Source organism: Streptococcus sp. HMSC074B11, assembly GCF_001808705.1.
Taxonomy (GTDB): Bacteria; Bacillota; Bacilli; order Lactobacillales; family Streptococcaceae; genus Streptococcus.
Genome location: NZ_KV794302.1, coordinates 48,458 through 99,815, shown reverse-complemented (window position 1 = coordinate 99,815; position 51,358 = coordinate 48,458). Strand labels below are relative to the sequence as shown.

56 protein-coding genes, 5 tRNA genes and 1 pseudogene are annotated in these 51,358 nt (G+C 38.4%); 54 read left to right on the top strand and 8 right to left on the bottom strand.

Annotated features, from left to right (window positions below):
- Positions 1-50: 50 nt before the first annotated feature.
- The 5 genes from HMPREF2619_RS09270 (at position 51) to HMPREF2619_RS09250 (ending at position 471) form a co-directional block, all read left to right on the top strand.
- Positions 51-131 (top strand) — tRNA-Tyr (locus HMPREF2619_RS09270).
- 6 nt (positions 132-137) lie between these two features.
- Positions 138-208, top strand: a tRNA-Trp gene (locus HMPREF2619_RS09265).
- A 12-nt stretch (positions 209-220) separates the two neighbouring features.
- Positions 221-293 (top strand) — tRNA-His (locus HMPREF2619_RS09260).
- A gap of 13 nt (positions 294-306) precedes the next feature.
- Positions 307-378 (top strand) — tRNA-Gln (locus tag HMPREF2619_RS09255).
- Between the two features lie 9 nt (positions 379-387).
- A tRNA-Leu gene (locus tag HMPREF2619_RS09250) sits at positions 388-471 on the top strand.
- 85 nt (positions 472-556) lie between these two features.
- Here HMPREF2619_RS09250 and HMPREF2619_RS09245 read toward each other — a convergent pair.
- The 5 genes from HMPREF2619_RS09245 to HMPREF2619_RS09225 are packed head-to-tail and all read right to left on the bottom strand — an operon-like array spanning position 557 to position 4,047.
- Positions 557-1,690, bottom strand: a complete 1,134-nt coding sequence (locus HMPREF2619_RS09245) for a tyrosine-type recombinase/integrase (protein WP_009732034.1) — start codon at positions 1,688-1,690, stop codon at positions 557-559.
- Positions 1,691-1,693: 3 nt separating this feature from the next.
- Positions 1,694-1,888 carry a DUF3173 domain-containing protein gene (locus tag HMPREF2619_RS09240; RefSeq protein ID WP_000598356.1) on the bottom strand — a complete coding sequence of 65 codons (195 nt, stop codon included), beginning with the start codon at positions 1,886-1,888 and terminating at the stop codon, positions 1,694-1,696.
- A 59-nt stretch (positions 1,889-1,947) separates the two neighbouring features.
- Positions 1,948-2,334, bottom strand: coding sequence for a hypothetical protein (locus tag HMPREF2619_RS09235; RefSeq protein ID WP_001096843.1), 387 nt, complete (start codon positions 2,332-2,334; stop codon positions 1,948-1,950).
- A 2-nt stretch (positions 2,335-2,336) separates the two neighbouring features.
- Positions 2,337-3,533 carry a replication initiation factor domain-containing protein gene (locus HMPREF2619_RS09230; RefSeq protein WP_070460869.1) on the bottom strand — a complete coding sequence of 399 codons (1,197 nt, stop codon included), beginning with the start codon at positions 3,531-3,533 and terminating at the stop codon, positions 2,337-2,339.
- Positions 3,534-3,573: 40 nt separating this feature from the next.
- Positions 3,574-4,047 carry a hypothetical protein gene (locus HMPREF2619_RS09225; protein WP_000182279.1) on the bottom strand — a complete coding sequence of 158 codons (474 nt, stop codon included), beginning with the start codon at positions 4,045-4,047 and terminating at the stop codon, positions 3,574-3,576.
- Between the two features lie 319 nt (positions 4,048-4,366).
- Here HMPREF2619_RS09225 and HMPREF2619_RS09220 point away from each other — a divergent pair, with 319 nt between their 5' ends.
- Positions 4,367-4,813 carry a helix-turn-helix transcriptional regulator gene (locus HMPREF2619_RS09220; protein WP_000287814.1) on the top strand — a complete coding sequence of 149 codons (447 nt, stop codon included), beginning with the start codon at positions 4,367-4,369 and terminating at the stop codon, positions 4,811-4,813.
- A 163-nt stretch (positions 4,814-4,976) separates the two neighbouring features.
- Here HMPREF2619_RS09220 and HMPREF2619_RS09215 read toward each other — a convergent pair whose 3' ends face one another.
- The gene (locus tag HMPREF2619_RS09215) at positions 4,977-5,303 is read right to left on the bottom strand and encodes a DMT family transporter (protein ID WP_009732038.1); all 327 of its coding nucleotides are present in this window, start codon (positions 5,301-5,303) and stop codon (positions 4,977-4,979) included.
- 172 nt (positions 5,304-5,475) lie between these two features.
- On the opposite strand from HMPREF2619_RS09215, the gene HMPREF2619_RS11525 reads away from it, so the two are divergent.
- The 26 genes and pseudogenes from HMPREF2619_RS11525 to rpmH all read left to right on the top strand — a co-directional run bounded on the left by HMPREF2619_RS11525 (position 5,476) and on the right by rpmH (position 29,670).
- Positions 5,476-5,874: an FmdB family zinc ribbon protein gene (locus HMPREF2619_RS11525; RefSeq protein WP_045616577.1), complete on the top strand. Its 399-nt coding sequence runs from the start codon at positions 5,476-5,478 to the stop codon at positions 5,872-5,874.
- A gap of 474 nt (positions 5,875-6,348) precedes the next feature.
- Positions 6,349-7,500, top strand: coding sequence for an N-acetylglucosamine-6-phosphate deacetylase (nagA, locus tag HMPREF2619_RS09205; protein WP_070460867.1), 1,152 nt, complete (start codon positions 6,349-6,351; stop codon positions 7,498-7,500).
- Positions 7,501-7,640: 140 nt separating this feature from the next.
- Positions 7,641-8,699 (top strand): zinc-dependent alcohol dehydrogenase family protein, encoded by a 1,059-nt coding sequence (locus HMPREF2619_RS09200; RefSeq protein ID WP_070460865.1) that lies wholly within the window; start codon positions 7,641-7,643, stop codon positions 8,697-8,699.
- A 136-nt stretch (positions 8,700-8,835) separates the two neighbouring features.
- Positions 8,836-9,213 (top strand): DUF1033 family protein, encoded by a 378-nt coding sequence (locus HMPREF2619_RS09195; protein WP_036752150.1) that lies wholly within the window; start codon positions 8,836-8,838, stop codon positions 9,211-9,213.
- Positions 9,214-9,265: 52 nt separating this feature from the next.
- On the top strand, positions 9,266-10,207 hold the full coding sequence (gene comGA, locus HMPREF2619_RS09190; protein ID WP_070460862.1) for a competence type IV pilus ATPase ComGA: 942 nt from the start codon (positions 9,266-9,268) through the stop codon (positions 10,205-10,207).
- On the top strand, positions 10,128-11,171 hold the full coding sequence (gene comGB / locus HMPREF2619_RS09185; protein ID WP_083279643.1) for a competence type IV pilus assembly protein ComGB: 1,044 nt from the start codon (positions 10,128-10,130) through the stop codon (positions 11,169-11,171). The genes comGA and comGB overlap by 80 nt, the downstream gene beginning before the upstream one ends.
- Entirely contained in the window at positions 11,172-11,495 is a 324-nt protein-coding gene (comGC, locus tag HMPREF2619_RS09180) for a competence type IV pilus major pilin ComGC (RefSeq protein WP_049494534.1), read from the top strand.
- The gene (gene comGD / locus HMPREF2619_RS09175) at positions 11,458-11,892 is read left to right on the top strand and encodes a competence type IV pilus minor pilin ComGD (protein ID WP_070460860.1); all 435 of its coding nucleotides are present in this window, start codon (positions 11,458-11,460) and stop codon (positions 11,890-11,892) included. Before comGC ends, comGD begins: the two co-directional genes overlap by 38 nt.
- A complete protein-coding gene (gene comGE, locus HMPREF2619_RS09170) occupies positions 11,855-12,157 on the top strand; it encodes a competence type IV pilus minor pilin ComGE (protein WP_024053803.1) in 303 nt (100 codons plus the stop codon). Before comGD ends, comGE begins: the two co-directional genes overlap by 38 nt.
- Positions 12,120-12,581, top strand: coding sequence for a competence type IV pilus minor pilin ComGF (gene comGF / locus HMPREF2619_RS09165; protein WP_070460858.1), 462 nt, complete (start codon positions 12,120-12,122; stop codon positions 12,579-12,581). Before comGE ends, comGF begins: the two co-directional genes overlap by 38 nt.
- Positions 12,559-12,996, top strand: coding sequence for a competence type IV pilus minor pilin ComGG (gene comGG, locus HMPREF2619_RS09160; RefSeq protein ID WP_070460857.1), 438 nt, complete (start codon positions 12,559-12,561; stop codon positions 12,994-12,996). Before comGF ends, comGG begins: the two co-directional genes overlap by 23 nt.
- A 109-nt stretch (positions 12,997-13,105) precedes the next feature.
- Positions 13,106-13,807, top strand: coding sequence for a histidine phosphatase family protein (locus tag HMPREF2619_RS09155; RefSeq protein ID WP_000179052.1), 702 nt, complete (start codon positions 13,106-13,108; stop codon positions 13,805-13,807).
- 188 nt (positions 13,808-13,995) lie between these two features.
- Positions 13,996-15,702: an ABC transporter ATP-binding protein gene (locus HMPREF2619_RS09150; RefSeq protein ID WP_070460855.1), complete on the top strand. Its 1,707-nt coding sequence runs from the start codon at positions 13,996-13,998 to the stop codon at positions 15,700-15,702.
- A gap of 1 nt (position 15,703) precedes the next feature.
- Positions 15,704-17,470 (top strand): ABC transporter ATP-binding protein, encoded by a 1,767-nt coding sequence (locus HMPREF2619_RS09145; protein ID WP_070460854.1) that lies wholly within the window; start codon positions 15,704-15,706, stop codon positions 17,468-17,470.
- 287 nt (positions 17,471-17,757) lie between these two features.
- Positions 17,758-18,447, top strand: a complete 690-nt coding sequence (locus HMPREF2619_RS09140) for a gamma-glutamyl-gamma-aminobutyrate hydrolase family protein (RefSeq protein ID WP_070460852.1) — start codon at positions 17,758-17,760, stop codon at positions 18,445-18,447.
- A 171-nt stretch (positions 18,448-18,618) separates the two neighbouring features.
- A complete protein-coding gene (locus HMPREF2619_RS09135; protein WP_000018239.1) occupies positions 18,619-19,968 on the top strand; it encodes a glucose-6-phosphate isomerase in 1,350 nt (449 codons plus the stop codon).
- Positions 19,969-20,151: 183 nt separating this feature from the next.
- The gene (locus HMPREF2619_RS09130) at positions 20,152-20,952 is read left to right on the top strand and encodes an SDR family oxidoreductase (protein WP_038804195.1); all 801 of its coding nucleotides are present in this window, start codon (positions 20,152-20,154) and stop codon (positions 20,950-20,952) included.
- 62 nt (positions 20,953-21,014) lie between these two features.
- Positions 21,015-22,841, top strand: a complete 1,827-nt coding sequence (locus tag HMPREF2619_RS09125) for a BglG family transcription antiterminator (protein WP_083279645.1) — start codon at positions 21,015-21,017, stop codon at positions 22,839-22,841.
- Entirely contained in the window at positions 22,841-23,338 is a 498-nt protein-coding gene (locus HMPREF2619_RS09120) for a transcriptional regulator GutM (RefSeq protein WP_049548210.1), read from the top strand. Before HMPREF2619_RS09125 ends, HMPREF2619_RS09120 begins: the two co-directional genes overlap by 1 nt.
- Positions 23,335-23,880, top strand: coding sequence for a PTS glucitol/sorbitol transporter subunit IIC (locus HMPREF2619_RS09115; RefSeq protein WP_001106813.1), 546 nt, complete (start codon positions 23,335-23,337; stop codon positions 23,878-23,880). Before HMPREF2619_RS09120 ends, HMPREF2619_RS09115 begins: the two co-directional genes overlap by 4 nt.
- Before the next feature lie 13 nt (positions 23,881-23,893).
- Positions 23,894-24,874 (top strand): PTS glucitol/sorbitol transporter subunit IIB, encoded by a 981-nt coding sequence (locus HMPREF2619_RS09110; protein WP_000120696.1) that lies wholly within the window; start codon positions 23,894-23,896, stop codon positions 24,872-24,874.
- A gap of 97 nt (positions 24,875-24,971) precedes the next feature.
- Positions 24,972-25,343: a PTS glucitol/sorbitol transporter subunit IIA gene (locus HMPREF2619_RS09105; RefSeq protein ID WP_033585537.1), complete on the top strand. Its 372-nt coding sequence runs from the start codon at positions 24,972-24,974 to the stop codon at positions 25,341-25,343.
- Positions 25,344-25,539: 196 nt separating this feature from the next.
- A pseudogene (pgi, locus tag HMPREF2619_RS09100) lies at positions 25,540-26,016 on the top strand (glucose-6-phosphate isomerase); the annotation flags it as partial.
- A 130-nt stretch (positions 26,017-26,146) separates the two neighbouring features.
- A complete protein-coding gene (gene gltX / locus HMPREF2619_RS09095; protein WP_070460847.1) occupies positions 26,147-27,607 on the top strand; it encodes a glutamate--tRNA ligase in 1,461 nt (486 codons plus the stop codon).
- A gap of 569 nt (positions 27,608-28,176) precedes the next feature.
- Complete coding sequence (locus tag HMPREF2619_RS09090; protein ID WP_049529726.1) at positions 28,177-29,391, top strand: pyridoxal phosphate-dependent aminotransferase; 1,215 nt, start codon at positions 28,177-28,179, stop codon at positions 29,389-29,391.
- Between the two features lie 144 nt (positions 29,392-29,535).
- On the top strand, positions 29,536-29,670 hold the full coding sequence (gene rpmH / locus HMPREF2619_RS09085) for a 50S ribosomal protein L34 (protein ID WP_000831905.1): 135 nt from the start codon (positions 29,536-29,538) through the stop codon (positions 29,668-29,670).
- A gap of 182 nt (positions 29,671-29,852) precedes the next feature.
- Here rpmH and HMPREF2619_RS09080 read toward each other — a convergent pair whose 3' ends face one another.
- Both HMPREF2619_RS09080 and HMPREF2619_RS09075 read right to left on the bottom strand, forming a co-directional pair.
- Positions 29,853-31,697, bottom strand: coding sequence for an APC family permease (locus HMPREF2619_RS09080; protein ID WP_070460844.1), 1,845 nt, complete (start codon positions 31,695-31,697; stop codon positions 29,853-29,855).
- Positions 31,698-31,995: 298 nt separating this feature from the next.
- On the bottom strand, positions 31,996-32,328 hold the full coding sequence (locus HMPREF2619_RS09075; protein ID WP_070460842.1) for a helix-turn-helix domain-containing protein: 333 nt from the start codon (positions 32,326-32,328) through the stop codon (positions 31,996-31,998).
- Between the two features lie 144 nt (positions 32,329-32,472).
- On the opposite strand from HMPREF2619_RS09075, the gene HMPREF2619_RS09070 reads away from it, so the two are divergent.
- The 22 genes from HMPREF2619_RS09070 to HMPREF2619_RS08970 all read left to right on the top strand — a co-directional run bounded on the left by HMPREF2619_RS09070 (position 32,473) and on the right by HMPREF2619_RS08970 (position 51,241).
- A complete protein-coding gene (locus HMPREF2619_RS09070; RefSeq protein ID WP_070460840.1) occupies positions 32,473-32,910 on the top strand; it encodes a hypothetical protein in 438 nt (145 codons plus the stop codon).
- 3 nt (positions 32,911-32,913) lie between these two features.
- Positions 32,914-34,407: a hypothetical protein gene (locus tag HMPREF2619_RS09065; RefSeq protein ID WP_070460837.1), complete on the top strand. Its 1,494-nt coding sequence runs from the start codon at positions 32,914-32,916 to the stop codon at positions 34,405-34,407.
- A gap of 201 nt (positions 34,408-34,608) precedes the next feature.
- On the top strand, positions 34,609-35,034 hold the full coding sequence (locus HMPREF2619_RS09060; RefSeq protein ID WP_070460835.1) for a sigma-70 RNA polymerase sigma factor region 4 domain-containing protein: 426 nt from the start codon (positions 34,609-34,611) through the stop codon (positions 35,032-35,034).
- Positions 35,035-35,173: 139 nt separating this feature from the next.
- Entirely contained in the window at positions 35,174-35,539 is a 366-nt protein-coding gene (locus HMPREF2619_RS09055) for a hypothetical protein (protein WP_070460831.1), read from the top strand.
- Positions 35,540-35,558: 19 nt separating this feature from the next.
- Positions 35,559-36,125, top strand: coding sequence for a hypothetical protein (locus tag HMPREF2619_RS09050; protein ID WP_070460829.1), 567 nt, complete (start codon positions 35,559-35,561; stop codon positions 36,123-36,125).
- Between the two features lie 236 nt (positions 36,126-36,361).
- Positions 36,362-37,213 (top strand): rolling circle replication-associated protein, encoded by an 852-nt coding sequence (locus HMPREF2619_RS09045; protein WP_070460827.1) that lies wholly within the window; start codon positions 36,362-36,364, stop codon positions 37,211-37,213.
- Positions 37,214-37,264: 51 nt separating this feature from the next.
- Positions 37,265-37,474 (top strand): DNA-binding protein, encoded by a 210-nt coding sequence (locus HMPREF2619_RS09040; RefSeq protein WP_070460826.1) that lies wholly within the window; start codon positions 37,265-37,267, stop codon positions 37,472-37,474.
- A 62-nt stretch (positions 37,475-37,536) separates the two neighbouring features.
- A complete protein-coding gene (locus tag HMPREF2619_RS09035) occupies positions 37,537-38,676 on the top strand; it encodes a tyrosine-type recombinase/integrase (RefSeq protein ID WP_070460824.1) in 1,140 nt (379 codons plus the stop codon).
- Between the two features lie 139 nt (positions 38,677-38,815).
- On the top strand, positions 38,816-39,589 hold the full coding sequence (locus HMPREF2619_RS09030) for a TatD family hydrolase (RefSeq protein ID WP_070460873.1): 774 nt from the start codon (positions 38,816-38,818) through the stop codon (positions 39,587-39,589).
- Positions 39,586-40,146, top strand: a complete 561-nt coding sequence (gene rnmV, locus HMPREF2619_RS09025; RefSeq protein ID WP_070460822.1) for a ribonuclease M5 — start codon at positions 39,586-39,588, stop codon at positions 40,144-40,146. The genes HMPREF2619_RS09030 and rnmV overlap by 4 nt, the downstream gene beginning before the upstream one ends.
- Before the next feature lie 74 nt (positions 40,147-40,220).
- Positions 40,221-41,120 (top strand): helix-turn-helix transcriptional regulator, encoded by a 900-nt coding sequence (locus tag HMPREF2619_RS09020; RefSeq protein WP_070460819.1) that lies wholly within the window; start codon positions 40,221-40,223, stop codon positions 41,118-41,120.
- 267 nt (positions 41,121-41,387) lie between these two features.
- Positions 41,388-43,418: a bacteriocin-associated integral membrane family protein gene (locus tag HMPREF2619_RS09015; RefSeq protein WP_070460817.1), complete on the top strand. Its 2,031-nt coding sequence runs from the start codon at positions 41,388-41,390 to the stop codon at positions 43,416-43,418.
- A gap of 1 nt (position 43,419) precedes the next feature.
- Positions 43,420-44,061, top strand: a complete 642-nt coding sequence (locus HMPREF2619_RS09010) for an ABC transporter ATP-binding protein (RefSeq protein WP_070460815.1) — start codon at positions 43,420-43,422, stop codon at positions 44,059-44,061.
- A complete protein-coding gene (locus HMPREF2619_RS11825; protein WP_083279641.1) occupies positions 44,054-44,233 on the top strand; it encodes a hypothetical protein in 180 nt (59 codons plus the stop codon). Before HMPREF2619_RS09010 ends, HMPREF2619_RS11825 begins: the two co-directional genes overlap by 8 nt.
- Complete coding sequence (locus HMPREF2619_RS11820; protein ID WP_398578185.1) at positions 44,230-44,361, top strand: hypothetical protein; 132 nt, start codon at positions 44,230-44,232, stop codon at positions 44,359-44,361. Before HMPREF2619_RS11825 ends, HMPREF2619_RS11820 begins: the two co-directional genes overlap by 4 nt.
- 224 nt (positions 44,362-44,585) lie before the next feature.
- Complete coding sequence (locus tag HMPREF2619_RS09000) at positions 44,586-45,977, top strand: SseB family protein (protein WP_070460813.1); 1,392 nt, start codon at positions 44,586-44,588, stop codon at positions 45,975-45,977.
- Positions 45,978-46,007: 30 nt separating this feature from the next.
- Positions 46,008-46,880, top strand: coding sequence for a 16S rRNA (adenine(1518)-N(6)/adenine(1519)-N(6))-dimethyltransferase RsmA (rsmA, locus tag HMPREF2619_RS08995; RefSeq protein WP_070460811.1), 873 nt, complete (start codon positions 46,008-46,010; stop codon positions 46,878-46,880).
- 1 nt (position 46,881) lies between these two features.
- Positions 46,882-47,760 carry a ribosome small subunit-dependent GTPase A gene (gene rsgA / locus HMPREF2619_RS08990; RefSeq protein ID WP_070460871.1) on the top strand — a complete coding sequence of 293 codons (879 nt, stop codon included), beginning with the start codon at positions 46,882-46,884 and terminating at the stop codon, positions 47,758-47,760.
- 10 nt (positions 47,761-47,770) lie between these two features.
- Positions 47,771-48,427 (top strand): ribulose-phosphate 3-epimerase, encoded by a 657-nt coding sequence (gene rpe / locus HMPREF2619_RS08985; RefSeq protein ID WP_070460809.1) that lies wholly within the window; start codon positions 47,771-47,773, stop codon positions 48,425-48,427.
- Positions 48,390-49,052, top strand: coding sequence for a thiamine diphosphokinase (locus HMPREF2619_RS08980; protein WP_049502934.1), 663 nt, complete (start codon positions 48,390-48,392; stop codon positions 49,050-49,052). The genes rpe and HMPREF2619_RS08980 overlap by 38 nt, the downstream gene beginning before the upstream one ends.
- Position 49,053: 1 nt before the next feature.
- Complete coding sequence (rmuC, locus tag HMPREF2619_RS08975; RefSeq protein WP_070460806.1) at positions 49,054-50,310, top strand: DNA recombination protein RmuC; 1,257 nt, start codon at positions 49,054-49,056, stop codon at positions 50,308-50,310.
- Positions 50,300-51,241 carry a 3'-5' exoribonuclease YhaM family protein gene (locus HMPREF2619_RS08970; RefSeq protein ID WP_070460804.1) on the top strand — a complete coding sequence of 314 codons (942 nt, stop codon included), beginning with the start codon at positions 50,300-50,302 and terminating at the stop codon, positions 51,239-51,241. The genes rmuC and HMPREF2619_RS08970 overlap by 11 nt, the downstream gene beginning before the upstream one ends.
- Positions 51,242-51,358 lie beyond the last annotated feature (117 nt).

The window sequence follows — 51,358 nt, the reverse complement described above, 5'->3', positions numbered from 1 at the left end:
TCCATGTGTCGGCGGTTCGATTCCGTCTCGCGCCATTTCTTATATTACACGGAAGGGTAGCGAAGAGGCTAAACGCGGCGGACTGTAAATCCGCTCCTTCGGGTTCGGGGGTTCGAATCCCTCCCCTTCCATCTTATACGGGCATAGTTTAAAGGTAGAACTAAGGTCTCCAAAACCTTCAGTGTGGGTTCAATTCCTACTGCCCGTGTTAAACGTTATGGCGGGTGTGGTGAAGTGGTTAACACATCAGATTGTGGCTCTGACATTCGGGGGTTCGATTCCCCTCACTCGCCTATTTTATATTTTTGGGGTATAGCCAAGCGGTAAGGCAAGGGACTTTGACTCCCTCATGCGTTGGTTCGAATCCAGCTACCCCAGTTACTATTTGCCGGCGTGGCGGAATTGGCAGACGCGCTGGACTCAAAATCCAGTGTCCGCAAGGACGTGCCGGTTCGACCCCGGCCGCCGGTATAGTATTAAAGACAAGGTTTTCGGACCTTGTCTTTTTCTTTTATTTGTTGAATTTGTAACGCTGAGTTACTTAAAATTACTAGTTTTATAACAAATCATCTAATTTATCCGCTAATTTTTGTTGCTTGCTTGGATACAAATGAGAGTATGTATCTATTGTTGTAGTTATAGAAGCATGTCCTAATCTTTCTTTTACGACAAGATAATCTTCTCCTTGGTTTATTAGTAGGGAAGCATGTGAATGCCTGAAGTCATGAATTCTTATTTTTTTTAAAGAACTATCTCTTTGTAATATTTTTTTATATTGTTTTTCGATTGAATCCTTAGTTATCGTAATCGGGCTATTTTGAAATATCTGTAGATCATCTAGGTTGGTTGTAAATTCTTTTAATCTTTCATGCTGTGTTTGCCTCCATTCTTCTAGTGTCTCCACTAGTTTGGTGTTCATGATGATTCTTCGGGTTCCAGCTTTTGTCTTTGTACTACTAATGTGTTCTTCACCTTTTTTAACGTATATTGATTTACTTACATGGATTGTATTTGTAGAAAACTCTATGTCCTTCCACGTTAGAGCAAGAGCTTCTCCGAGTCTTAGACCAGTAAAAAATAGAACTGTGAATAGTAATTTTATATTGTATTCATCGTTGCTAAATAGTGTTAAGAAATGCTTAAATTCTTTTACTGTCCAGAAATTTAATTTTACTTTTTCTATGGGTAATTTTTTCAGTAATCCTACGGGATGTTCCTTGTAAAATCCCTTTCTTAATCCAACATCCAGAATTTTCTTTAGTAAAATTATAATTTTATTAATAGTGTTTGGACTTAGCTTCTTTTCTGAGTTTTGAGTATTTTTATCTCTTAGATGTTCTCTGAATTGATAGATATCTTCATAAGTTAATTTAGCTACATCATCAACTTTTTCAAAATAGTTTTTTATATGCCTGTTATAGTTGTTTTCTTGTGTATCTATATAGCTTTGTTTTCTGTTGTTTATTCTATCCTCTTCTTTTAAGAGATCATAAAGGATATCAATTGATATTTTTGAGTTGAAACTTTTTTCTTTAAGTTCGACACTTCGTAAGTATTGTTCGGCCTCCAATGCTTCTTTTTTAGTTTTGAATCCTTTTCTTACAATTCTACGTTGTTTTAGAGATATTGGATTTATACCATTGGAAACATCAACAATCCAAGTTCCGTCTCTACTTTTACGTAAAGCCATAAGCTACGCTTCTTTCTGGAGTTCAATTCCTAATAGTTCTTCTGCGACACTGGCTGGAATTGTACCAATCCTTTTGTTATCGTAGATGTTAAAACCACGATTCACTAATAGTAATTTGCCGGTATGGATAATCTTTCTTGCAGTTCCTGGAGCAAATCCAAGTTCGATAAGGTCATCTTTTGTTACAGTTTTAATCATGTGATCTCCTTTTCTAATTAGATTAACTAAGGGGAGGATTAACTCCCCTTGTATTTTACTTATTTTTGTTTTACATCTACTAAATGGATAGCATCAGCCTTGTAATACATTGTCGTGCTAATCATAGTAGCTTGTAAATTGTCAAATGTAACTGGTACTTCATCCATTGCTTGGATATAGTCATTATCAACCAAGGCATCTGGATTGTCTACTGAGACTTGGGTTGATTTCTTTTTGAATTGTCCATCCTTGATTGTTACATTGTATTTCCAACCAATGATTTTATCGGTATTAAAACGTCTTTCGCTACCATCTCGGTTTTTGATAATTTCTCCGTTTGCATCTGCTCGGACTTCCGTTTCAAATTTTGGAATGACTTCATCCAATTCAAATTTTGTTCCAATGTTATTAAAATTCCAGTCATTTTGTGAAAGCATTTTTGCCATAGTTAATTTCTCCTTTTAATATTTTCTTTGATTGTAGGGATCAAATCCTCTCGTTTAAAGAGTATTGCTCTTTCTATTAATCCACTTGCTAAATCTGGTGGATATTCCATATTGTTGAGTGCGAGATAGTTAGCTTTCTCATACTCATGCAGTAAGTTATTGTCGTATAGAAATTTATACGCTTTTAGAATAGCTCCTGAACCTTTATAGGTAAACCATTCTAATTTTTGTTCTAGTTCTGTTTTTGATTTTGAAATAATGATAGAGACGGGTTTTGAATGGCCTAAAAACTTTTCCCAAGATCTCAAAGGTTTTGAGAAATAGCTATCACTATAGAACCTCACTTTTTCTTTGAGATATCCCTTGGTAAAGTTGAGAAGATCTATTTCTGAATGCAACCATTCTTGAATGAAGTAGTGAGCTTTTTCTTTCCTAAGTTCTAACTCAGTTCTTATCCAATTTTCTATATACCGCTTGCTGATACCGAGCTTCTCAGCTCGTTCTAAGCGTTTATCGTAAATTCTAAGTCTTTCATCATCATTGGGTTTTCTCAAATATAAGGTCTGGCCGATTGTTTCATCTCCGTAGGTATTGTAGTAGGTACTTTTTCCATATATAAAGCGTTTCTTCTGACAAATCTTTAGAAGCTGATTAGGAGTGAAATAGGGTGTTTCATTAAAATCATCTATTGCAATATCAATTCGTCTTACTGAAAATTGATTGTAATTGTAGTAGAGGTTGTTCAGAAACTGTCTTTCGGACAGACTATTTGGATCTAATACCATATCTCTATAGAACTCGAGTGCCTGTCCTGACATGACAAGCATGTAGGACGACTCTTTCGCTCCATAGTAGATACGGATATTTCCATAATGAAGCTGGCTATCATAGTTATAGTATTTAAGGCTCCCTATATTCTCAATAAATAGGTCATAGTCAAGAAATAGAATGTCTTCGATTATTTCTCTTGGCGAAAATTCAGTCTTGTCAAACTGAATTTGAATCCAGTCAAATACAGAACGTAAATGTTCATTTTTTGCCATAGATTTTGATTCAACTTTTTGCCTAATTTTGCCACCCCTAAAATCTGCGAAACCCTTGGCAATACTGAATTCTTTCGATGGTACACCTAACTTGCAGAGGGTGGTGTTACTACACACCCTATCGGTCAAAAATGGTCCGTCCGCATCTACGCTCATTTTCGGCTTTCTGCCTCATGGCTCAGCCGAAAACTCGCTATTAGCCGAACCTATTTTTTGACCTCTTGTTAACAAACCCTAGTAAGCCGGTTTGCATCGACTCTTCAATATCTTGGATTTTCTTTTTTAGGTTGGAATTCTCAATTTTTATCAGTCGCATTTCTCGCTTAAATTCCTGTTTTAAGGCGCTCAGTTCATCGTAGAGCTCATCTATTACTTGGTTTAGGGATTCATGTTCATTGTCTGCTAGACTCCCAAATACGGCTTGTATAGCCTCTTTTAGACCTATTTCAAGTTTTAGTTTAGCTAACTTTTGAAATTGTCTAAGGTCTTCGTCTGTAAAATCATAGGCAACTGTATAACTTAATTGATGAGTTCTGGGATTTCTACTGATAGGAACTTTAATTTTCTTAAATTCCTTGCCACTTATCTCTTTAATCAGTTGAATCCAATTTTTAAGAGTAGAGGTAGAGTTTAGGCCAGAAATTTGATTGACTAACTCTTTATTGGTCATCTTTTTGTGAAACCTCCGAAATTTTCTTGTGCAACTGAAGAGTTTTCTGTGGTATAATTGTTACATAATATGTTTTGATCTTGGAACGAACGGCACATTTGTTTCAAGATTTTTTATTTTGTCGAATCCTACCTCCTTTATTAAAATTTTTTAAATCGACTACTAGTTACATACGCTTTTACCTCCTTTTATGCTATAATATTCTCAATGGAATATTCAATCTCAAAATAAATATTCCTTATGGAATAATTCTATTTTATACCGTTTAGAATATTTTGTCAAGCTAAAATATACGAATAAGAATATCTATAGGAGAATTATGTATACAGAGGATTATAAATTTTCAGAGAGGTTAAAAACTCTCAGAAAATCAAAAAAGTTAACTCAAGTACAAATATCGGAATTAATTGGAGTTCAACAAGGGACATATTCTCGGTGGGAGAATGGAACGTTAGAACCAGGATTAGAATTCGTTGTGAAATTAGCAAATATCTTTGGGACTACTACAGATTATTTGCTGGGACAAAAACCTTATTCAATTATCAGTAGTTTACCTCTAGAACAATTAGATCTTACCAATATTGCAAACTTTTCAAAGGATGAGTTTGATATTTTGAAACATTCAATAGCAGTTTCGGTGGCAAGAAATAAAATAAAGGCAACAGAACTAAAAGATAGAGTTATAGAAAAAAATCAGTTGTCAGAAAAAGATGCAGAACTTTTGAATAAGATTTTTGAAGAAGTTAAAACTTATTGGGAAAATTAGGAGGACGCTAGTCTTCAAAATTCCCTCCCAAAATGTGTCCAAAATATTGACAGAATTCTAGCTTTTCATTATAGTTCTTATGGAACTTTTTTTCTACAACAAAATAGGCTCCATAATATCCATAGGGGATTTACCCACTACAAATAGTATAGAGCCGGTTTTATTAATGTCCTGCATTTCCTAATAAGTTAACCATGACAACACCAATGATAATCAAAATTAAACCGATAATGCTATAAACATTTAGTGTTTCTTTGAAAATCATTACTGCGATAGAGGCTGTCAAAACTAAACCGACAGCTGACCATGTTGCATAAGCTATTCCTAAAGGAATTTTTTGCATTGCTAGTGATAAGAAATAGAAACAAACGCCATAGCTAAGTAGGGCAGAAACGGTTGGAATAGGCTTTGTAAAACCGTCTGATAATTTCAAAAGGTTAGTTCCCAATATCTCTCCTACAATGGCGATAAAAAGATAAAAGTATGACATGTCTTTAACCTCCTATATGTCATGTTTTTGCTCTAAGAGCTATTATAGCTATCCGTTTTTTATAAATCTTGGCACAAGTCATGAGAATTTGTAGTAAAACTGTGGCAGACACTTTTTCAGAACCAATAGCTGATAAGTTTAGTATATCATAAGATAAATTTTAAAAAAAGTCTTGATTTATTTCAATGTCTTGCGTGGTCTCGATTTTACTGGTAAAATTACTTTTAAGAACTTTAAAAAAGAGGTTTCTATATTTGACAAAACAATGACTTGTTGTCCCGAATGTGGGCATCCTTTGGAGAAAAAATTTTTAAAAGATGAGGGAGATATTCCTTATTGTTCACAATGTGCGAGTTTTCGTTTTCCAGTCTTTAATACAGCAATTAGTGCGATTTTATTTAATGAAAAACATGATAAGATTCTCTTGATTAAGCAATATGACATGGCTGAGCATATTTTGCTAGCTGGTTATGTGTCTAATGATATTCACAACCAATTTCTACAATCATTAAAGACAATTAATTTAGCCTCTCTTATTACGGATATGGGTAATAAAATTGCACAAAACTAGTCCAAAACTCTTTTTAATAAGGAGTATACTTTCTAGCATTTTATAGTTACTAAAAAGTATCTAAACTTTGGAAGTGATACTAAGTTTTAAAAAATATTATGGAAAAAAAGCTTATAAAATCAATATTTCTGAGATTTAAAACTAATAATATTAGACTCAAAATCCAGTGTCCGCAAGGACGTGCCGGTTCGACCCCGGCCGCCGGTATAGTATTAAAGACAAGGTTTTCGGACCTTGTCTTTTTTTTCTTCTAATTTTTTCTTTTGCAGTTACTTAAAATTACTTATATTTTTTCTAAATTTTATTGTAAACCTGAATGTTCAATATTACTTTACTATATGTTTACTAAATCTTAATTTATTTCTTTATAAATTTAACTATAATAGGTCTATACAATTTACAAATTACACAGAAAGGTTTATAATGTAATTGACATAATAAATATTAGAAAAATGAATTACGGAGGTTATCATTATGCCTAAATATATTAAAGCGGATCAATTTTTCTATCCTCATGGTGTTCGCCGTGGCGGTTTTCTAGAACTAGTTGATGGTAAATTTGGTAAGCATGTGGATCAAGTATCTGAGGACGCAGAAATTATTGACTATACTGGTTATAGTATTGCTCCTGGTCTTGTTGATACACATATTCATGGATTTGGTGGGGTTGATGTTATGGATAATAACATCGAAGGTACTCTTCATACAATGAGTGAAGGTCTTCTTAGCACAGGTGTTACTAGTTTCCTACCAACTACTCTAACATCATCATACGAACAATTATTAGCTGTTACTGAAAATATTGGTGCGCGGTATAAAGAGGCTTCTGGTGCTAAAATTCGTGGGATTTACTTTGAAGGCCCATACTTTACTGAGGAATTTAAAGGAGCTCAGAACCCTGCTTACATGAAAGATCCTCGCATGGATGAATTTCGTGCTTGGCAGAAGGCTGCTAATGGTCTTCTAAATAAAATTGCTCTTGCACCAGAACGTGAAGGTGTTGAGGACTTTGTACGTACGGTTACTGGTGAAGGTGTTACTGTTGCTTTAGGTCACTCAAATGCAACTTTTGATCAGGCTAAGAAGGCTGTTGACGCTGGTGCAAGTGTTTGGGTTCATGCTTATAATGGTATGCGTGGGTTAACTCACCGTGAGCTTGGTATGGTTGGTGCTATGTATGAATTGCCACATACTTATGCTGAATTGATTTGCGATGGGCATCACGTTGATCCTAAGGCTTGTGACATCCTACTTAAACAAAAAGGTACTGAAAATATTGCTCTTATCACTGACTGTATGACAGCGGGTGGTTTGAAAGATGGGGACTATATGTTAGGAGAATTTCCAGTTGTGGTTGCAAATGGTACTGCTCGTCTCAAATCTACTGGGAACTTGGCAGGTTCTATTCTCAAACTTAAAGACGGTTTGAAAAATGTTGTTGAATGGGGCATTGCAAATCCTCATGAAGCAGTTATGATGGCCAGTCTCAACCCAGCAAAATCAGTTCATATTGATGATGTTTGCGGACAAATCCGTGAAGGCTACGATGCTGACTTTATCGTTCTTGATAAGGATTTTGAATTGGTAGCAACTTACCTTGATGGTGAAAAACGTTATCAAGCATAATCTCTAAAGTAGAAACTAATTTAGTTTCTACTTTTTTTAATTTAGTTTGTTAATTTTTTCACATATTACTTGATTTTATTTATGGAAAGGCTTACAATTATGATATAAACAATACAAATAAAAAAACGGAGGTAAGCTTTATGAAAGCCTATACTTATGTTAAACCAGGACTTGCTTCATTTGTTGATGTTGACAAACCAGTTATTCGCAAGCCAACTGACGCTATTGTGCGTATTGTAAAAACTACTATTTGTGGAACAGATCTTCATATTATCAAAGGAGATGTCCCTGCATGTAAGAGTGGAACTATCCTTGGCCATGAAGGAATCGGGATTGTAGAGGAAGTTGGAGCAGGCGTTTCAAACTTCAAAAAAGGCGATAAGGTTTTGATTTCTTGTGTTTGTGCCTGTGGTAAATGCTACTACTGTAAAAAAGGAATCTATGCCCACTGTGAAGACGAAGGCGGTTGGATTTTTGGACATTTGATCGACGGTATGCAAGCCGAATATCTTCGTGTTCCTCATGCTGATAATACTCTCTATCACACTCCAGCTGATTTGTCTGATGAAGCCTTGGTTATGTTATCTGATATCCTACCAACTGGTTATGAAATTGGTGTCTTAAAAGGGAAAGTAGAGCCTGGTTGTAGTGTGGCTATCGTTGGTTCAGGTCCAGTTGGCTTAGCAGCTCTATTGACTGCTCAATTCTATTCACCTGCTAAATTGATCATGGTAGACCTAGACGATAACCGTTTGGATACTGCAATTTCTTTCGGTGCTACTCATAAGATTAATTCTTCAGACCCTGAAAAAGCAATTCAAGAAATTTATGATTTAACAGATGGTAGAGGTGTGGATGTTGCTATAGAAGCTGTTGGTATTCCTGAAACGTTTGATCTCTGCCAAAAGATTATCGGTGTAGATGGAACAGTAGCCAACTGTGGTGTGCATGGTAAACCAGTTCAGTTTGATTTGGACACTCTTTGGATTCGTAACATTAATGTTACTACTGGATTGGTTTCTACCAATACAACTCCTCAGCTTTTGAAAGCTTTAGAAAGCCATAAAATTGAACCAGAAAAATTGGTAACTCATTACTTCAAACTAAGTGAAATTGAAAAGGCATATGAAGTATTTGGTAAGGCTGCAGATCATCATGCGATTAAGGTTATCATTGAAAACGATATTTCAGAAGGTTAATCGAATTTTGAATCCAGTTATTCTTTTTAGAATTGCTGGATTTTTTGAAAATATTAGATAATTCGTGAAAGCAAGCAAATTTCTTTCATTGTTCTTAAAATTTCGCTATAATATACGATACAAAGGAAATGAAACTATGTATCGAGTGATAGAAATGTACGGGGATTTTGAACCTTGGTGGTTCATAGAAGGATGGGAAGAAGACGTCATTAGTAGTAAGAAATTTGAAAATTACTATGATGCCTTGAAGTATTATAAATCTTGCTGGTTTGAGCTGGAAAAGAAAATTCCACTATATAAAAGTCGAGGAGACTTAATGACCATATTTTGGAATCCGGAGGATAAGCGTTGGTGTGAGGAATGTGATGAATTTCTGCAGCAATATCATTCCTTGGCTTTACTGGAAGATGGTCAAGTTATACCAGATGAAAAATTCAGACCGGGTTATGAAAAACAAACTGGTTTAGAAATCCACCGGACGTGTCGCATCAAAAAAGATGGAACAACTTTTTAATAAAGTTGTTCTTTTTTTGTATTTTCTTCGAATAATTAACTGAGGAGGGAATATGGTACAAGCACTTGCACAAGAATTGATTAGTCTCGCAAAAAAGGATGGAGCTCAGGATATCTATTTTATTCCCAAGGACAAGGTTTATGAGTTGCATATGCGAATAGGTGATGAAAGGCGGTTGATTAATAGCTATGACTTTGAAAAGTTGGGCGCAGTGATTAGTCATTTTAAGTTTATTGCGGGGATGAATGTTGGAGAAAAGCGTCGTAGTCAGCTTGGGTCCTGTGATTATCAGCATGATGGCAAGGTTTCTTCACTACGCTTATCGACGGTAGGAGATTATCGTGGTCATGAGAGTTTAGTTATTCGCCTTTTGCATGATGAAGAACAAGAGTTGCGTTTCTGGTTTCAAGACCTTAAGGAACTAGAAAAGGGCTTTAGGCAACGCGGCCTTTATCTATTTGCAGGACCTGTAGGAAGTGGTAAAACTACCTTAATGCATGAATTAGCTAAGTCATTTTTTAAGGGACAACAAGTCATGTCCATTGAGGACCCAGTCGAGATTAAGCAAAAAGAGATGCTGCAATTACAACTCAATGAAGCTATTGGACTGAGTTATGAAAACTTGATAAAACTTTCTTTGCGCCACCGCCCAGATCTTTTAATCATTGGAGAAATCCGGGATAGCGAAACAGCCCGTGCTGTTGTAAGAGCGAGCTTAACGGGAGCTACAGTGTTTTCGACCATACATGCAAAGAGTATTCGTGGGGTCTATGAGCGTCTTTTAGAACTGGGTGTCAGTGAAGATGAACTCGCAGTTGTTTTACAAGGTATTTGCTACCAGAGACTAATCGGGGGAGGAGGAATTATTGATTTTGCAAACCAAAATTATTCAGAACACCAGGCAGAAAAGTGGAATGAGCAAATTGATCAGCTTCTTAAAGACGGACATATCACTGCCCTTCAAGCTGAAACGGAGAAAATTAGCTACCAGTAAGCAGAAGAAAATTATCACTCTCTTTAACAATTTGTTTTCGAGTGGTTTTCACTTGGTAGAAATCATTTCCTTTCTTGATAGAAGTCTTTTGTTGGAGAAGGAATATGTTTCGCAGATGCACCTAGGACTATCGAAAGGAAAATCTTTCTCGGAAATGATGGGGAATTTAGGTTTTTCGAGTGCGATTGTCACTCAACTTTCATTGGCTGAAGTTCATGGAAATCTCCATTTGAGTTTGGGGAAAATTGAAGAATATTTGGATAATCTTGCTAAGGTCAAGAAGAGGTTAATTGAAGTTGCGACCTACCCACTTATTTTGCTAGCTTTCTTACTGCTCATAATGTTGGGGTTGCGAAATTATCTCTTGCCCCAACTGGATAGTAGTAACATAGCTACCTTAGTGATTAGCAATCTACCACAGATTTTTCTCGGACTTACTGTGGTACTAAGTTTTGCATCTTTAACAGGGCTGATTTTCTACAGGAAATCTAGGAAGATATCAGTCTTCTCTTTTCTGGCTAAATTTCCATTTCTAGGTGTGTTTGTTCAGTATTATCTAACTGCCTATTATGCTCGGGAATGGGGAAATATGATTGGACAAGGTTTAGAGTTGGCACAGATTTTCCAGATGATGCAGGAGCAAGGGAATCCTCTTTTTAAGGAAATTGGATACGATTTAGAGCAATCTTTGCAAAATGGGCAGGAATTTTCTAAGGTTGTTCAGACCTATCCCTTCTTTAGAAAGGAGTTGGGATTAATCATTGAATATGGAGAGGTTAAATCCAAATTGGGAAGCGAATTGGAAATCTATGCGGAAAAAACCTGGGAATCCTTCTTTACTCGAGTTAATCGGACCATGAACCTTGTTCAACCACTGGTCTTTATTTTTGTAGCCCTGCTAATCGTTTTATTGTATGCAGCTATGTTGCTGCCGATGTATCAAAATATGGAGGTAAATTTTTAGATGAAAAAAATGATGATGAAATTAAAAGAAACGAAGGCAAAAGCTTTTACACTGGTAGAAATGTTAGTGGTCCTTCTTATCATTAGCGTCCTACTCTTATTGTTTGTGCCAAATCTTACTAAGCAAAAGGATGCAGTCAATGATAAGGGGAAAGCAGCTGTCGTCAAGGTGGTAGAAAGCCAAGCAGAACTGTATAGTCTGGATAAAAATGAAGATGCTAGTCTAAGCAAATTACAGGCAGATGGACGCATTACTGCTGAGCAAGCAAAAGCCTATAAGGAATATCATGCAAAACAAAAGACAAGTCAAACAGTTTCGGATTAGGGCTTTTACTATGCTAGAAAGTTTATTGGTCTTAGGAATAGTCAGCCTGTTAGCCTTGGGCTTGTCGAGTTCAGTTCAATCAACTTTTGCAGCTGTGGAAGAGCAAATTTTCTTTATGGAGTTTGAGGAACTTTATCGAGAAACCCAGAAGCGAAGTCTGGCTAGCCAGCAGAAGATGAACTTAATGCTAGAAGAGAGAAGTATTGGGAATGGCTATCAGAAATTGGCTATTCCTAAAGGCATTCAATTGCAGTCTAATCAGTCAATTACCTTTGATAAGGCTGGAGGGAATTCGTCTCTAGCTAGCGTGAGATTTCAAACAAGGAAAGAAGTGGTTCGCTACCAACTATATCTAGGAAATGGAAAGATTAAACGTATTCAAGAAGCAAAAAATTAAGGCTGTTATTCTACTAGAGGCAGTGATTTCACTAGCCATTTTTGCCAGTATAGCCACCCTCTTGCTGGGACAGATTCAAGAAAGTAGAAAAAGAGAAGTAGAACTTCTAAAACAGGAAGAAGTTTTGCGAGTGGCTCGTATGGCTTTGCAGACTGGACAAAAGCAGTTAACTGTCAATGGCCTTACGGTTCATGTTGTCTCGAATGAGCGAGGTTTGGAGGTATACCATGGAACGGAGAAATTACTGGCGATTCAAGACAAGTAGGGTCAGAGCTTTTACACTTTTAGAATCCTTGGTTGCCCTTATCGTTATTAGTGGTAGCTTACTTCTTTTTCAAGCTATGAGCCAACTCTTGGTTTCAGAGGTTCGCTATCAGCAGAGAAGTGAGCAAAAAGAATGGCTTTTATTTGTGGATCAGCTAGAAGCAGAGCTGAATCGAGCCCAATTTGAAAAAGTGGAGAATGATAGGCTTTACCTCAGACAGGAAGGTAACCCCATTTCCATGGGTAAATCAAAGTCAAATGATTTCCGGAAAACAGATGCCAGTGGACGTGGTTATCAACCCATGGTCTACGGTCTAAAATCAGCTCGAATTCAAGAAAAAGGGCAGGAGTTGCACTTTCACTTTCAGTTTGAAAAGGGACTAGAGAGGGAATTTATCTATCGTGTTGAAAAAGAAAAAAGTTAGAGCAGGAGTTCTCCTATACGCTGTCACTATTGCTGGAATTTTTAGTCTTTTGTTGCAGTTTTATCTAAATCGGCAACTAGCACATCATCAGGATTATGCCTTAAATAAAGAAAAACTTCTTGCATTTGCAATTGCTAAGAGGACCTATGAAAAAGCTAGTTCTGAGAGTGGTCAGCAGTCATTTAATGCAGGAAAGGCAACTTATCGTAGTGATGAAAATGGCTTCATAGCGATTGTTGACACTGGGAAAAATCAATTTGAATTTCGTTTTCCACCTTTTAAAAAGACTGACGACAAGACGAAGAAAACAGAAAAAAAGTCAAAAGAAGAAAGCGAGAAGAAAAAAGAAGAACAGGTAAAAAATGAGACCACCGAGATATCTAAAGTTGCTCCTTCTAAGAATGATAAGACATAGATTATCAGATTTGTAAAATCTAGTTTAAGTGGTGATGTTGGACTCAGTGGGTTAGGACGAGGTTTTTGCTTGAAATCATGCTATAATAGATACATATGGAGGACGGAAAATGGCAAGTGTAAAATTGTATCTAGTGCGTCATGGGAAAACAATGTTTAATACGATTGGGCGTGCTCAAGGTTGGAGTGATACTCCCCTAACAGCTGAGGGAGAGCGAGGTATTCATGAATTGGGAATTGGCTTGCGTGAATCAGGCTTAAGCTTCGAGCGTGCTTATTCAAGTGACTCTGGACGGACCATTCAGACAATGGGAATTATCCTTGAGGAATTAGGTTTGACAGGACAAATTCCTTATCGTATGGATAAGCGAATCCGTGAATGGTGCTTTGGTAGTTTTGATGGTGCATATGATGGAGACCTTTTTATGGGCATCATCCCACGTATCTTTAATGTCGATCATGTGCATCGTTTGTCCTATGCTGAGCTGGCTGAAGGATTGGTAGAAGTGGATACAGCAGGCTGGGCTGAAGGCTGGGAAAAACTAAGTGGTCGCATCTGGGAAGGTTTTGAAGCCATTGCTAAGGAAATGGAAGCTAATGGGGGAGGAAATGCTCTCGTAGTCAGCCATGGAATGACTATTGGAACCATTGTTTATTTAATTAATGGCATGCATCCGCATGGCCTTGATAATGGAAGTGTGACGATTCTTGAGTACGAAGATGGTCAGTTCTCAGTCAAGATTGTTGGGGACCGTAGCTACCGTGAAATTGGACAAGCTAAACTAGAGGAGCAAGCTAGTTCAGAGAAATAAAAATTCTGTTCTCAATTAGAAGATTTTTAAAGGATTGATAGAATGCTAATGTCGTGCTTGCACAAGCTTCTGAGAGCTGAGTGCTTTGACAATAGCATTCTTTTTTGTTAGAATAGTATCAACATGAAAGCATAAGAAGGGACTGACAGAACTGTCGTCCCCTTTTGTCTATCTTATAAGGGGGAAATATGCTGTTTCAGAAAATAAAAGCCTATAAATGGCAGGCCCTGGCTTCCTTGGTTATGACAGGTCTAATGGTAACGAGTTCACTCTTGCAACCACGTTATTTGCAGGAGGTTTTAGAGGCACTGCTAACGGGTGATAATGAAGCTATTTATACTATCGGTTTTTGGTTAATCCTTGTTGCCTTGATTGGTTTGATTGCAGGTGGCATCAACGTTGTGTTAGCCGCCTACATTGCTCAAGGAGTTTCGTCTGATTTACGGGAGGATGCCTTTCGTAAGATTCAAACTTTCTCATACGCTAATATTGAGAAGTTTAATGCAGGGAACCTTGTTGTTCGTATGACCAACGATATCAATCAGATTCAGAACGTAGTCATGATGACCTTCCAAATCCTCTTTCGACTACCGATTTTATTTATTGGTTCCTTTATATTAGCCGTTGTCACTCTGCCTTCGCTGTGGTGGGTGCTAGTTCTTATGGTCGTTTTAATCGTCGCCATGACAGGTCTTATGATGGGGATGATGGGACCGCGATTTGCAAAATTCCAGACCTTATTGGAGCGTATCAATGCCATTGCCAAAGAAAATTTACGTGGTGTGCGCGTGGTTAAGTCTTTTGTTCGAGAAAAAGACCAGTTTGCTAAGTTTACGCAGGTATCCGATGAATTACTGGGTGAAAACCTTTATATCGGTTACGCCTTTTCTATCGTTCAACCTGTAATGATGATGATTTCATACGGGGCTGTCTTTCTTTCAATCTGGCTTGTAGCAGGTATGGCAGAGTCAGATCCGTCAGTAGTTGGTTCCATTGCTTCCTTTGTAAACTACCTGAGTCAGATTATCTTTACCATCGTCATGGTTGGATTTTTGGGAAATTCAGTCACTCGTGCCATGATTTCCCTTCGTCGTATTCGTGAAATCCTTGATACAGAACCGGCTATGACTTTCAATGATGTGGAAGATGAAGAATTGGAAGGAAGTCTCAGTTTTGAAAAGGTCACATTTACCTATCCAAATGATGAAGAGCCTATCCTAAAAGATGTATCCTTCGATATCGCAGCTGGTGAAATGGTTGGGGTTGTCGGAGCAACTGGTGCAGGGAAATCAACCTTGGCTCAGTTGATTCCACGATTATTTGATCCTCAGCAAGGTTCGATCAAGATTGGTGGAAAGGACATTCGGACAGTTAGTGAAGGGACGCTTCGTAAGACAGTTTCTATCGTCCTACAAAGAGCCATTCTCTTTAGTGGAACCATCGCAGATAATCTCAGACAAGGTAAGGGAGATGCGACAGTTTCAGAAATGGAACGCGCAGCTCGCATCGCCCAGGCCAGTGAATTTATTAGTCGTATGGACTTGGCTTTTGAAAGTCCGGTTGAGGAACGTGGGACTAACTTTTCTGGTGGACAAAAACAAAGAATGTCTATTGCGCGTGGAATTGTCAGCAATCCTCGTATCTTGATTTTCGATGATTCAACCTCTGCCCTTGATGCCAAATCGGAACGTTTGGTTCAAGAAGCCCTCAACAAGGATTTGAAGGGGACGACTACGATTATCATCGCACAAAAAATTAGCTCTGTTGTGCATGCTGATAAAATTTTAGTGCTTGACCAAGGTCGCTTGATTGGTCAAGGCAAACACACTGACTTGGTTGTATCAAACCCAGTTTATCGTGAAATTTACGAGACGCAAAAAGGAAAGGAGGAGTAGGATGAAGACATTTGAATTCTTTTGGAACTATTTTAAAGTTTATAAGATATCCTTTGTCGTTGTTATTGCTATGATTATCATTGCAACGATTGCACAAGCCCTCTTTCCAGTATTTGCAGGTCAAACAGTCACGGAACTGGCTAATTTAGTTATAGCTTATCAAAATGGAAATACTGATATGGTTTGGCAAAGTCTATTAGGACTCTTGATGAATCTTGCTTATATTTTGATTGTGCTCGTGGTGTCGAGTCTTATCTATATGGTTTTGATGAGCCGTATTATTGCCGAATCGACAAATGAGATGCGTAAGGGACTTTTTGGCAAGCTTTCTCGCTTGACTGTTTCCTTCTTTGACCGCCATCAAGATGGGGATGTCCTGTCACGTTTTACCAGTGATTTAGATAATATTCTCCAAGCTTTCAACGAAAGTTTAGTGTCTGTCATGACAAATATTGCCCTTTTTATTGGCTTGCTGATTGTCATGTTCGTAAAAAATGTCACCTTGGCTTTAATCACAATTGCCAGCACTCCAATAGCTGTTATCATGGTCTTCTTTATCTTAAAGCTAGCGCGAAAATACACCAACCTCCAACAAAAAGAAGTTGGGAAACTCAATGCTTATATGGATGAGAGTATCTCTGGACAAAAAGCCATTATTGTTCAAGGTATCCAAGAAGATGTGATTGCAGGTTTTGTTGAGCAAAATGAGCGTGTTCGAAAAGCAACCTTTAAGGGAAGAATGTTCTCAGGAATTCTTTTCCCTGTTATGAACGGGATGAGCTTGGTCAATACAGCAGTAGTTATTTTTGTTGGTTCAGCTGTCTTACTGAATGATAAGAACATCGAGACAGCAACTGCACTTGGTTTGATTGTCATGTTTACTCAGTTTTCGCAACAGTATTACCAGCCCATTATCCAATTAGCGGCGAGTTGGGGAAGTTTGCAACTGGCCTTTACAGGTGCAGACCGTATCCAAGAAATGTTTGATGCAGAAGAAGAAATTCGTCCTCAAGATGCTCCAATCTTTAACGAATTAAAAGAGGGTGTGGAGATTCGTAACGTGGACTTCTCCTACCTGCCAGGAAAACCGATTCTGAAAGATGTCAGCATTTCAGCTCCAAAAGGGAAAATGATTGCGGTAGTTGGTCCGACAGGTTCAGGGAAAACAACTATCATGAACTTGATCAATCGTTTTTATGATGTGGATGCAGGAAGTATCAGCTTTGATGGCAGAGATATCCGAGAATTTGATTTGGATAGTTTGCGAAGCAAGGTGGGAATTGTCTTGCAGGATTCTGTTTTGTTTAGCGGAACTATTCGTGACAATATTCGATTCGGTGTACCGGATGCTAGTCAGGAGATGGTAGAAGCAGCTGCTAAGGCTACACACATCCATGAATATATCGAAAGTTTGCCAGAAAAGTATGACACTTTGATTAATGATGACCAGAGCGTCTTCTCAACTGGCCAAAAACAGTTGATTTCCATCGCCCGAACCTTAATGACAGATCCGCAGGTCTTAATTTTGGATGAGGCAACATCAAACGTTGATACTGTAACAGAAAGCAAGATTCAAAATGCCATGGAAGCTATTGTGGCAGGAAGAACTAGTTTTGTGATTGCTCACCGCTTGAAAACCATTCTTAATGCAGATCAGATTATTGTCCTTAAGGATGGTGAGGTTATCGAACAAGGGAATCATCACGAATTACTCAAGCTTGGAGGCTTTTACTCCGAACTGTACCATAATCAATTTGTCTTTGAATAATACTCTTCGAAAATCTCTTCAAACCACGTCAGCGTCCCCTTGCAGTATATATGTTACTGCCTTCGTCAGTTCTATCCACAACCTCAAAACGGTGTTTTGAGCAACCTGCGGCTATCTTCATAGTTTGCTCTTTGATTTTCATTGAGTATAAGCAAAAAGTTGTCCTAATTTTGGGCAACTTTTTCTGATAAAAAAATTTTATCACGGACTTAAAAAATACATATTAGACAGGAGTGGGGAAGGATGATAAGATAAGATTATCAATAGAAAAGGAAAGGAAATCAGTGATGGCAAGAACAGTTGTTGGAGTAGCGGCAAACCTATGTCCTGTAGACGCAGAAGGAAAAAACATCCACTCATCTGTATCCTGTAAATTTGCTGAAAGTATTCGTCAGGTTGGCGGACTTCCTTTGGTCATTCCGGTTGGTGATGAGACACTTGTCCATGACTATGTAGAAATGATTGATAAGCTCATCTTGACTGGAGGACAAAATGTTCATCCTCAGTTTTATGGTGAGGAAAAAACAATTGATAGCGATGACTATAATCTAGCTCGCGACGAGTTTGAGCTAGCTCTTCTACAAGAAGCCTTGCGTCAGAACAAGCCAATCTTAGCCATTTGCCGTGGCGTTCAGTTGGTAAACGTTGCCTTTGGTGGTACACTCAATCAGGAGATTGAAGGTCATTGGCAAGGTCTACCTTTTGGAACTTCACATTCTATTGAAACAGTGGAAGGAAGTGTTGTGTCCAAGTTGTTTAGTAAAGAAAGTCAAGTAAACTCAGTTCATCGTCAAAGTATTAAAGACTTGGCACCTAATTTCCGCGTAACTGCAGTAGATCCACGTGACCAAACGATTGAAGCAATCGAATCTATCGATGAACACCGTATTATTGGTTTGCAGTGGCATCCAGAATTTTTGGTCAATAAAGAGGATGGCAACTTAGAATTATTTGAGTATTTATTGAATGAATTGTAACGACTGGAAACCTAGTCGTTTTTTTGTCTTATTTCGTTCAAATTTTAATATTGTAACATTTTTTACGCAAATGTTTAAATTATGATAAAATTTGGAAAAATTCAGTATAAAAACTTGAAAAAATCTAAGGTAAGGGTTATGATAGAAGAGAAGAAATTTTGGAGGAATATTATGTCACATATTAAATTTGATTATTCAAAAGTATTAGATAAATTTGTTGCACCACATGAACTAGATTATATGCAGCCTCAAGTGACTGCAGCAGATTCTGCTCTGAGAAATGGTACAGGTCCTGGGGCAGAAATGACTGGCTGGTTGAACTTACCTGAAGAATATGACAAAGATGAATTTGCTCGTATTCAAAAGGCTGCTGCTAAAATCCAATCTGATAGTGAGGTATTGATCGTAATCGGTATTGGTGGTTCCTATTTAGGAGCTCGTGCAGCTATTGATTTCTTGAATAATTCATTTGTAAACTTGCAAAGAAAGGAAGAACGCAAGGCACCTCAGATCCTCTATGCTGGAAACTCTATCTCTTCAAGCTATTTGGCTGATTTGGTAGACTATGTATCAGACAAAGATTTCTCAGTAAACGTGATTTCTAAATCAGGTACAACAACTGAACCGGCTATTGCTTTCCGTGTCTTCAAAGAACTCTTGGTTAAGAAGTACGGTCAAGAAGAAGCTAACCAACGTATCTACGCAACTACAGACCGCGCTAAAGGTGCAGTTAAAGTTGAAGCAGATGCTAATGGCTGGGATACTTTTGTAGTGCCTGATAGTGTAGGTGGTCGTTTTACAGTATTGACAGCAGTGGGGCTCTTGCCAATCGCAGCTGCAGGAGCTGATATCAGCAAGTTAATGGAAGGAGCAAATGCTGCTCGCAAGGCTTATGCTTCTGATAAGTTGGCTGAAAATGAAGCATATCAATATGCAGTTGTACGCAATATCTTGTACCGTAAAGGTTATCTGACAGAAGTTCTAGCTAACTATGAACCATCTCTGCAATACTTCTCTGAGTGGTGGAAGCAACTGGCTGGTGAGTCAGAAGGGAAAGACCAAAAAGGGATTTATCCAACTTCAGCTAACTTCTCAACAGACTTGCACTCTCTGGGACAATTTATCCAGGAAGGTACCCGTATCCTCTTTGAAACAGTTATCCGTGTAGATAAACCTCGCAAAAATGTGCTGATTCCTGAATTGGCAGAAGACTTGGACGGTCTTGGCTACTTGCAAGGAAAAGATGTTGACTTTGTCAATAAAAAAGCTACAGATGGAGTGCTGTTAGCACACACTGATGGTGGAGTTCCAAATATGTTTGTGACACTGCCTGAGCAAGATGAGTTCACTTTGGGCTACACTATTTACTTCTTTGAGTTGGCTATTGCTCTTTCTGGCTACCTGAATGGTATCAATCCATTTGACCAGCCTGGAGTTGAAGCTTATAAGAAAAACATGTTTGCTCTTCTTGGGAAACCAGGCTTTGAAGAGCTGGGTGCTGAGTTGAATGCACGCCTTTGATTCTCATATGCTTTGAGTTCATTTAGAATATAAAAAGATCCACAAGTTCATTTCTTGTGGATTTTTAGTACAAGCCTCTTAATTAGTTTATTATTTTTTTTAAAAGTGTAAAAAAGAGTGTCTTAATTCTTTTATGAAAGCGCTGTATAATTGCCTTGTAAATAAAATTTGAGAGGTATCAAAATGAATGATTGGTTAAACATAAAAGGCAAAACAGTTCTTGTGACTGGCGCGTCATCTGGGATCGGTAAGGCAATCGTTGAAGAATTGCTGGAATTAGGAGTCAATGTAGCGAATTTTGATCTTAGCGACAACGATTTGCGTCACCCGAATCTATTATTTGTAAAAGTTGATGTAACTTCTCGCTCTGAAGTAGAAGAGGGTGTTGCCAAAATAGTTGAAAGATTTGGCAATATTGATGCGGTAGTCAATAATGCAGGGATTAATGTTCCCAGATTATTAATTGATGCAGAAAATCCTAAAGGTCCTTACGAGTTAGACGATGAAACGTTTGAAAAAGTAACAATGATTAATCAAAAAGGTTTGTATTTGGTTAGTCAGGCAGTAGGACGTATTTTAGTGAAAAATGGAAAAGGTGTAATTGTGAACATGGCTTCAGAAGCAGGCTTGGAAGGTTCTGAAGGACAAAGTGCCTATGCTGCAACAAAAGCAGCAGTCTATAGTTACACTCGTTCATGGGCGAAAGAGCTGGGTAAGCATGGTGTACGTGTGGTTGGAATTGCTCCAGGAATTATGGAAGCTACGGGACTTCGAACTCTTTCTTATGAGGAAGCTCTTGCTTATACCCGTGGAAAGACGGTAGAAGATATTCGAGCTGGTTATGCTTCAACTTCAACAACTCCTTTGGGACGAAGTGGTAAACTACGGGAAGTAGCTGATCTTGTAGCATTCTATATTTCAGATCGTTCTAGCTATATAACTGGAGTCACTACAAATATTGCTGGAGGGAAAACTCGCGGTTAAAAAAATGAAGGTGAGGAAGAGAGTTGACCTTAGTAAATCGATGGTATAACATTTTAGAAAAAATGGTCTCACAGCCAACTTATTCCATGATAGATATGCGCTCAGAGCTGGATATTAGTATGCAAACCTTGCAAAAGAGTATCCAACAATTAAATGATGTTTTGGCTCCTAATATCCAGATTATCTCACAAGATGATAAGTTAATGTTAGAAGTGTATGACTATACAGAGTTGGAAAGGATTTTATCTGGTAGTTTAAAACAGGAGAGTGACTTCAATTCTTCCAGTAAAAGAATTGCCTATTTACTAAAACGTTTAATTAAGTCAAACTCCCCTCTTCTTATTGACGACTTGGCTGAGGAAGCAGGTGTTAGTAGAAGTACCCTTAATAAGGATTTAAAACAAGTAAAATCTTTGGCAGATAGTTACTCTATCACTATTTCAGGAAAGCCCAACCGTGGGCTGGAGGTCTTGGGGGACGAGCTGAATTTGCGCTTGCTCTATATTCACCAAGTGGCCCCTTACTTTGAAGGAAGGACACTCACCGAGGCAACATCTTCTTTTCTGGAGACGCTACTCCAGGAGTATAAAATCCCGAAAGAAACAAAGGAACTCCTTCGAAAGACCATTTCAATTATGGTGGAGCGTATTCATGCATCTAGGGTGTTGAGTTGTCCTATTCCTTACTATAGGAATGATTTAACAGAGACCCCTTTGGTTGAGAAATTAATCTATCATATTGTGATGACTTATAAGATTTCCCTCAGTCAGTTTGAAATAGACTTTTTGTGTTTTCCTTTTAATGTCCGTTTTATTGACACTTTAAGCAAGCCGTCTTATCAATCTGAACAGCTTGCAAACATTTTTCAAGGGATTGTCAAGAAAGTCAAAGAAACAATGTTGGTTAACTTTGATGATGAAGAATTATTTGAAGAAATCAAGTCTCATCTAGGCCCCTTAATCAATCGACTGATTTTCCATGTGCAAGCTAATGATATATTTCATGGCGAGGTTCAAACTCAATATCCTTTTGCTTTTGAAATGGCGAAAATTGCTGGAGAAGAACTATCTGCAATTTTTGGTTCTGAATTGGAATTATCTGAAATCGGATATTTGGCTTTGTATTTTGAAATGATTTTAAGAAAGCAAAACTCTATTGTAAATAGTTCTCGCAAGCAGATAGCTGTAGTTTGCACAACAGGAAGAGGAACTGCTGCGATGATTATTCAGCAACTCAGACGAATCCTTGGAAATGATGTAGACATTACTCAGTATTCTGAAGAGGATTTTAATGTGGATTTGAATCAGGACTATTTCGCGATTTTTACGACAGTTCCTCTAAAATATAAAGATTCTAAATCTCCAGTCATTCAAGTTAATCATCTTTTTGATGATCAATGGTTGCGGGAAGAATGGCAGAGAGCCAATGCTTTTCATCAAAGAAATCTAGAAACAGTCAGCTTACGATTTGTTCGATTAGGTCCACAAAAAACCTATCATCAATACTTGCTAAATATGGTTGCAGAGTTAGAGAAACTTCAGATGATTGATGAAGGTTTTAGAAATCGGATAATTGATAGGGAGAAAAAACAATCAACCGTTTTTGGCGGAGGAATTGCTTTTCCCCATACAATTAACCAAGGTTATGCAAAAACTATTTTAATGTTTGGAAAACTAGAAGAGCCTTATCAAAAAGGAGATGATTGGATTGAATTTATCTTTCTAGTCGCTATACCCTCAGAAATTGAAAGAAAAATGGAAAGTGAATTGCTGGAATTGTATGACGACATTTTTCGAATTGCAGGAGAGCCTTCTCTAAAAGAAGCATTGAGGGCTGTAGAAACAGAGACAGAATTTCTATCATTTTCTAAGAGCAAAGGAGTATTTTAATGAATTCGCTAATAATTTTCGCTGTATTTGTCATGGCAGCTTATATATTTCAAATGTTCCTCGGCTGGCAGCAACTCAAAGACTTCAATAAGACCTATACGATGCTCCGGAAACTGGGGCGCGTAGCGATTGGCAGAAAATCCGGAAGAATCAAATCCGGTACGATTGTCATGTTCGCGGTTGATGAAAACGGTCGGGTTCTTAAAGCTAGCAAAATGCAAGGAGTCACAATCTTAGCGCGTTTTCAAAATATGGACGATTATGTTGGAGAAGACATCCATTATTTTGACAAGTATAATCCTCTTGTGAGAAAAGAAAATAAGTTGATGCAATCAGCTATAGAAGATGCTAGAAAAGTCTATCTTTGGCATGAGGCAGGTATTGAGAAAGAGACAAGTTCTTCTGATTCTTTTCTGGGATTCGGCTTTTATGCGGATTACTTACAATTATCTATTAAACAGTTATTTAAAAAAAATAAGAAAAGGAGTTCCTTATGAATTACATTACAGAATTTGCAGAGAGTTTTATGAAACTCTTCCAATTAGGTGGAGAAACCTTTATTAGCTGGATGACAAATATTGTACCTCTTGTCTTGATGCTATTGATTGCAATGAATACCCTTATCGCTTTCTTGGGAGAAGAGAAGGTCAATTCCTTGGCTAAGATTTCTGCCAAAAATCCTGTTAGCCGGTATATGATTTTACCTTTCATTTCAGCTTTTATGCTGGGAAATCCGATGGCAATCAGTATGGGACGTTTCTTACCAGAATATTATAAACCTAGTTTTGTAGCAGCTCAGATGCAGTTTTGCCATACTTCAAATGGTGTATTTCCACATATCAATCCTGGGGAATTATTTGTATGGATGGGAATTGCGACAGGAATTCAAACTTTAGGTTTAAGTCAAATGGACTTAGCCATTCGTTACATGCTTGTTGGGCTTGTCATGAACTTTGTAGGTGGTTGGGTAACCGATTTTACAACTGCTTATGTAGCAAAACAGCAAGGTGTTACCTTGAGTAAAACATTTGATTTATAGAAAGAGTGAAATTATGTCATATAAGAGTATAAAAGTTGTTAAAGGAAATGGCGGTTTCGGAGGACCTTTGGTCATTACACCTAGTGAAGCTAAGCATAAATTCATCTATATTACTGGTGGCGGAGAAAAGCCAGATATTGTAGATAAAATTGCTGATTTGACCGGTATGGAAGCTGTTAATGGGTTTAAAACTTCTATCCCAGATGAGGAAATTGCTTTAGCAATCGTGGATTGTGGCGGTACTCTTCGCTGTGGTATTTATCCTAAAAAGGGAATCCCTACAATAAATATTGTCGCTACAGGGAAAAGTGGGCCTCTAGCTCAATATATAACCGAGGAAATCTATGTGTCAGCAGTTGGCCTTAATCAAATTTCTGCTGCTAATGAAGACGAAAAAGCGACAACTGTGGTAACTGAAAAGCCAACTTACGATACTAGTAAAAAAATTACAGAGCAAAAAGCTGAAACAAGTATTGTAGCACGAATTGGGATGGGGGCTGGTAAGGTCGTTGCAACTTTCAACCAGGCTGCTCGTGAAGCCATCCAAACAATGCTCAATACAATAATTCCTTTCATGGCCTTTGTTTCCTTGCTGATTGGGGTTATTCAAGGATCTGGTGTTGGAAATTGGCTGGCAAAATTAATGGTTCCCCTAGCGGGGAACATCTGGGGACTCGTTTTAATTGGCTTTATCTGTTCCTTACCATTCCTATCTCCTTTGTTAGGTCCCGGAGCTGTTATTAGTCAGATTATTGGAACTTTAATTGGAGTCGAAATCGGAAAAGGGACTATTCCGCCCCAAATGGCTCTGCCAGCTTTATTTGCTATCAACACTCAAAACGGTTGTGATTTCATTCCTGTAGCACTCGGCCTATCTGAAGCCAAGGCTGAAACAGTTGAGGTTGGTGTCCCTTCGGTACTTTATTCACGCTTTCTCAATGGTGTTCCGCGGGTGCTAGTTGCTTGGATAGCTAGTATTGGTCTTTATCAGTAGACCTTTGATAGATGCCTGAAAACAGAGAACTATTATGTTAAACTTATCTATAAGCCTAAGTTTATGACAAATTAGAGAAAGTATGAATAGAAATCAGATGAAGAAAATTTTTGAAACTAAAGTAATTCAAGTAGGGTCTGAAGCTCAGAATATGATTCAAGATGCCAATATGCTCATTTTATTTGGAGAAGAAGCACCAGAAGATTTATCAGAGTATTGTTTTAAGATTGATAACAAAAATCTGCTAGGTTCAATACTAGAAGGTGGCAAGCTGGTGGTAGATAATCAGGAATATTCGATTAGTTCCGTAGGAAATGTAGTAGAAAAAAATTTAACTGGACTGGGACATATCACGATTTCTTTTGATGGTTCAAAAGAGGGGAGCCTTCCTGGTACACTCCATGTTGTAGCAGATCAAGCGGTAGTAATTGATAAAGATTCTACCATTCAGATTTTTGAAACTGCTTAACCATAATAAAATTTCAAATCAAGCAATTTAGAAAAATAAAAGTCTAAAAAATTGATTCAGAGCCTGGACCAAAAGTCCAGGCTTCTGGGTCTAAATTAGAAAAAATAGATGACGCAGTGGTTGATTGGCAAGTCAATCAAACTAGCCAGTCAGTGCAAGGGAATTTCCAGCAGATGCATCCACAAGGGGTGCCTGAACAGAAGGAAAAGACCAAAAAGGGATTTACCCAACTTCAGCTAATTTCTCAACAGACCTACACTCATTGGGTCAATTTATCCAAGAAGGAACTCGTATCATGTTTGAAACAGTTGTCCGCGTTGACAAACCTCGTAAGAACGTGATCATCCCTACTTTGGAAGAAGACCTTGACGGACTTGGCTACCTTCAAGGAAAAGACGTTGACTTTGTAAACAAAAAAGCAACTGACGGTGTTCTTCTTGCCCACACTGACGGTGACGTGCCAAACATGTACGTGACTCTTCCTGAGCAAGACGCCTTCACTCTTGGTTACACAATCTACTTCTTCGAATTGGCTATCGCCCTTTCAGGTTACTTGAATGCCATCAACCCATTTGACCAACCAGGTGTTGAAGCATACAAACGCAACATGTTTGCCCTTCTTGGTAAACCAGGATTTGAAGAATTGAGCAAAGAACTTAACGCTCGTCTATAATAGAGCTGAAAAGAGTGGTTTTACCACTCTTTTTGCTTTTTCTCGAAAAGAGAAATTGGACTCTGGCAAGACTTGTGATATAATATAGAGAGCAAAAAGGCAGACGCCTAGAGACTTTATAGGAGAAGCTATGTCAAAAGATATCCGCGTACGTTACGCACCAAGTCCAACAGGACTACTACACATCGGAAATGCCCGTACAGCATTGTTTAACTACTTGTATGCACGTCATCATGGTGGAACTTTTATCATCCGTATCGAAGATACTGACCGTAAGCGCCACGTCGAAGACGGAGAGCGTTCACAGCTTGAAAACCTTCGTTGGTTAGGCATGGACTGGGATGAAAGTCCAGAGACTCATGAAAACTACCGCCAGTCTGAGCGTTTGGAACTCTATCAAAAATATATCGACCAACTCTTAGCTGAAGGAAAAGCCTACAAATCTTACGTTACAGAAGAAGAATTGGCAGCAGAACGTGAACGTCAAGAAGCAGCCGGTGAAACACCTCGTTACATTAACGAATACCTTGGCATGAGCCAAGAAGAAAAAGCAGCTTACGTTGCAGAACGTGAAGCAGCGGGCATCATCCCGACTGTTCGTTTAGCAGTGAATGAGTCTGGTATCTATAAATGGCATGATATGGTCAAAGGTGATATCGAGTTTGAAGGCGGTAATATCGGTGGTGACTGGGTTATCCAAAAGAAAGACGGCTACCCAACTTACAACTTTGCCGTTGTCATTGATGACCACGATATGCAAATTTCTCATGTTATTCGTGGAGATGACCACATTGCCAATACACCAAAACAGCTCATGGTCTATGAAGCGCTTGGTTGGGAAGCACCTGAGTTTGGGCACATGACACTTATCATCAATTCTGAAACTGGTAAGAAGTTATCTAAACGGGATACGAACACCCTTCAATTTATCGAAGATTACCGTAAGAAAGGGTACCTTCCAGAAGCAGTCTTTAATTTCATCGCTCTTCTAGGTTGGAACCCTGGTGGGGAAGACGAAATCTTCTCTCGTCAAGAACTCATTAACCTCTTTGATGAAAACCGTCTCAGCAAGTCTCCAGCAGCCTTCGACCAGAAGAAAATGGACTGGATGAGCAATGAGTACATTAAGAATGCGGATCTTGAGACTATCTTTGAAATGGCCAAACCATTCCTTGAAGAAGCAGGACGATTGACTGATAAGGCTGAGAAATTGGTGGAACTCTACAAACCACAAATGAAGTCAGTGGACGAAATCGTTCCATTGACGGATCTCTTCTTCTCAGACTTCCCAGAATTGACAGAAGCTGAGCGAGAAGTGATGGCTGGTGAAACAGTACCAACAGTATTGGAAGCCTTCAAAGCGAAATTGGAATCCATGTCAGACGATGAGTTTGTGGCAGAAAATATCTTCCCACAAATCAAAGCGGTTCAAAAAGAAACTGGGATCAAAGGGAAGAATCTCTTTATGCCAATCCGTATTGCCGTTTCAGGTGAAATGCATGGTCCTGAATTGCCAGATACCATCTACTTGCTTGGACGTGAAAAATCCATCCAACACATCGAAAAAATGTTGGCAGAAATTGCGAAATAAGCTAAGTTCCGACTACTTTTGGCTATAGTAATTGTAGGACTTAGTTCAGAGAGAATCACAAGGTTCTCTCTTTTTTATTGTCAAAGTAGAATCATATTCAATTAAATGTTTAGGTGACGCTTTAAAAAGAGTTCTTTTTATATGTACTTATTTGAAAATGCAAAAGTTTTAGTGTATAATACTAAGTGACAGGGCAGGGAAAGAAGTCAGTGATATGGTAAAATTCTTTACAAACAGACTCGAATTAGCCCAGACATCGTCTATGTTGTTTGTTGAGTCGACTTATTTTTTCTTTGCGTTTTGCTGGACACAGGAAGAAATTCATGAGTTCATGCAACTATCATCCATAACGATGCCTTCGTTTTCGATTCGAAGTTTATATGCGAGACTTTAGATTTAGATGTATATCTTACTAGAGGTGCATATTTTTCTCTTTCTTCTCCCAAAAATAGAAAGGAATCGACCTTGCTCTGTTTACCAAGGTTTTTTTGTGGAATAGTACTGGGCGATTTACGATTTTTCTATCAAGTGGTATAATATTAACTATCCTGATGAATTGAGGAACTCAAATGAAAGAATTTAACAAATCAATCAAATTAGAGCATGTGGCTTATGACATCCGTGGACCAGTTCTTGAGGAAGCCATGCGTATGCGAGCAAATGGAGAAAAAATCCTTCGCTTGAATACAGGAAACCCAGCTGAGTTTGGCTTTACAGCACCAGATGAGGTCATCCATGATTTGATTATGAATGCGCGTGATAGTGAAGGCTATTCGGACTCAAAAGGTATCTTTTCAGCCCGTAAAGCAATTATGCAATATTGCCAATTGAAAAAATTCCCTAATGTAGGCATCGATGATATCTACCTTGGAAATGGTGTGAGTGAGTTGATTGTCATGTCCATGCAAGGTCTCTTGGACAATGGCGATGAAGTCTTGGTTCCTATGCCTGACTATCCTCTCTGGACAGCTGCAGTTAGCTTGGCTGGGGGAAATGCCGTTCACTACGTCTGTGATGAAGAAGCTGAATGGTATCCAGACCTAGATGACATTAAGTCTAAGATTAGTTCAAATACTAAGGCTATCGTTTTAATCAATCCAAATAATCCAACAGGAGCCCTCTATCCTAAAGAACTCTTACTAGATATCATTGAGATTGCTCGTCAAAATGACTTGATTATCTTTGCAGATGAAATCTACGACCGTATGGTTATGGATGGCAATGTCCACACACCAGTAGCTAGTTTGGCTCCAGACCTTTTCTGTGTTAGCATGAATGGTTTGTCTAAATCTCACCGCATCGCTGGTTTCCGTGTAGGTTGGATGGTCTTGTCTGGGCCTAAACATCATGTAAAGGGCTATATTGAAGGTCTCAACATGCTTTCAAACATGCGCCTTTGTTCCAACGTCTTGGCTCAACAGGTTGTTCAAACTTCACTAGGTGGTCACCAGTCGGTGGATGAATTACTCTTGCCGGGTGGTCGTATCTATGAACAAAGAAACTTTATTTATAATGCCATTCAAGATATTCCAGGTTTGTCTGCGGTTAAACCTAAAGCGGGTCTTTATATCTTCCCTAAAATTGACCGCAATATGTACCGTATCGATGATGATGAGCAGTTTGTCCTTGATTTCTTGAAGCAAGAAAAGGTGCTTTTGGTTCATGGACGAGGATTTAACTGGAGAGAACCCGATCACTTCCGTATCGTTTATCTACCACGTGTCGATGAGTTAGCCCAAATCCAAGAAAAGATGACTCGCTTCTTGAAGCAGTATCGTAGATAAGGCTTTCATAGCAAAAAAGCTGGAAACATTTGTCAGAGCTATTGACAAATGCAAAAGAATCAGATAGAATAGTAAAGTATGTTTAGTAACTGATCACTTTATAGCCGGCTAAACGAATACAAAATCTATGAGGAGGTATTCATCGTGAAACGTACTTATCAACCAAGTAAACTACGTCGTGCGCGTAAACACGGATTCCGTAACCGTATGTCAACTAAAAACGGTCGTCGCGTATTGGCAGCTCGTCGTCGTAAAGGACGCAAAGTTTTGGCTGCATAATCCAAACGAATTCAACAAAGAAGTCAGTAGGAACTCGAGTCTACTGATTTTTCTTTTATCTAAAAGATAGAATTTTCTAAAGTTATTGATTGAGAATAGACATTTTAGAAGACGTCTTGAAAAAATCACATATAGAAAAAGCTCAAGATCAGAAGATAATTTCTCTGATTTTGAGCTTTTCTTTATTCTTTCAAATGATAAGAGTAGCTAGCAACGACGACATCTTCGTGCCATCTGAGAGCATATTTTAATTTAAGGCTCATTTGATTGTGGAGGATATTTTGCCAAGGTTTGTTAGGGATAAATTGGGGTACTAGAACTGTAACCGTGTAGTTCTTTTTCTTGGCTTCTTGAGAAATCTTTCGAACATATCGAACTGTAGGTGTGATAATATCGCGATAGCTGGTATTAATGTTTTTAAGAGTAATATTTGGGAAGTAGTCGGCAAATTCTTGGAAGATTTCTTGGTCTTTTTCCTCGGTTTCCTTGGTGGAAATGTGCATGGCCAAAACTTCATCTCCAATGCTTTGAGCGTAGTTAATCGCTCCAACACTGACTCGGGTAACATTTCCCACTAAGACAAGGACGACATTGCCGTCGTAGGTTTTCTTTTGAATTCCTTCATAAAGCCGAAGTTGTTTGGCCACCTTTTGGTAATGACTGTGGATGGACAGAAATAGGAAGGTCAAGACCAGGATAATTGGGAAGAATGGCCAGATATCTCCAAGCCTAAAGAGGAGTAGAATAAGGACGATAGCGTAACAAATGATAGCGCCGAGGATGTTAGCAAAGGCAGATTTTAAGAAATGAGAGCCTTTTTCTTTTTTCCAATGACGAATCATTCCTGTTTGAGAAAGGGCAAAAGGAACAAAAACTCCAATAGTATAAAGAGGAATCAAGCGTTCTGTATTTCCATTAAAAATGAGCAGAAGAATTATAGCACCAAAAGCTAAGGTCAAAATACCGTTTGAATAACCCAGGCGGTCTCCCTTTTCCATAAAGAGATGGGGCATGTACTTGTTCTTAGCCATATTGTAAGCCAACATTGGAAAGGCAGAAAAACCAGTATTTGCAGCAACGGCTAGGATTAGGGCTGTTGAGAATTGGAAGAGATAATAAACAATCTGACCGAGAGCTGAACCCCCTAAAATCCCTTTAGCCATTTGTGAGAGGATTGTTTCTCCGAGTTGAGGTGTAATACCCATCCAGTAGTTTAGGAAGGTAATCCCTGCAAATAGAAATCCAAGAATCAGAGACATGATGGTCAATGTTTGAGCTGCGTTTTTCTCTTTAGGAGTCTTGAAAAATGGAACGGCATTTGAGATAGCTTCAACTCCAGTTAGTGAGGCCGAACCGCTGGTAAAGGCTCTTAAAATTAGGACAATTGAGAGACTTGGGACAGTTTGACCAATTGTAGAAGTTGCATGGTAGATGAGAGAACCAGTAAATAGTTGGAAGATACCAAACAATAAGAGGAAGACCGTACTAAAGATAAAGAGATAGACTGGGATCATCAGAGAGCTTGCGGATTCCTTTAGTCCTCGTAGATTTAAAAGCATGAGCAAACATACTAGAAAAATGGAGATGTGGAGGTTGTAAGGATGGAGGGCAGGAAGTGCAGCAGTGATAGCATCAGCTCCTGCTGCCACTGATACGGCTACTGTTAGCATATAGTCAACAAGCAGACTTCCCCCAGCAATCAAACCTAACTCAGGGGAGAGGTTTTCTCGAGTAACCATATAGGCACCTCCACCTTGAGGGTAGGCATGGATGATTTGTCTATAAGAAATGGTCAGGCTAGCTAATAGTAAGAGGACAAAAATGCCAATAGGGAGACTCCACCAGATAGCAAGCGGAGAAAGACTAGCCAATACGAGAACGACCTGTTCAGGTCCATAAGCGATAGAAGATAGGGCATCACTTGATAGCATTGCGAGTGCCTGCGTTTTTCCAAGTAGTCCTCCCTCGCCTTCAGTTAAGGACTTAAGGGGACGACCAATAAAGGTATATTTTAGTTTTGTAAACATTTTCTTTCCTTTTCTGAAAATTTCAACAAGAGTTATTATACTGCTATGAAAAAAAGTCGTCAAGAAAAAATGAATGATTTCAAAATATTTTTTCCTATAAGGATGAGACTAGTTTTTTTGGTATAATAGAAGGTAGAAAAAACGAGGAAATATAAATGATTTTTGATACTCATACTTAGAGTGTTTGGAGTACAGTTTAAGGACTCATGACATTATTAAGGAATAAATTAACCATAAAACTAACCAAAGGAAAGTTAAAGTAGCATACAAAAAGAGGAATTCATTGAGAGTTCCTCTTTTAATCTATATTTTTTACAATTTCATTAAACAAAGAAATGATTTTTAATTTTTTTGTGTGTGGTAAATCTGAGATGTTATCAGTCAATGTAGTGATAGGGATGGTATTATCTGAAAGTGGGAAATTAAAGAAGTCTTCAACGGTCATGCCTAAAGCTGTAAGAACCTTTTCAAGTGTGTGTATTTTAAAATCGTATTTCATATTCTCGATGTTTTGTATTGCTTTAACACCTAGCCCGGCTTGATTGGATAATTGTTCTTGGCTGAGATTTTGTTCTTTTCTACATTCTCTTATACGCTCTGCTATGTATTTTTGTAATTGATTAGCTTCCATCCGTAATTTCCTCTTTTGTACTATTCTACTATCCTTCATATGATTTTTTAAGTACAATTAACTGTCTAAAAAAAAGATATAGGATAGCAAACTGTACATTTTTGTGTTAAAATAGATAAAAAACAATACAATAGGAGCAATAACATGGCAGAAGAAATAGCTGTGTATAAATTTCAAGAGTGGAATATGGGAGATGGTGAGAAAAAATATTCTCAGTTGGGTAACTTAGAAGCTCACTATCATTTTGCAAAAAATAATGGTGGAAAAGTTTTATTTACGACAAAATCGAAGTTGTACCAGAGAAATGTTGGTTATGTGTTACTAACATTACCGAATGGAGAATACGGATTTTTTTCTAAAATTATTGAAAAAGGAACCTATCCTAAACTTCCAGAAGATCCCTCGTATATGGTTCCCACAGAGTGGAAAAATATAAATGAAACAATAGAAAAACAGTCCAATTTTAAATGGATTGCCTTAGAAGTTGTTTCAAATATTATTGAAAATATTGAGAAGATACCTAAAATGCCTAGTCCACAGTATATGTCAAAAGATGAATTTAGTAATTTTTTAGGAGAATAGAATATGAAAGTTGTCAAAATTTTTTTAAGTATACTATCAGTGGTAATTATATCAGGTTGCCATTCTAAAGATTCATATGTAGAAATTGAATCAGCAAATAAGGAACTAAGTAAATCTGATATTTTATCAGGGAATTTTGAAACATTATCTGGTACATGGTACAGTGAAGTAGGTAAAAATGAAAATCAAATGATTTTGACGATTGATAAGGAGGGAAATGTTAAAGTATTTAATGATAATAAAGAAATAAAAAATAAGGGAAGTTTAGTTGTTGCAAATGATAATACTTTTGATAAAGGGTATTTGGTCATGAATGTAAAAGGGATAAAAGAAGGAAAAGAACGTAATGTATATGCAGGTGGCCAAATGGGGCAAGAGCAAACATATAGTAAATTTGATAGGAATTTATATTTTTTCCAAGGAAAATCAGAGTTCAATCGAGATGAAGTAGGATTTGACTTTTCAAGAGAGAGTGAGGATGTTATCAAATATGATATACCGAAAAAAATAACAAAAGACACTCTAATTTTTCAGGAAAATGAAAAACCTAAAGAAAAAGGCTATGGAAGACCAAATCCAATTCATTATACTGTTTTTCATAGAAAAAATGAAATGAATGAACAACCTACACCAATTAAATCAAATCTTAATATTGATGAAATCAAGAATAGAAATCTCTCTTCAATTGCTGGTAATTGGAGAAATCCTGATGGACATTCATTTAAAGTATATTCAGACGGTAGAGGTGAATCGTTTTTTCATGGAAGTACAAGACGTGGAGTTATTGAATTTTCTACCGTACGAGATGATATTATACTTGGTGATTTTGGGAAAAAGACTGAACAATGGGTAATACCAATTTACGCTAATGGAGATATTGGCAGAGAGGTGGATGGAGTTGATGGAGACAACATACAGATTATAAAATCTGGAGAGACTGTTGGAGCGACGAAAAATACTTTTCTTTATGATATCTTCGAATTACCAGATGGAGTACCACGTTTATCTGTTATAGATAGGGATGTTTTAACGCTAACAGATCATTTTGATGAATATTTTGAGAGCCCGTCAAAAGTATTTTTTAGAGAAAAGGAGATGAAACAGTTTGCTGATGTTAAAAATGAAAATATCATGAATATTGATGGATTGGTAAAAGGAGATTTTTCTACTGTAGTTGGAACTTGGGGAGTTCCTGAAGATCAAGGTATCGGGAATAGAATCCGAATTGATGAAAAAGGGGTACTGACTTGGATAGGTTCTAGATCGGCAGAACGAATAATACATGATGTGAAACATAATGGTGATAATAGCGGAATTGGAATATTTGGGAAAGAGTTTAATTGGGAAACAGTTACTCCATCAAACTACATTAATTTTATTCCAGCGGGTGTTGCTATAAAAGGTGAAGAAAACAGTGACAGTAGTAAAGATCGTATTATTTTTGGATCTATTGAAAAACAATCAGACAAAAAGATTTTTTATCGCTTAGATGAATGATTTAATGAATAAAAAACCGAGAATATAGTTGAAATTATATATAGAAAATGCATAGCAGTTATACGATTTTGTATAACTGCTATTTTTTATGCATCTTACTATGTTCTTTTTAAAATCACATAAGGTAAGTTTCCACTGACGAGAGTCTATGGAGCCCTTTTGGGTAGTGTTGGTAAACCCGAGTAGGAGGTACCAACACATATGGTAGATTTAACAAAAGTAGAACAACGTAGAGAAGAAGCGATTCGAAGAGCTGTATTATCTGGTGATTGGACTAAGGTAGATAACTTATTAAACCAGCCCTATGAGAATTTATGTAGAAAAGATAGATCGTACGGTCTGTGTAGTTTAGACAGTAGTTCAATTGCTAAAGGTTCTTTATTAGATACGATAGCAGATGATAGTGATGCATTATCTCTAGTAATTAAAAAAGAAGAAATTGCTATTATAAACGATGCTATTGAGAGATTGTTGAGTGATAGAGACAAAAAAATCTTGTTTGGAGTTGTTTTTGAGAATAAATCATTCTCGCATCTTGCAAAGGAGGTTAGATTAAGTGACAAAACTGTAAAAAGACACTATGAGCGTATTATAGAGATTCTACGAAAAGAATTAAAAAATTTATAATCTCCTCCGAATTCTGTTGAAATTTCTCCTAATAGATAAGGAGGTGTAATTTTAAATGTTGTTATCTGTAATCGTCACAGTGTTTATTTTATTAAAAGTAGACGATTTGCTTTTAATTCTAGAAAGAAGGTTTTAAATTATGGCTCTTAAGAATTTGTCGCATTTTACAGCGTTCAATGCTCAGTTGTTTCTTTCTCACAAAGAGTTACGTTTTATTTCCGCTACAAGGTGGATAGAAAGAAGTGAGACTGGTTCAGAAATTGAAAAAGGGGTAAAGGTAGGCGTGCTTATCTTTTCTGATGAAAGTGATTATCCCAACGAACACAACAATACCGGGGAGAAGCTTACAATAAAGGTTCCATTTGCATCGTTGAAGGATTATGACTCGTTTCAACCAATGCTCACAGCAGTAGAAATTGTAGGCATTGAGAAGGCAGTTGTGTACGGAGAGTATCGTAATCAGCTTAGTTTGACTGCAAAAGTCAATGAAGTTGTCGAACTATAAGACTATAAAGGAGATCAATATGCCATCGTTTATCGAGGAAATACCTGTGAAGATTTTTGAAGGTATTAAGAAAGTTTATCATCTTTGTAGTAGCAAACTTCAAGAGTACCAGAGGAAAGCCCAGATTGAAGAAAAGCAAAAAAACTGGGATAGTTTTATAGTTACTACGCAAAACGCACTCATAGAATTAGTGAAAGAGAATATTCAAGAAAATCAGTTTGCATATACGCTATCTCCGATTTATGAGGAGCAGGAAGTTGATCAAGCTGATGGGAGTAAGTCAATTCAGAGAGTGCATGTATCAGATGAAAGAGTTCCTTTATGTGCAATTGAAAACCATGGGATTCGAGAATTTGAAGCTAAGTGTGTAGTTTTTCGGTTTCAAGTGTTTGGAGAGATAGATTCAGACGTTTTATTAAGAATAAAGGATACCTGGATCTTTTATTTGCACAAATATGCTCTTCATGGTCTTGCTGATCTATATGTAAAGCATGGGTTACGCTATCTAGTATTCATCATATGTAATGAATCAGATAGACGAACGATTAAAGGGGCGTTGTTCAAATTGAAACATCCGTGGTCTTAGACGGTTAAATTCTTTATGCCGTGAAAGTTGTTGATAATAGGCTAAGATAGATTAGACTGGTTGGGGCGGTGCGGTCGAACTTTGTTCGCCGTGCCGACACAATCAGTTTTATAATCTTAGGGTCCCTATTGTCAATAAATCATGGAATAAATTTGAATTTAATCATCGATAGTGCGACGCCTTAACTTGATAAGCGTCAAACAAAAGCACAAAAGCATATTTATATAGGCAAAAATATGAAGCGAATAGAACATGGTAAGATAGTAAAAAGTTACGTGTATGGTAATACGATCGAAATGACAACCGCTAACGGTCAACAAGAACAAACTATCAAAGTGATAGAAGGTAAGCGTTATGTAAATCTTGATACTGGAGAAATTCATGATATGGATACTTCCAGTAGTACACGGCTCGATAATTTGAAGTCTACTAAACAGACTATGAAAAAACTACGCCGTCTAGTAGCTCACAATTTTACGGGAGGTATCAACCAGTTATGGATAACGTTGACTTATCGAGACCATGTTACCGAAACAGCAATAGTTTACATGGATTTCAAAGCGTTCATTCGACGCATTCGTAATCAGTTTGGAAATGTTGATTATATTACGGTCATTGAACCGCAAGCTAGTGGAAGGTGGCATTTGCATGTGTTATTAAAGAACGATTCCGAACTAATAATTCCTAACAATGACCTTGCTAGGATGTGGGGGAAAGGTTTTACAAAGACCAAGAGGTTAAAAAGAGCTGATAAGGTTGGGAATTATTTGATTGCTTATTTATCTAATTTGCAGATAGGTGATGAGAGTTCACAGAACAAAGCAATTATAAAAGGTGCTCGCCTATATATGTATCCCAAGGGTACCAGAATTTATCGAACTAGCAGAGGAATTGAAAAGCCTTTGGAAATTACAACAACAAAGGGTGAGCTTATGGAAACTTATAAAATTAACAGTCCTCCGACATTTTCACGTACCACAAAACATGAAACTCCTCATGGTGTAAAAGAATATACTACGGAGTTTTACGATAATATAAAAAGCCTGTCAGATACTTTTAGCGGAGCAACTGACAAGCTAAGTAGGTAATAAAAGAAAATGTCTTTTACCATCCCTATTATATCAAAATAGGAGAATTTTATGGAAAATATATATAAAAGCAAGAGAGGGATTACGGAATTATTTGATATTCCGCTAAAAACCTTAAATAATGATCTAACAGAGATGCGACGAAATGAAAAATTCCAAGGATACATTTTAAAGCCTTCTCATAAGAGGGTATATATAGATGTTGAAGGCTATAAGGAATTTTTGCAGTATAAACAAAAGAAATATGAGGAAGCTATGTAGTTATGTTATAATTAAGCTATGCTACATAGCTTTCCTTTGCTTTAAAAGTACAAGGAGAAAAAATGTTTTTTAAAGAATTGGATAATGGGAAATACCGTTATTATGAGAAATTCTATCATGAACGAGAGGAAAAGTGGAAACAAGTCTCTGTGACTCTAAAATCAAAATCTAGAGTTTCTCAAGCAGAAGCAAAACGTCGTTTAGCGCTAAAAATTGAAAAACTTCTAACAGCCCCTACAAAAGAGGAAGTTGAAAAGAAACAACTAGAAGAAATGGATTTCAGTCAACTATTGGAAGAATGGAAAACTATTCGTTCCAGTGAGATAAAATCTTCTAGTTATAGAAGTGAGATGAAAAGTTTAGAGCTTTTCATGGGAATAGTAGGAAATTTGAGAATATCAGATTACACCACTCAGCTAGTTCAAACATATCTAATGAATTTGAATGTTCAAAATTCAACAAGAAAAAATCGAAAAATTTACTTGAATGGTATCTTTGATTATGCTGTAAAGGTCGGATATATTTCTGACTCACCAGTTAAAGGGGTGGTAATTCCGAAGCAGAAAGCGGACTACGAGAAGTTGCAAAAAGCTAAGGCTAATTTCATTAGTAGAGAGGAACTAGGACAGGTTCTATCGTATTGTGAAAGTCACAATAAAGATAAGCGTTATGCTTTGGCAATGGAATTTATCTTTTTAACTGGTCTTCGTTTCGCAGAGTTTATAGGGGTTCGCTATCAAGATGTAAACTTCAAAGCGAATCTTTTAACAATTGATCATACTATAGATTATGTTGCTCATGGATATGATGAGAGAATCTTACAGACAACGAAAACAATAGGTTCTGTAAGGACGATAGTACTAAGTGAACGTTGCTTGGAAATTATCGAGTACTTTCGTAGTAACTGTTTTGATGAGGAGTTCATCTTTGTGACTGAGCAAGGTAACATTATGAGACAACCTTTGTTATATAGATTTATCAAAAATATTTGTGAAGTAGTGTTAGGTGGGCACAGATCCTATAATATTCACATGCTTAGACATTCTCATATTAGTTTGTTGGCTGAACTAGGGATACCCATAAAGGCTATTATGGAGCGAGTTGGACATAGAGATGAATCTATCACTTTAAGGATCTATAGTCATGTAACAAAAAATATACAGGATGAATTGAGAGAGAAACTTAATCAAATTCATCTGTAGATGCTAACCATAGAACTAACCAAGTACTAACCAAAGTGAATAGAAACTAGAGGAAATATAGGGAAGTATAGAAGAAAGAAATTCTTTTCTTCTGGTAGTTAAGGAATATTGAGGAAAGAGAAGGAAATATAGTTTGGATATTTTTGATACACATACCCACTTGAATGTGGAAGAGTTTTTGGGACGTGAGGAAGAAGAACTGGCTTTAGCAGCTGAAATGGGCGTAACTCGGATGAATATTGTTGGTTTTGATAAACCAACCATTGAACGTGCCTTAGAACTAGTAGATAAGTATGACCAACTCTATGCGACGATTGGTTGGCATCCAACAGAGGCAGGGACCTATTCAGAGGAAGTTGAGAATTACTTGCTAGAAAAACTAAAACATCCAAAAGTTGTTGCCTTGGGGGAGATTGGTTTGGACTATCACTGGATGACAGCCCCTAAAGAAGTGCAGGAGCAAGTTTTCCGTCGTCAGATCCAGCTGTCTAAGGAACTGGATTTACCTTTTGTGGTTCACACCCGTGATGCGCTTGAAGATACTTATGAGATTATTAAGAGCGAAGGAGTCGGACCTTGTGGAGGGATTATGCACTCCTTTTCAGGTTCTCTGGAGTGGGCCGAGAAGTTTGTAGATCTTGGTATGACTATTTCCTTTTCTGGAGTGGTGACCTTCAAGAAGGCGACAGATATTCAGGAAGCAGCTAAAGAGTTACCCTTGGATAAGATCTTGGTAGAAACGGATGCACCTTATTTAGCCCCAGTACCCAAGCGTGGGCGTGAGAATAAGACAGCTTACACGCGCTATGTAGTAGACTTTATTGCGGACTTGCGTGGTATGACAACAGAAGATTTGGCAGCTGTGACAAGTGCCAATGCAGAAGGCATCTTTGGATTGGAACGTAAATCATGAAAGAGAAAATTTCCCAAGTCATCGTAGTTGAAGGACGCGATGATACGGCTAATTTAAAACGCTACTTTGATGTTGAAACCTATGAGACTCGTGGTTCTGCTATCAATGAGCAGGACCTTGAGCGTATCCAACGTCTACACCAACGTCATGGGGTGATTGTTTTTACAGACCCTGACTATAATGGGGAGCGAATCCGTCGCATGATTATGACGACCATTCCGACAGTTCAGCACGCTTTTCTCAAACGTGATGAGGCAGTACCTAAGTCCAAGACCAAGGGACGTTCTCTGGGAATCGAGCATGCCAGTTACGAAGACTTGAAGACAGCACTAGAACAAGTAACTGAGCAGTTTGAAGTAGAAAGTGACTTTGATATTAGCCGTAGTGACTTGATTCGTCTTGGTTTTCTAGCCGGGGCAGATAGCCGAAAACGCAGAGAATATCTAGGAGATAGCCTTCGTATCGGTTATTCCAATGGGAAACAACTCCTTAAACGTTTGGAATTATTTGGCATTAGCTTGGCAGAAGTTGAAGATGTTATGAAATCTTATGAGTAGGTGTGAGTGTAGCCTGTAAAATCACTCGATTTTCAAAGTGTTTTTTTCGAATAAGGTATAAGAGGAGGTGTAGAATGTCAATTGGTCACAGAATTAAAGAAATTCGACTAGAGAAAGGGATTAGCCGTCCAGATTTCTGTGGAGATGAGCAAGAACTGACGGTTCGTCAACTATCGCGAATCGAAAGTGGCGCTTCACAACCAAGTCTTCCTAAGCTAGACTATATTGCACGCCGTTTAGGAGTTCCGGCTTATAGTCTTATGCCAGATTTCACAGCCCTTCCCTCTGGTTACTTAGAGCTGAAATACCAGATTTTACGTGAACCAATCTATGGTAAAGAAGAGGAGTATGATAAGAAGGAAGCTTGCTTGGAAGAAATTTATAAAACATATTTTGATAAGCTTCCTAAAGAAGAACAGCTGGCATGTGAAGTACTACAGGCAAGTTTGGATACCTCTAGAACTAGGAGACCTGAATATGCTGAATTGATACTTGAGGAAAATATGCATGAAATTACAGAAAAAGAGGCTTATTCAGTAAACGATATTTTATTGATTCGTTTGTTTTTCTATCAAATGCTTATTAGAAAAGATCTTGCTAAATTTGTGAATCAAATTGAGAAAATTATGTCACTTCTTGCAAAGCAGAAGGAAATAACTCGATTGGAAAATTTTTTTATAATAAGAGATACCCTTATCGCAGGGATGTGTTGTCTTGAAAAGGTAGAATTGACTGATTGTTTTAATGACTACTTGTCCTGCTTACAGGAAATAATGGATAGAACTCAAGATTATCAAAAGAAACCTCTTGTGTTTATGTTTTTGTGGAAACAAGCATTAAGAGAAAAAAGAGATTTTAGTTTAGCTGAGTCATTTTATCAGTCTTCTAAAACCTTTTCTCATTTAATTGGTAAGGATTTTTTGGTAAAAAAATTAACAGAAGAGTGGCAGGAAGATGTTAAAAAATATTTATAAAAATAGTGGAATAACGACAAAAATGTCCCTGTTTTAATCTTGAATCAGTTCTAAAGTTCGTCTTTAGAGCTGTTTTTTTAGATATAAGCTAAAAATGACAAGAGATGGTTAGATTTTAAGGACATTGATGTCATTGATAGTGGTAGAAAAAAAGATTATAATATACTTGAAGATATGGTAGAGGAAAGAATTGAATCAGTATCTTAGCATAACAGTGACTGTGGGCACCTTCACACTAAGTGACCAAGTAACTTTTTGGAGGAAATGATGAAACGACTGTTTATTTTTATATCAACAATTTTGCTGTCGCTTTATATGGTGATGAATTTAGTTGATAAGCAAGAAGAGATTTTGTTTGGAGATTATCCTACTGTAGATGTACTAGGTACTGCTGTAGATCAGCCGGTAGCTAGTCGTGAAACAGTGACAGAAACTTTAACAAAACTAGCAAAAGAACAGGATAGTCTCATCGCACGACGGATTGTGGAGCCAAATGAGGCTGGAGAGACTCGTTTTTCCTATGCTACTTATGGAGAAGGTGAACTCCCAACAGGTTTGACCATTTCCTCCAAGGAGAGTGCTGAAACCAGTGATTTATCAGGTTCTTACTTGATTGTGTCAGGGAGTTTGGATGGAGTAAGTTTACAGACCACCCTGAAAGAACTTGGTTATAATGGTTTTGTCTCGAAAAGAACAGAGTCATTTTCAATGGTCCTTCTCTTGGCGACCACCCCTATGGGCTTACTAAGTCTAGCTGTTTTTCTACTAACCTTTATGAGCCTGGCCTTGATTTATAGAATTAAATCCCTTCGTCAGGCAGGTATTCGCTTGATTTCTGGAGAAAGTTTGCTTGGGGTAACTCTTAGGCCTGTTATAGAGGATTTGCGAGAAATTTTCTTATCAATGTTATTTTCTAGTCTGTTGGGCTTGGGAATATTGTGGTATCAGGCTGCTGTATTTATAGTGACCGTGCAGATTTTGTTGCTCAGTTTACTATTTTATGGGTTAACCTTAGTGGGAATTTCAGTCTTGTTGAGTATTGTCTATCTATTAGGGTTACATGAAAATGGTTTAATAGACTTACTTAAAGGGAAGCTCCCTCTTAAACGCATGTTGAGTCTGATGATGCTAGGTCAATTACTAGCAGTGTTAGTGGTGAGTAGCAGTGCAGCTAGTCTTCTACCCTACTATCATGAAATGAGGGAGATGGAGAGAGCTAGCGACAAGTGGGAGCAATCGACTGACCGTTACCGCTTATCCTTTGGTTTGGCTGGTACTTTGACAGATGAAGAGGGAAGTAGAAAGGCAAACAGAGCTTGGCAGGAATTTATTCAGAATCGTTTGGATCAAACCAATTCTTTTTACATCACAAGCAATGTTGATAATTTTCCAAACGGAGCAGATATGGATACAGATGGTCATCGCCTCAGTGATTATACCCCAAATGGGAATGCCATCTATGTCTCTCCTCGTTATCTAACAGAAGAAAAGATTACTGTTTCTTCAGAGTTTATGGACAAGATGCAAAACCTGTCCGAGGGAGAGTTTGGGCTGATCTTACCTGAGAGTTTGCGAGAGCAGTCTTCCTACTACCAAGGATTATTTACAGATTACTTGCAAAGCTTTTCGTCTGAAGGCGTAGAAGCGACGAGTCAGAAACACTATGTTCCACAGTTAACGCTAGCTTTTACAGAGAAAGGACAGGAACGCTTTCTCTATAACGATGGATACAAGACAACTCGTCAATACCTAAAAGATCCTATAATTGTAGTCCTAACACCGCAAGCGACTGGAACAAGACCTGTTGCAGGGATGTTATGGGGGACGACAGCTAACAGTGCCTTGAAATTAGATCAATATCAAGACAGCATCATAGCTCTAAAAGAGCAAGGTATGTATCACAAGGTCTCTTACTTGGTAAAAAGCCAACTATTTTTTGCCAAGGTACTAAATGACAAACGGATGGAGTTTTACTCTCTCCTTATTGGGACGATTTTGACCCTGTCGACGGCTATTTTGTTATTTGATTCCATGAATCTTCTCTATTTTGAGCAGTTCAGACGGGAGATCATGATCAAACGTCTCTCTGGTATGACAATCCATGAGCTTCATGGTAAGTACTTACTGGGGCAAGTAGGAGTTCTATTGCTTGGTCTAATCCTATCTAGTATTTTGACGAGAGATGGCTTGATTAGCGCTCTAGTTGTAGCTTTGTTTGCTCTTAATGCCCTCTTGATTTTAGTAAGACAGGATAAAAAAGAAGAAGCTGGTAGTATGGCCGTATTGAAAGGAAAATAAGATGATTGACATTCAAGGATTAGAAAAGAAATTTAATGACAGAGCGATTTTTTCTGATTTGAATCTTAAACTGGAGAAGGGAAAGGTTTATGCCTTAATCGGAAAGAGTGGGAGTGGAAAAACAACTCTACTTAATATCTTAGGAAAATTAGAAAAGATAGATGGAGGACGAGTTCTCTATCAGGGGAAAGATTTAAAAACCATTCCCACTCGGGAGTATTTTCGAGATCAGATGGGTTATCTCTTTCAAAATTTTGGCCTCTTAGAAAATCAATCCATCAAAGAAAACTTGGATTTGGGTTTTGTTGGGCAAAAAATCTCAAAAGCAGAACGTTTGGAAAGGCAAGTGGAAGCTTTAGAGAAGGTTAATCTAGGGTATTTGGATTTAGAACAAAAAATTTATACTTTATCAGGGGGAGAGGCTCAGCGAGTTGCTCTTGCTAAGACTATTTTGAAAAATCCACCCTTGATTTTGGCAGATGAACCAACAGCAGCCCTTGATCCTGAAAATTCAGAGGAGGTTATGAATCTCTTGGTGAATTTGAAAGATGAAAATCGCATCATCATCATTGCGACCCATAATCCCCTAGTTTGGAATAAGGCAGATGAAATTATTGATATGAGGGAGCTTGCTCATGTGTGAAAAAATCCGTATTCGTAGAGTTTCTGATTATCCAAGTATCAGAGGTGGTTTAGAAGATCTCCTTATCATGGAAAACATGACCAATCATCTCCTTTTAGTTCAAATCCGAGTAAATGGGTATTTGCTTGATTTGCTAGTATTGAAGAGCAAAGGCAAAAACACTATCGCTTGAGAAATTTACCTCAAACGATTAAACTGACAGTGGATGAAGTGGAGGAGGACGTAGATTTAACCCTACCTGAAAATCGAAGCTATAAAGAAGCTGATTTTTTTGAACGTATGTTTCAGGAGAATCAGTAAGTCAGCATTTAAAGATTGCCAAGCACTATCTTCCTTCATGAGGGAAGATAGTTTTTTAGTGTGATTTTCACCCCAAAATACCAAGGGAATATGATACAATAGAATTAATCATATGCTGGTTAACAGGAGATAAAATGCTACTTAACGGTAAAACTTAGACAAGAGTATTGACAACATCATTTCTTGTCTCAACTGCTAAGGAGTAGTAACAACAAGGAGAAAAAATGGGAATCTTTGACTATTTGAAAAAGACTGAAGCGGAAGAAGAGTCTAAAAACAATGCATGTGTGGGAGTTTTGGACTTTCTCCCAATGAAGGAAACGAATCAATTATTGATCGTTGGGAGTTTAGAAGGGACTCTCAAGGTTGGGGATCAGTTGCAGTTTTGTAATCCTGACCAAGGAATGGAGGCTCTTGGTACTGTAGAAGTCCAAAAACTCAGCAGTCAAAATAAAGATGCAGATAGTCTTACTGATGAAGTTCTCGCGCATCTAGTGGTTGATAGGATTCCTTCCTTGGATAAACTGAAAAAAGGAAGTGTGCTCTTTAGTTCAGGTGTTGAGGAAGAACAAAAATTATCTAGCTATTCAGATGCTCTTTATCGTGCTTTTGTAGCCATCCAAGAGGGTCAGTTAACAAATGAGGATTATTTGGCAGCTAGCCTTGATGATAGCGTAGAGATTTTACGTCTCTTTTTATGGAAATGCCGTCAAAATCAGGAAACTGAAAGTGAAGAAAGCTATCAAGCCAACACTCGCAAATTGGAACGTCTAGCGGAAATCGTCAAGGACAAGTTGTTAGTAGCAGATTCTGTTTATGCAGTGTATTCGGAAAAAACAGGCGAACCCTATCTTTTCTCAACAACCTATGACAGGGGAGAAGAGGGCTATCTGTGTACAGATCCTATGATTATGCTTTTGACCCCATCTTGGTATCGCCAATTCAAGGAAACCATTGATAGTCGACCAAACTCAGTCGTAAAATTGATTGAAAATACGGAAGATAAAAAAGGGATTGAGAATTTCCTTGGGACAGCCTTTTACTTAAACGGTGCCATGGGAGCTATCTTTAATTCTAAGGAAGTTAGTATCAGCGCCTCTGCCTTGGTTCAAAAACCAGATTTTTCTAATTTGCCAGAAATACAAGTTCCTGTCATGAATCCTGACCTGGTAAGATGGATGCTCTTGATGGGGCAGATGGACCAACCGACTACAGAAGAGCAAGAACTAGTTTATGGACTTTACTACAAGTTCTTCTCTATGGCTATGCCTAAGGCAAAATTCTTGCTTCCATTAGATGTAACATCAGGATTCCCAGAGGATAATTCAGAAGAGAATTCCTTTGTCTTGAAAAAAGATTCCAGTTTTAACATTCCAGTCAAAGAAGGAAAAAATGGCAGAAATTCTGTTCCAGTATTTACTGATTGGAAACGCCTACGAATGGTCTTTGATGAAAAATGGAATGGCATGATTGAAGAAGCTGGAGGCATGATTGAAGGCTTTGACTATGCCATAAACCCAACTGAATACTACGAGGCGGGTGCTTATGTTAGTCTAACAGCTTTCAAAGAAATGCAAGAGCTTAGTGAGAAGCAAAGAGGAAGAACTCAAGAGTAGAAAGTTCTTTAATACTAGAAAAGAGAATAAATGAGAATTGCAGATTATAGCGTGACCAAGGCAGTGCTGGAGCGTCACGGTTTTACCTTTAAAAAGTCCTTTGGGCAAAATTTTTTGACGGATACCAATATCCTTCAAAAAATTGTGAATACGGCTGAGATTGATGATCAGGTCAATGTCATTGAGATTGGGCCAGGGATTGGTGCTTTGACGGAATTTTTGGCTGAGCGTGCAGCTGAAGTCATGGCCTTTGAGATTGATTACCGTTTGGTGCCAATCCTAGCAGATACCTTGCGTGATTTTGACAATGTGACCGTAGTCAACGAGGATATTCTCAAGGTTGATTTGGCGCAGCATATCCAGAATTTCAAAAATCCTGATTTACCAATCAAGGTAGTAGCAAACTTGCCTTACTATATCACAACCCCTATTCTCATGCACTTGATTGAAAGTGGTATTCCTTTTAGTGAGTTTGTGGTCATGATGCAAAAAGAAGTGGCGGATCGTATCTCTGCTCAACCAAATACCAAGGCTTATGGTAGCTTGTCCATTGCAGTTCAGTATTATATGACGGCCAAAGTTGCCTTTATCGTGCCTCGTACGGTCTTTGTGCCAGCGCCCAACGTGGACTCAGCTATCCTGAAAATGGTGCGTCGTCCAGAACCGGCGGTTGCGGTCGAAGATGAGAACTTCTTCTTTAAGGTTTCCAAGGCTAGTTTCACTTATCGTCGCAAGACCTTGTGGAACAACTTGACTGGTTACTTTGGGAAAACTGAGGAAATCAAGGACAAGCTGACCAAGGCTTTGGACCAGGCAGGCTTGTCACCAAGTGTACGTGGTGAAGCTCTTGGCTTAGAAGAATTTGCTAGCCTTTCAGATGCACTTAAAGGACAAGGACTCTAAGATGCAGGGACAAATCATTAAAGCCTTGGCCGGCTTCTACTATGTGGAAAGTGATGGTCAAGTTTATCAAACACGCGCGCGTGGGAATTTCCGTAAAAAAGGTCACACGCCTTACGTTGGAGACTGGGTAGAATTTTCTGCAGAGGAGAACTCAGAAGGCTATATATTGGAAATTCATGAACGAAAAAATAGTCTGGTTCGTCCGCCCATTGTCAATATTGACCAAGCAGTCGTTATCATGTCGGTCAAAGAACCTGACTTTAATAGCAATTTGCTGGATCGCTTCTTGATTCTCTTAGAACACAAGGGCATCCATCCCATCGTTTATATTTCTAAAATGGACCTCTTGTCAGATCGAGGAGAGCTGGATTTTTACGAGCAGACCTATGGTGCTATTGGTTACGACTTTGTAACCAGTAAAGAGGAGCTCTTGCCACTATTGACAAACAAGGTGACAGTCTTTATGGGGCAGACAGGTGTTGGTAAGTCAACCCTTCTTAATAAAATCGCACCTGACCTTAATCTTGAGACGGGAGAAATCTCTGATAGTCTAGGTCGAGGTCGCCATACTACTCGAGCTGTTAGTTTTTACAATCTCAATGGTGGTAAAATCGCAGACACGCCAGGATTTTCATCTCTGGATTATGAAGTGACAACAGCAGAAGACCTTAATCAGGCCTTTCCAGAAATTGCCTCTGTTAGCCGAGACTGTAAGTTCCGTACTTGTACTCATACTCATGAGCCATCTTGCGCAGTCAAACCAGCAGTTGAAGAGGGTATCATTGCGACCTTCCGTTTTGACAACTACTTGCAATTCCTAAGTGAAATTGAAAATCGCAGAGAAACCTATAAAAAAGTCAGCAAAAAAATTCCAAAATAAGGAGAAACCTATGTCTCAATACAAGATTGCTCCGTCAATTCTGGCAGCAGATTATGCCAACTTTGAACGTGAAATCAAACGCCTAGAAGCAACTGGGGCAGAATATGCCCATATCGATATCATGGATGGTCACTTTGTACCACAAATCAGCTTTGGTGCAGGTGTGGTCGAAAGCCTTCGCCCTCATAGCAAGATGGTTTTTGATTGCCACTTGATGGTCTCTAATCCTGAACATCATTTAGAAGACTTTGCGCGTGCAGGGGCAGACATCATCAGCATTCATGTAGAGGCAACACCTCATATCCATGGTGCCCTCCAAAAAATTCGTTCTCTAGGTGTCAAGCCATCGGTTGTTATCAATCCTGGAACACCAGTTGAAGCGATTAAGCATGTCCTTCATCTAGTTGATCAAGTTTTGGTCATGACGGTGAATCCTGGATTTGGTGGGCAAGCCTTTCTACCTGAAACCATGGATAAGATTCGTGAGCTAGTTCTCCTTCGTGAGGAAAAAGGCTTGAACTTTGAGATTGAAGTGGATGGCGGGATTGATGACAAAACGATTGCTCTAGCCAAAGAAGCTGGCGCTACAGTTTTTGTAGCGGGATCTTATGTCTTTAAGGGAGATGTCAATGAACGAGTGCAAGCTCTCCGAAAACAACTGGACTAAAGTTGCAGTTTTTGCAGGGGGAGATCGCGGTCACTACCGGACAGATTTTGACTGTTTTGTCGGTGTGGATCGAGGCTCACTCTGGGTATTGGAAGAAGAACTTCCTCTTGCTTTAGCAGTTGGAGATTTTGATTCTGTGACTGTAGAAGAACGTCAGTTGATTCAAGAACATGCCCAGCATTTTGTCCAAGCTCAGCCAGAGAAGGATGATACCGATCTGGAACTAGCACTGTTAACGATTTTTGAAAAAAATCCTCAGGCTCAGGTGACCATTTTTGGCGCCCTAGGTGGTCGCATCGACCATATGCTGGCCAATGTCTTTCTGCCTAGCAATCTTAAATTGGCGCCCTATATGCGTCAAATAGAGATTGAGGATGGGCAAAACTTGATTACTTATTGTCCAGAAGGGACCAGTCAACTTGAACCACGTTCGAACTATGATTATCTGGCCTTTATGCCGGTTCGGGATAGTCAGTTGACCATTCTTGGTGCCAAGTATGAGTTGACAGAGGAAAATTTTTTCTTTAAGAAAGTTTATGCTTCTAACGAATATATAGATAGGGAAGTTTTGGTGACTTGCCCAGATGGCTATGTGGTTGTCTTGCATAGCAAAGACAGGAGGTAGGATGGAAAGTTTACTTGTTGTTTTATTAGTTGCTAATCTAGCCGGCCTCTTTCTTATTTGGCAAAGGCAGGACAAGCAGGAGAAATATCTGACCAAGAGTTTGGAGGATCAGGCAGATCATTTGTCAGACCAGTTGGATTACCGCTTTGAACAGGCAAGACAAGCTAGTCAGCTTGACCAAAAAAATCTAGAAGTGGCTGTTAGCGACCGTTTGCAGGAGGTGCGAATTGAGTTGCACCAAGGCTTGACTCAACTTAGGCAGGAGATGAATGAGAATCTTCTCCAAACAAGAGATAAGACTGACCAACGCCTTCAGGCCTTGCAGGAATCCAATGAGCAACGCTTGGAACAGATGCGCCAAACGGTTGAGGAAAAGCTAGAAAAGACCTTGCAGACACGCCTCCAGGCCTCTTTTGAGACAGTTTCCAAGCAACTGGAATCTGTCAACCGAGGACTTGGAGAAATGCAGACGGTGGCGCGAGATGTCGGTGCGCTTAATAAAGTTCTTTCTGGAACTAAAACTCGAGGAATTCTAGGAGAATTACAACTGGGACAAATTATCGAAGATATCATGACACCTGCCCAGTATGAACGAGAATTTGCAACAGTTGAAAACTCTAGTGAACGTGTGGAATACGCCATCAAGTTACCTGGACAAGGTGACCAGGAATATGTCTATCTACCGATTGATTCTAAGTTTCCACTGGCAGATTATTACCGTCTGGAAGAAGCCTATGAAGCAGGTGACAAGGACGAGATTGAGCGCTGCCGTAAGTCTCTCCTAGCAAGCGTCAAGCGTTTTGCTAAGGATATTAAGAGTAAGTACCTGGCGCCACCTCGGACAACCAATTTTGGAGTCTTATTTGTTCCGACAGAAGGACTCTATTCGGAAATTGTTCGAAATCCGATTTTCTTTGATGATTTGAGACGGGAGGAGCAAATTATCGTTGCAGGTCCAAGTACCTTGTCGGCTCTTCTTAACTCTCTATCCGTTGGCTTCAAGACTCTAAACATTCAAAAAAGTGCCGACCATATCAGTAAAACCCTAGCTAGTGTCAAAACCGAATTTGGCAAGTTTGCTGGAATTCTGGTCAAGGCACAAAAACATCTCCAACATGCCTCTGGCAATATTGATGATTTATTAAACCGTCGTACTACAGCTATCGAGCGAACGCTTCGTCACATTGAGTTATCAGAAGGTGAGCCTGCGCTTGATTTGCTCCAATTCCAAGAAGATGAGGAAGAATATGAAGATTAGTCACATGAAGAAAGATGAGCTTTTTGAAGGCTTTTACCTGATCAAGTCAGCTGACCTGAGACAGACACGTGCTGGGAAAAACTACCTAGCCTTCACCTTCCAAGATGATAGTGGAGAAATCGAAGGGAAGCTCTGGGATGCTCAACCCCACAATGTTGAAACCTTTACAGCAGGGAAAGTAGTCCACATGCAGGGACGCCGAGAAGTTTATAATAACACCCCTCAGGTTAATCAAATCACCCTTCGTCTGCCTCAACCTGGCGAACCCAATGACCCAGCGGATTTTAAGGTTAAATCTCCAGTCGATGCCAAAGAAATTCGTGAGTATATGGCGCAGATGATTTTCAAAATTGAAAATCCAATTTGGCAACGAATTGTTCGGAATCTCTACACCAAATATGACAAGGAATTCTACTCCTATCCAGCTGCTAAGACCAACCATCATGCTTTTGAAACAGGTCTTGCTTACCATACTGCCACTATGGTTCGTTTGGCAGAAGCGATAGCAGATATTTATCCTCAGCTCAATAAGAGCTTGCTCTACTCGGGGATTATGTTGCACGACCTGGCCAAGGTTATTGAGTTGACAGGTCCCGACCAGACAGAGTATACAGTAAGAGGAAACCTTATTGGTCATATTGCTTTGATTGATAGTGAAATTACCAAAGCGGTAACGGAGCTTGGCATTGATGATACCAGAGAAGAGGTTGTACTTCTTCGCCATGTTATTCTCAGTCACCATGGTCTCCTTGAGTATGGTAGTCCAGTTCGTCCTCGAGTGATGGAAGCAGAAATTATTCACATGATTGATAATTTGGATGCCAGCATGATGATGATGACAACAGCTCTGGCCCTTGTTGATGAGGGAGAAATGACCAATAAAGTCTTTGCTATGGACAATCGTTCCTTCTACAAGCCGAAATTAGACTAGAAACTAAAAAAATGAACTTTATTTAGGCAATAAAGTTCGTTTTTTTGCTTTTGTGTGATATAATGAGAAAAAGACTAATACTCTTCTAAAATCAAATTCAAACCACGTCAGCTTTGC

Excerpts from the sequence above, each read along its gene's own strand:
- HMPREF2619_RS09125 (WP_083279645.1), top strand. The coding sequence starts at position 21,015 with ATGGTCTCACAGCCAACTTATTCCATGATAGATATGCGCTCAGAGCTG.
- HMPREF2619_RS09010 (WP_070460815.1), top strand. The coding sequence starts at position 43,420 with ATGATTGACATTCAAGGATTAGAAAAGAAATTTAATGACAGAGCGATT.
- HMPREF2619_RS09090 (WP_049529726.1), top strand. The coding sequence starts at position 28,177 with ATGAAAGAATTTAACAAATCAATCAAATTAGAGCATGTGGCTTATGAC.
- gltX (WP_070460847.1), top strand. The coding sequence starts at position 26,147 with ATGTCAAAAGATATCCGCGTACGTTACGCACCAAGTCCAACAGGACTA.
- nagA (WP_070460867.1), top strand. The coding sequence starts at position 6,349 with ATGCCTAAATATATTAAAGCGGATCAATTTTTCTATCCTCATGGTGTT.
- HMPREF2619_RS09060 (WP_070460835.1), top strand. The coding sequence starts at position 34,609 with ATGGTAGATTTAACAAAAGTAGAACAACGTAGAGAAGAAGCGATTCGA.
- HMPREF2619_RS09195 (WP_036752150.1), top strand. The coding sequence starts at position 8,836 with ATGTATCGAGTGATAGAAATGTACGGGGATTTTGAACCTTGGTGGTTC.
- rmuC (WP_070460806.1), top strand. The coding sequence starts at position 49,054 with ATGGAAAGTTTACTTGTTGTTTTATTAGTTGCTAATCTAGCCGGCCTC.
- rnmV (WP_070460822.1), top strand. The coding sequence starts at position 39,586 with ATGAAAGAGAAAATTTCCCAAGTCATCGTAGTTGAAGGACGCGATGAT.
- comGA (WP_070460862.1), top strand. The coding sequence starts at position 9,266 with ATGGTACAAGCACTTGCACAAGAATTGATTAGTCTCGCAAAAAAGGAT.
- HMPREF2619_RS09225 (WP_000182279.1), bottom strand. The coding sequence starts at position 4,047 with ATGACCAATAAAGAGTTAGTCAATCAAATTTCTGGCCTAAACTCTACC.
- HMPREF2619_RS09240 (WP_000598356.1), bottom strand. The coding sequence starts at position 1,888 with ATGATTAAAACTGTAACAAAAGATGACCTTATCGAACTTGGATTTGCT.
- HMPREF2619_RS09215 (WP_009732038.1), bottom strand. The coding sequence starts at position 5,303 with ATGTCATACTTTTATCTTTTTATCGCCATTGTAGGAGAGATATTGGGA.
- HMPREF2619_RS09050 (WP_070460829.1), top strand. The coding sequence starts at position 35,559 with ATGCCATCGTTTATCGAGGAAATACCTGTGAAGATTTTTGAAGGTATT.
- HMPREF2619_RS09235 (WP_001096843.1), bottom strand. The coding sequence starts at position 2,334 with ATGGCAAAAATGCTTTCACAAAATGACTGGAATTTTAATAACATTGGA.
- HMPREF2619_RS09075 (WP_070460842.1), bottom strand. The coding sequence starts at position 32,328 with ATGGAAGCTAATCAATTACAAAAATACATAGCAGAGCGTATAAGAGAA.
- HMPREF2619_RS09015 (WP_070460817.1), top strand. The coding sequence starts at position 41,388 with ATGAAACGACTGTTTATTTTTATATCAACAATTTTGCTGTCGCTTTAT.
- HMPREF2619_RS09140 (WP_070460852.1), top strand. The coding sequence starts at position 17,758 with ATGGCAAGAACAGTTGTTGGAGTAGCGGCAAACCTATGTCCTGTAGAC.
- rsgA (WP_070460871.1), top strand. The coding sequence starts at position 46,882 with ATGCAGGGACAAATCATTAAAGCCTTGGCCGGCTTCTACTATGTGGAA.
- HMPREF2619_RS09245 (WP_009732034.1), bottom strand. The coding sequence starts at position 1,690 with ATGGCTTTACGTAAAAGTAGAGACGGAACTTGGATTGTTGATGTTTCC.
- HMPREF2619_RS09020 (WP_070460819.1), top strand. The coding sequence starts at position 40,221 with ATGTCAATTGGTCACAGAATTAAAGAAATTCGACTAGAGAAAGGGATT.
- HMPREF2619_RS09150 (WP_070460855.1), top strand. The coding sequence starts at position 13,996 with ATGCTGTTTCAGAAAATAAAAGCCTATAAATGGCAGGCCCTGGCTTCC.
- HMPREF2619_RS09155 (WP_000179052.1), top strand. The coding sequence starts at position 13,106 with ATGGCAAGTGTAAAATTGTATCTAGTGCGTCATGGGAAAACAATGTTT.
- HMPREF2619_RS09105 (WP_033585537.1), top strand. The coding sequence starts at position 24,972 with ATGAAGAAAATTTTTGAAACTAAAGTAATTCAAGTAGGGTCTGAAGCT.
- HMPREF2619_RS09220 (WP_000287814.1), top strand. The coding sequence starts at position 4,367 with ATGTATACAGAGGATTATAAATTTTCAGAGAGGTTAAAAACTCTCAGA.
- HMPREF2619_RS09120 (WP_049548210.1), top strand. The coding sequence starts at position 22,841 with ATGAATTCGCTAATAATTTTCGCTGTATTTGTCATGGCAGCTTATATA.
- HMPREF2619_RS11825 (WP_083279641.1), top strand. The coding sequence starts at position 44,054 with ATGTGTGAAAAAATCCGTATTCGTAGAGTTTCTGATTATCCAAGTATC.
- HMPREF2619_RS09035 (WP_070460824.1), top strand. The coding sequence starts at position 37,537 with ATGTTTTTTAAAGAATTGGATAATGGGAAATACCGTTATTATGAGAAA.
- comGD (WP_070460860.1), top strand. The coding sequence starts at position 11,458 with ATGCAAAACAAAAGACAAGTCAAACAGTTTCGGATTAGGGCTTTTACT.
- comGC (WP_049494534.1), top strand. The coding sequence starts at position 11,172 with ATGAAAAAAATGATGATGAAATTAAAAGAAACGAAGGCAAAAGCTTTT.
- HMPREF2619_RS08980 (WP_049502934.1), top strand. The coding sequence starts at position 48,390 with ATGAACGAGTGCAAGCTCTCCGAAAACAACTGGACTAAAGTTGCAGTT.
- HMPREF2619_RS08970 (WP_070460804.1), top strand. The coding sequence starts at position 50,300 with ATGAAGATTAGTCACATGAAGAAAGATGAGCTTTTTGAAGGCTTTTAC.
- HMPREF2619_RS09080 (WP_070460844.1), bottom strand. The coding sequence starts at position 31,697 with ATGTTTACAAAACTAAAATATACCTTTATTGGTCGTCCCCTTAAGTCC.
- HMPREF2619_RS09040 (WP_070460826.1), top strand. The coding sequence starts at position 37,265 with ATGGAAAATATATATAAAAGCAAGAGAGGGATTACGGAATTATTTGAT.
- HMPREF2619_RS09145 (WP_070460854.1), top strand. The coding sequence starts at position 15,704 with ATGAAGACATTTGAATTCTTTTGGAACTATTTTAAAGTTTATAAGATA.
- HMPREF2619_RS09115 (WP_001106813.1), top strand. The coding sequence starts at position 23,335 with ATGAATTACATTACAGAATTTGCAGAGAGTTTTATGAAACTCTTCCAA.
- comGF (WP_070460858.1), top strand. The coding sequence starts at position 12,120 with ATGGAACGGAGAAATTACTGGCGATTCAAGACAAGTAGGGTCAGAGCT.
- HMPREF2619_RS09130 (WP_038804195.1), top strand. The coding sequence starts at position 20,152 with ATGAATGATTGGTTAAACATAAAAGGCAAAACAGTTCTTGTGACTGGC.
- HMPREF2619_RS09230 (WP_070460869.1), bottom strand. The coding sequence starts at position 3,533 with ATGAGCGTAGATGCGGACGGACCATTTTTGACCGATAGGGTGTGTAGT.
- HMPREF2619_RS09110 (WP_000120696.1), top strand. The coding sequence starts at position 23,894 with ATGTCATATAAGAGTATAAAAGTTGTTAAAGGAAATGGCGGTTTCGGA.
- rsmA (WP_070460811.1), top strand. The coding sequence starts at position 46,008 with ATGAGAATTGCAGATTATAGCGTGACCAAGGCAGTGCTGGAGCGTCAC.
- comGB (WP_083279643.1), top strand. The coding sequence starts at position 10,128 with ATGAGCAAATTGATCAGCTTCTTAAAGACGGACATATCACTGCCCTTC.
- HMPREF2619_RS09200 (WP_070460865.1), top strand. The coding sequence starts at position 7,641 with ATGAAAGCCTATACTTATGTTAAACCAGGACTTGCTTCATTTGTTGAT.
- HMPREF2619_RS09065 (WP_070460837.1), top strand. The coding sequence starts at position 32,914 with ATGAAAGTTGTCAAAATTTTTTTAAGTATACTATCAGTGGTAATTATA.
- HMPREF2619_RS09000 (WP_070460813.1), top strand. The coding sequence starts at position 44,586 with ATGGGAATCTTTGACTATTTGAAAAAGACTGAAGCGGAAGAAGAGTCT.
- HMPREF2619_RS09045 (WP_070460827.1), top strand. The coding sequence starts at position 36,362 with ATGAAGCGAATAGAACATGGTAAGATAGTAAAAAGTTACGTGTATGGT.
- comGE (WP_024053803.1), top strand. The coding sequence starts at position 11,855 with ATGGAAAGATTAAACGTATTCAAGAAGCAAAAAATTAAGGCTGTTATT.
- rpe (WP_070460809.1), top strand. The coding sequence starts at position 47,771 with ATGTCTCAATACAAGATTGCTCCGTCAATTCTGGCAGCAGATTATGCC.
- HMPREF2619_RS09055 (WP_070460831.1), top strand. The coding sequence starts at position 35,174 with ATGGCTCTTAAGAATTTGTCGCATTTTACAGCGTTCAATGCTCAGTTG.
- HMPREF2619_RS09135 (WP_000018239.1), top strand. The coding sequence starts at position 18,619 with ATGTCACATATTAAATTTGATTATTCAAAAGTATTAGATAAATTTGTT.
- HMPREF2619_RS09070 (WP_070460840.1), top strand. The coding sequence starts at position 32,473 with ATGGCAGAAGAAATAGCTGTGTATAAATTTCAAGAGTGGAATATGGGA.